This window comes from Mesorhizobium sp. Root695 (assembly GCF_001428185.1).
Classification (GTDB): domain Bacteria; phylum Pseudomonadota; class Alphaproteobacteria; order Rhizobiales; family Rhizobiaceae; genus Mesorhizobium.
The window spans coordinates 166,943-219,681 of the sequence record NZ_LMHO01000002.1 but is presented as its reverse complement, the minus strand read 5'-3'; the positions used below and the strand labels follow the sequence as shown (position 1 = coordinate 219,681).

Annotated in this window: 64 protein-coding genes, 1 tRNA gene and 3 pseudogenes (2 of these 68 running past the window's edge); 32 read left to right on the top strand and 36 right to left on the bottom strand. The window is 63.5% G+C overall.

Annotated features, from left to right (window positions below; translation table 11 throughout):
• The 10 genes and pseudogenes from ASD99_RS04200 to ASD99_RS04160 form a co-directional block, all read right to left on the bottom strand.
• Positions 1–647, bottom strand: a pseudogene (locus ASD99_RS04200) (IS5 family transposase) (its annotated part extends 335 nt beyond the left edge of the window); the annotation flags it as partial.
• 235 nt (positions 648–882) lie between these two features.
• Entirely contained in the window at positions 883–1,356 is a 474-nt protein-coding gene (locus tag ASD99_RS04195) for a hypothetical protein (protein ID WP_056592246.1), read from the bottom strand.
• A gap of 216 nt (positions 1,357–1,572) precedes the next feature.
• Entirely contained in the window at positions 1,573–1,779 is a 207-nt protein-coding gene (locus ASD99_RS04190) for a hypothetical protein (RefSeq protein WP_056592079.1), read from the bottom strand.
• Positions 1,776–2,171, bottom strand: coding sequence for an SMI1/KNR4 family protein (locus ASD99_RS04185; protein ID WP_056592077.1), 396 nt, complete (start codon positions 2,169–2,171; stop codon positions 1,776–1,778). The genes ASD99_RS04190 and ASD99_RS04185 overlap by 4 nt, the downstream gene beginning before the upstream one ends.
• Before the next feature lie 2 nt (positions 2,172–2,173).
• Entirely contained in the window at positions 2,174–4,570 is a 2,397-nt protein-coding gene (locus ASD99_RS34555; RefSeq protein WP_244497615.1) for a hypothetical protein, read from the bottom strand.
• 357 nt (positions 4,571–4,927) lie between these two features.
• Complete coding sequence (locus ASD99_RS04175) at positions 4,928–5,248, bottom strand: hypothetical protein (protein WP_056592073.1); 321 nt, start codon at positions 5,246–5,248, stop codon at positions 4,928–4,930.
• Positions 5,245–6,996 carry a portal protein gene (locus ASD99_RS04170; protein WP_057142807.1) on the bottom strand — a complete coding sequence of 584 codons (1,752 nt, stop codon included), beginning with the start codon at positions 6,994–6,996 and terminating at the stop codon, positions 5,245–5,247. Before ASD99_RS04170 ends, ASD99_RS04175 begins: the two co-directional genes overlap by 4 nt.
• A gap of 285 nt (positions 6,997–7,281) precedes the next feature.
• Positions 7,282–8,451, bottom strand: coding sequence for an acyltransferase family protein (locus tag ASD99_RS04165; protein WP_057142832.1), 1,170 nt, complete (start codon positions 8,449–8,451; stop codon positions 7,282–7,284).
• A gap of 238 nt (positions 8,452–8,689) precedes the next feature.
• Complete coding sequence (locus ASD99_RS35085; protein ID WP_274533680.1) at positions 8,690–8,815, bottom strand: hypothetical protein; 126 nt, start codon at positions 8,813–8,815, stop codon at positions 8,690–8,692.
• Positions 8,784–9,353, bottom strand: a complete 570-nt coding sequence (locus ASD99_RS04160) for a hypothetical protein (RefSeq protein WP_057142806.1) — start codon at positions 9,351–9,353, stop codon at positions 8,784–8,786. The genes ASD99_RS35085 and ASD99_RS04160 overlap by 32 nt, the downstream gene beginning before the upstream one ends.
• 123 nt (positions 9,354–9,476) lie before the next feature.
• Between ASD99_RS04160 and ASD99_RS04155 the strand changes: the two genes are divergently transcribed.
• Both ASD99_RS04155 and ASD99_RS04150 read left to right on the top strand, forming a co-directional pair.
• Complete coding sequence (locus ASD99_RS04155; RefSeq protein ID WP_057142805.1) at positions 9,477–9,848, top strand: nuclear transport factor 2 family protein; 372 nt, start codon at positions 9,477–9,479, stop codon at positions 9,846–9,848.
• Entirely contained in the window at positions 9,830–10,537 is a 708-nt protein-coding gene (locus tag ASD99_RS04150) for a helix-turn-helix transcriptional regulator (RefSeq protein ID WP_156388924.1), read from the top strand. The genes ASD99_RS04155 and ASD99_RS04150 overlap by 19 nt, the downstream gene beginning before the upstream one ends.
• 167 nt (positions 10,538–10,704) lie before the next feature.
• On the opposite strand, the gene ASD99_RS04145 is transcribed toward ASD99_RS04150, so the two are convergent.
• The 4 genes from ASD99_RS04145 to ASD99_RS04135 all read right to left on the bottom strand — a co-directional run bounded on the left by ASD99_RS04145 (position 10,705) and on the right by ASD99_RS04135 (position 13,258).
• A complete protein-coding gene (locus ASD99_RS04145; protein ID WP_057142803.1) occupies positions 10,705–11,460 on the bottom strand; it encodes a terminase large subunit domain-containing protein in 756 nt (251 codons plus the stop codon).
• A 332-nt stretch (positions 11,461–11,792) separates the two neighbouring features.
• Entirely contained in the window at positions 11,793–12,506 is a 714-nt protein-coding gene (locus tag ASD99_RS04140; RefSeq protein WP_244482958.1) for a terminase large subunit domain-containing protein, read from the bottom strand.
• Entirely contained in the window at positions 12,445–12,849 is a 405-nt protein-coding gene (locus ASD99_RS31815) for a hypothetical protein (RefSeq protein WP_244482957.1), read from the bottom strand. Before ASD99_RS31815 ends, ASD99_RS04140 begins: the two co-directional genes overlap by 62 nt.
• Entirely contained in the window at positions 12,842–13,258 is a 417-nt protein-coding gene (locus tag ASD99_RS04135) for a hypothetical protein (protein WP_057142802.1), read from the bottom strand. The genes ASD99_RS31815 and ASD99_RS04135 overlap by 8 nt, the downstream gene beginning before the upstream one ends.
• Positions 13,259–13,571: 313 nt before the next feature.
• Between ASD99_RS04135 and ASD99_RS04130 the strand changes: the two genes are divergently transcribed.
• On the top strand, positions 13,572–13,877 hold the full coding sequence (locus ASD99_RS04130) for a hypothetical protein (RefSeq protein ID WP_056592240.1): 306 nt from the start codon (positions 13,572–13,574) through the stop codon (positions 13,875–13,877).
• Positions 13,878–14,027: 150 nt separating this feature from the next.
• On the top strand, positions 14,028–14,297 hold the full coding sequence (locus ASD99_RS04125; protein WP_056592056.1) for a hypothetical protein: 270 nt from the start codon (positions 14,028–14,030) through the stop codon (positions 14,295–14,297).
• 42 nt (positions 14,298–14,339) lie between these two features.
• On the opposite strand, the gene ASD99_RS04120 is transcribed toward ASD99_RS04125, so the two are convergent.
• Positions 14,340–14,768 carry a DoxX family protein gene (locus ASD99_RS04120; RefSeq protein WP_056592052.1) on the bottom strand — a complete coding sequence of 143 codons (429 nt, stop codon included), beginning with the start codon at positions 14,766–14,768 and terminating at the stop codon, positions 14,340–14,342.
• Between the two features lie 212 nt (positions 14,769–14,980).
• Here ASD99_RS04120 and ASD99_RS04115 point away from each other — a divergent pair, with 212 nt between their 5' ends.
• From ASD99_RS04115 to ASD99_RS04095, 5 genes are all read left to right on the top strand, one after another.
• Positions 14,981–15,172 carry a hypothetical protein gene (locus tag ASD99_RS04115; protein ID WP_056592048.1) on the top strand — a complete coding sequence of 64 codons (192 nt, stop codon included), beginning with the start codon at positions 14,981–14,983 and terminating at the stop codon, positions 15,170–15,172.
• 508 nt (positions 15,173–15,680) lie between these two features.
• The gene (locus ASD99_RS04110) at positions 15,681–15,860 is read left to right on the top strand and encodes a DUF3606 domain-containing protein (RefSeq protein WP_057142801.1); all 180 of its coding nucleotides are present in this window, start codon (positions 15,681–15,683) and stop codon (positions 15,858–15,860) included.
• Between the two features lie 90 nt (positions 15,861–15,950).
• Entirely contained in the window at positions 15,951–16,394 is a 444-nt protein-coding gene (locus ASD99_RS04105; RefSeq protein WP_056592045.1) for a GFA family protein, read from the top strand.
• 109 nt (positions 16,395–16,503) lie between these two features.
• Positions 16,504–16,740 (top strand): DUF982 domain-containing protein, encoded by a 237-nt coding sequence (locus ASD99_RS04100; RefSeq protein WP_056592042.1) that lies wholly within the window; start codon positions 16,504–16,506, stop codon positions 16,738–16,740.
• 13 nt (positions 16,741–16,753) lie between these two features.
• Positions 16,754–16,999: a DUF982 domain-containing protein gene (locus ASD99_RS04095; protein ID WP_056592039.1), complete on the top strand. Its 246-nt coding sequence runs from the start codon at positions 16,754–16,756 to the stop codon at positions 16,997–16,999.
• A gap of 68 nt (positions 17,000–17,067) precedes the next feature.
• Here ASD99_RS04095 and ASD99_RS35080 read toward each other — a convergent pair whose 3' ends face one another.
• From ASD99_RS35080 to ASD99_RS04080, 4 genes are all read right to left on the bottom strand, one after another.
• Positions 17,068–17,202 carry a hypothetical protein gene (locus ASD99_RS35080; protein WP_274533679.1) on the bottom strand — a complete coding sequence of 45 codons (135 nt, stop codon included), beginning with the start codon at positions 17,200–17,202 and terminating at the stop codon, positions 17,068–17,070.
• A gap of 90 nt (positions 17,203–17,292) precedes the next feature.
• A complete protein-coding gene (locus tag ASD99_RS04090; protein ID WP_057142830.1) occupies positions 17,293–17,601 on the bottom strand; it encodes a hypothetical protein in 309 nt (102 codons plus the stop codon).
• Positions 17,602–17,758: 157 nt separating this feature from the next.
• A complete protein-coding gene (locus ASD99_RS04085) occupies positions 17,759–18,838 on the bottom strand; it encodes a sensor histidine kinase (protein WP_056592036.1) in 1,080 nt (359 codons plus the stop codon).
• Positions 18,839–19,008: 170 nt separating this feature from the next.
• The gene (locus tag ASD99_RS04080) at positions 19,009–19,341 is read right to left on the bottom strand and encodes a hypothetical protein (protein ID WP_156388923.1); all 333 of its coding nucleotides are present in this window, start codon (positions 19,339–19,341) and stop codon (positions 19,009–19,011) included.
• Between ASD99_RS04080 and ASD99_RS04075 the strand changes: the two genes are divergently transcribed.
• From ASD99_RS04075 to ASD99_RS04055, 4 genes are all read left to right on the top strand, one after another.
• Positions 19,340–19,633 (top strand): hypothetical protein, encoded by a 294-nt coding sequence (locus ASD99_RS04075; protein ID WP_056592029.1) that lies wholly within the window; start codon positions 19,340–19,342, stop codon positions 19,631–19,633. The two genes, ASD99_RS04080 and ASD99_RS04075, sit on opposite strands and share 2 nt — an antisense overlap.
• A 154-nt stretch (positions 19,634–19,787) precedes the next feature.
• Complete coding sequence (locus tag ASD99_RS04070; RefSeq protein ID WP_056592026.1) at positions 19,788–20,078, top strand: hypothetical protein; 291 nt, start codon at positions 19,788–19,790, stop codon at positions 20,076–20,078.
• 105 nt (positions 20,079–20,183) lie between these two features.
• A tRNA-Gln gene (locus ASD99_RS04065) sits at positions 20,184–20,257 on the top strand.
• A 578-nt stretch (positions 20,258–20,835) separates the two neighbouring features.
• Positions 20,836–21,024, top strand: coding sequence for a hypothetical protein (locus ASD99_RS04055; RefSeq protein WP_056592021.1), 189 nt, complete (start codon positions 20,836–20,838; stop codon positions 21,022–21,024).
• Positions 21,025–21,459: 435 nt separating this feature from the next.
• Here the strand turns inward: ASD99_RS04055 and ASD99_RS04050 are convergent, their stop codons facing one another.
• A complete protein-coding gene (locus ASD99_RS04050) occupies positions 21,460–21,810 on the bottom strand; it encodes a low affinity iron permease family protein (protein ID WP_056592019.1) in 351 nt (116 codons plus the stop codon).
• Between the two features lie 553 nt (positions 21,811–22,363).
• Here ASD99_RS04050 and ASD99_RS04045 point away from each other — a divergent pair.
• Both ASD99_RS04045 and ASD99_RS04035 read left to right on the top strand, forming a co-directional pair.
• Positions 22,364–22,663 (top strand): DUF1236 domain-containing protein, encoded by a 300-nt coding sequence (locus tag ASD99_RS04045; protein ID WP_056592016.1) that lies wholly within the window; start codon positions 22,364–22,366, stop codon positions 22,661–22,663.
• 1,244 nt (positions 22,664–23,907) lie between these two features.
• Positions 23,908–24,114: a hypothetical protein gene (locus tag ASD99_RS04035; protein ID WP_057142799.1), complete on the top strand. Its 207-nt coding sequence runs from the start codon at positions 23,908–23,910 to the stop codon at positions 24,112–24,114.
• 76 nt (positions 24,115–24,190) lie between these two features.
• Here the strand turns inward: ASD99_RS04035 and ASD99_RS04030 are convergent, their stop codons facing one another.
• Positions 24,191–24,430: a hypothetical protein gene (locus ASD99_RS04030; RefSeq protein WP_056592010.1), complete on the bottom strand. Its 240-nt coding sequence runs from the start codon at positions 24,428–24,430 to the stop codon at positions 24,191–24,193.
• Between the two features lie 271 nt (positions 24,431–24,701).
• On the opposite strand from ASD99_RS04030, the gene ASD99_RS04025 reads away from it, so the two are divergent.
• From ASD99_RS04025 to ASD99_RS35390, 5 genes and pseudogenes are all read left to right on the top strand, one after another.
• Complete coding sequence (locus tag ASD99_RS04025) at positions 24,702–25,001, top strand: hypothetical protein (protein WP_056592007.1); 300 nt, start codon at positions 24,702–24,704, stop codon at positions 24,999–25,001.
• 125 nt (positions 25,002–25,126) lie between these two features.
• Complete coding sequence (locus ASD99_RS04020) at positions 25,127–25,312, top strand: hypothetical protein (RefSeq protein ID WP_162252278.1); 186 nt, start codon at positions 25,127–25,129, stop codon at positions 25,310–25,312.
• Between the two features lie 150 nt (positions 25,313–25,462).
• Positions 25,463–25,708, top strand: a complete 246-nt coding sequence (locus ASD99_RS04015) for a DUF982 domain-containing protein (protein ID WP_056592003.1) — start codon at positions 25,463–25,465, stop codon at positions 25,706–25,708.
• A gap of 134 nt (positions 25,709–25,842) precedes the next feature.
• Positions 25,843–26,145 carry a DUF982 domain-containing protein gene (locus ASD99_RS04010; RefSeq protein WP_057142829.1) on the top strand — a complete coding sequence of 101 codons (303 nt, stop codon included), beginning with the start codon at positions 25,843–25,845 and terminating at the stop codon, positions 26,143–26,145.
• Between the two features lie 324 nt (positions 26,146–26,469).
• Positions 26,470–26,659, top strand: a pseudogene (locus ASD99_RS35390) (DUF308 domain-containing protein); the annotation flags it as partial.
• Between the two features lie 173 nt (positions 26,660–26,832).
• On the opposite strand, the gene ASD99_RS04005 reads toward ASD99_RS35390, so the two are convergent.
• Complete coding sequence (locus tag ASD99_RS04005) at positions 26,833–28,770, bottom strand: AI-2E family transporter (protein WP_056592000.1); 1,938 nt, start codon at positions 28,768–28,770, stop codon at positions 26,833–26,835.
• 214 nt (positions 28,771–28,984) lie between these two features.
• Here ASD99_RS04005 and ASD99_RS33110 point away from each other — a divergent pair, with 214 nt between their 5' ends.
• The gene (locus tag ASD99_RS33110) at positions 28,985–29,140 is read left to right on the top strand and encodes a hypothetical protein (RefSeq protein WP_156388922.1); all 156 of its coding nucleotides are present in this window, start codon (positions 28,985–28,987) and stop codon (positions 29,138–29,140) included.
• 90 nt (positions 29,141–29,230) lie between these two features.
• On the opposite strand, the gene ASD99_RS04000 is transcribed toward ASD99_RS33110, so the two are convergent.
• From ASD99_RS04000 to ASD99_RS03975, 6 genes and pseudogenes are all read right to left on the bottom strand, one after another.
• The gene (locus ASD99_RS04000; RefSeq protein ID WP_056591997.1) at positions 29,231–29,665 is read right to left on the bottom strand and encodes a hypothetical protein; all 435 of its coding nucleotides are present in this window, start codon (positions 29,663–29,665) and stop codon (positions 29,231–29,233) included.
• A 396-nt stretch (positions 29,666–30,061) separates the two neighbouring features.
• Entirely contained in the window at positions 30,062–30,421 is a 360-nt protein-coding gene (locus ASD99_RS03995; protein ID WP_056591995.1) for an SPW repeat protein, read from the bottom strand.
• Between the two features lie 162 nt (positions 30,422–30,583).
• Positions 30,584–31,657: a D-alanine--D-alanine ligase family protein gene (locus ASD99_RS03990; RefSeq protein ID WP_057142798.1), complete on the bottom strand. Its 1,074-nt coding sequence runs from the start codon at positions 31,655–31,657 to the stop codon at positions 30,584–30,586.
• A gap of 17 nt (positions 31,658–31,674) precedes the next feature.
• Positions 31,675–32,292, bottom strand: coding sequence for a C39 family peptidase (locus tag ASD99_RS03985; protein WP_057142827.1), 618 nt, complete (start codon positions 32,290–32,292; stop codon positions 31,675–31,677).
• A 108-nt stretch (positions 32,293–32,400) separates the two neighbouring features.
• Positions 32,401–32,742 (bottom strand): annotated as a pseudogene (locus ASD99_RS34550) (hypothetical protein); the annotation flags it as partial.
• A 114-nt stretch (positions 32,743–32,856) separates the two neighbouring features.
• Positions 32,857–33,285: a VOC family protein gene (locus tag ASD99_RS03975; protein WP_056591987.1), complete on the bottom strand. Its 429-nt coding sequence runs from the start codon at positions 33,283–33,285 to the stop codon at positions 32,857–32,859.
• Between the two features lie 375 nt (positions 33,286–33,660).
• Here ASD99_RS03975 and ASD99_RS03970 point away from each other — a divergent pair, with 375 nt between their 5' ends.
• A complete protein-coding gene (locus ASD99_RS03970; RefSeq protein WP_244482955.1) occupies positions 33,661–33,915 on the top strand; it encodes a hypothetical protein in 255 nt (84 codons plus the stop codon).
• Between the two features lie 23 nt (positions 33,916–33,938).
• On the opposite strand, the gene ASD99_RS03965 is transcribed toward ASD99_RS03970, so the two are convergent.
• The 3 genes from ASD99_RS03965 to ASD99_RS03955 all read right to left on the bottom strand — a co-directional run bounded on the left by ASD99_RS03965 (position 33,939) and on the right by ASD99_RS03955 (position 36,740).
• Positions 33,939–35,138, bottom strand: coding sequence for a PLP-dependent aminotransferase family protein (locus tag ASD99_RS03965; protein WP_057142797.1), 1,200 nt, complete (start codon positions 35,136–35,138; stop codon positions 33,939–33,941).
• Positions 35,139–35,278: 140 nt separating this feature from the next.
• Complete coding sequence (locus tag ASD99_RS03960; protein ID WP_057142826.1) at positions 35,279–35,731, bottom strand: GNAT family N-acetyltransferase; 453 nt, start codon at positions 35,729–35,731, stop codon at positions 35,279–35,281.
• A 256-nt stretch (positions 35,732–35,987) separates the two neighbouring features.
• The gene (locus tag ASD99_RS03955; RefSeq protein WP_057142796.1) at positions 35,988–36,740 is read right to left on the bottom strand and encodes a pyridoxamine 5'-phosphate oxidase family protein; all 753 of its coding nucleotides are present in this window, start codon (positions 36,738–36,740) and stop codon (positions 35,988–35,990) included.
• Positions 36,741–36,745: 5 nt separating this feature from the next.
• Here ASD99_RS03955 and ASD99_RS03950 point away from each other — a divergent pair, with 5 nt between their 5' ends.
• From ASD99_RS03950 to ASD99_RS03935, 4 genes are all read left to right on the top strand, one after another.
• Positions 36,746–38,188, top strand: a complete 1,443-nt coding sequence (locus tag ASD99_RS03950; RefSeq protein ID WP_057142795.1) for a PLP-dependent aminotransferase family protein — start codon at positions 36,746–36,748, stop codon at positions 38,186–38,188.
• Positions 38,189–38,382: 194 nt separating this feature from the next.
• Positions 38,383–38,835 carry a (2Fe-2S)-binding protein gene (locus ASD99_RS03945; protein WP_056591971.1) on the top strand — a complete coding sequence of 151 codons (453 nt, stop codon included), beginning with the start codon at positions 38,383–38,385 and terminating at the stop codon, positions 38,833–38,835.
• Positions 38,836–38,854: 19 nt separating this feature from the next.
• Complete coding sequence (locus tag ASD99_RS03940; protein WP_082583146.1) at positions 38,855–41,161, top strand: xanthine dehydrogenase family protein molybdopterin-binding subunit; 2,307 nt, start codon at positions 38,855–38,857, stop codon at positions 41,159–41,161.
• Between the two features lie 2 nt (positions 41,162–41,163).
• Positions 41,164–42,468, top strand: a complete 1,305-nt coding sequence (locus ASD99_RS03935) for a c-type cytochrome (protein ID WP_057142794.1) — start codon at positions 41,164–41,166, stop codon at positions 42,466–42,468.
• A gap of 60 nt (positions 42,469–42,528) precedes the next feature.
• Here ASD99_RS03935 and ASD99_RS03930 read toward each other — a convergent pair whose 3' ends face one another.
• On the bottom strand, positions 42,529–44,253 hold the full coding sequence (locus tag ASD99_RS03930) for a BTAD domain-containing putative transcriptional regulator (RefSeq protein WP_057142793.1): 1,725 nt from the start codon (positions 44,251–44,253) through the stop codon (positions 42,529–42,531).
• A gap of 149 nt (positions 44,254–44,402) precedes the next feature.
• On the opposite strand from ASD99_RS03930, the gene ASD99_RS03925 reads away from it, so the two are divergent.
• From ASD99_RS03925 to ASD99_RS03915, 3 genes are all read left to right on the top strand, one after another.
• On the top strand, positions 44,403–44,678 hold the full coding sequence (locus ASD99_RS03925; protein WP_056591963.1) for a DUF4242 domain-containing protein: 276 nt from the start codon (positions 44,403–44,405) through the stop codon (positions 44,676–44,678).
• Positions 44,679–44,761: 83 nt separating this feature from the next.
• A complete protein-coding gene (locus tag ASD99_RS03920; RefSeq protein ID WP_057142792.1) occupies positions 44,762–45,289 on the top strand; it encodes a hypothetical protein in 528 nt (175 codons plus the stop codon).
• A gap of 64 nt (positions 45,290–45,353) precedes the next feature.
• Positions 45,354–45,548 carry a DUF1127 domain-containing protein gene (locus tag ASD99_RS03915; RefSeq protein ID WP_056591957.1) on the top strand — a complete coding sequence of 65 codons (195 nt, stop codon included), beginning with the start codon at positions 45,354–45,356 and terminating at the stop codon, positions 45,546–45,548.
• 43 nt (positions 45,549–45,591) lie between these two features.
• Here the strand turns inward: ASD99_RS03915 and ASD99_RS03910 are convergent, their stop codons facing one another.
• On the bottom strand, positions 45,592–46,086 hold the full coding sequence (locus tag ASD99_RS03910) for a hypothetical protein (protein WP_244497613.1): 495 nt from the start codon (positions 46,084–46,086) through the stop codon (positions 45,592–45,594).
• A 126-nt stretch (positions 46,087–46,212) separates the two neighbouring features.
• Between ASD99_RS03910 and ASD99_RS03905 the strand changes: the two genes are divergently transcribed.
• Positions 46,213–46,812, top strand: coding sequence for a DUF922 domain-containing Zn-dependent protease (locus tag ASD99_RS03905; RefSeq protein ID WP_082583145.1), 600 nt, complete (start codon positions 46,213–46,215; stop codon positions 46,810–46,812).
• A gap of 48 nt (positions 46,813–46,860) precedes the next feature.
• Here the strand turns inward: ASD99_RS03905 and ASD99_RS03900 are convergent, their stop codons facing one another.
• Entirely contained in the window at positions 46,861–48,399 is a 1,539-nt protein-coding gene (locus ASD99_RS03900; protein ID WP_057142791.1) for an acid phosphatase, read from the bottom strand.
• 201 nt (positions 48,400–48,600) lie between these two features.
• Between ASD99_RS03900 and ASD99_RS03895 the strand changes: the two genes are divergently transcribed.
• The gene (locus ASD99_RS03895; RefSeq protein ID WP_057142790.1) at positions 48,601–49,872 is read left to right on the top strand and encodes a cytochrome-c peroxidase; all 1,272 of its coding nucleotides are present in this window, start codon (positions 48,601–48,603) and stop codon (positions 49,870–49,872) included.
• 55 nt (positions 49,873–49,927) lie between these two features.
• Here ASD99_RS03895 and ASD99_RS03890 read toward each other — a convergent pair whose 3' ends face one another.
• Both ASD99_RS03890 and ASD99_RS03885 read right to left on the bottom strand, forming a co-directional pair.
• The gene (locus tag ASD99_RS03890) at positions 49,928–50,986 is read right to left on the bottom strand and encodes a Gfo/Idh/MocA family protein (RefSeq protein WP_057142789.1); all 1,059 of its coding nucleotides are present in this window, start codon (positions 50,984–50,986) and stop codon (positions 49,928–49,930) included.
• Positions 50,987–51,036: 50 nt separating this feature from the next.
• The gene (locus ASD99_RS03885; RefSeq protein WP_057142788.1) at positions 51,037–51,741 is read right to left on the bottom strand and encodes an SDR family oxidoreductase; all 705 of its coding nucleotides are present in this window, start codon (positions 51,739–51,741) and stop codon (positions 51,037–51,039) included.
• A gap of 127 nt (positions 51,742–51,868) precedes the next feature.
• On the opposite strand from ASD99_RS03885, the gene gcvA reads away from it, so the two are divergent.
• Positions 51,869–52,739: the 5' portion of a transcriptional regulator GcvA gene (gcvA, locus tag ASD99_RS03880; protein WP_056591942.1), read on the top strand. It continues 29 nt past the right edge of the window; 871 of the gene's 900 nt are visible here — the first part of the coding sequence; it begins with the start codon at positions 51,869–51,871; its stop codon lies off the right edge, out of view.

Genomic DNA, 52,739 nt, shown 5'->3' with positions numbered 1-52,739 from the left:
ATCAGATGATCCGCCTCGACCGTGTCGTTGACGTTGGCCGCTGTCGTCCTCACCCGGCGGATCAGGCCAGAACCCTGGTCGACACCAACATGGGCCTTGTAGCCATAGGAGGAGCCAGGCTTGCCCTGCCGGCGTGTAAAGCCGGCATCGGGATCGCCAGCCTCGTGCGCCGCTCCACTGGGTGGTCGTGCCGCCGCCGTCTCGATCACCGTGGCATCGAGCATCGTGCCGCGCCGCAGGATCAGCCCAGCCTTGTCCAGTTGCCGGTCCAGTTCGCCAAACAGCTTCTCCAGAAGTTCGGCCTCGACGAGAAGATTGCGAAAGCGGTTGAGCGTGGTGTGGTCGGGCACCCTCTCCTCGAGCGTCAGCCCAACGAAGCGGCGAAACGACAGCCGATCGGCGAGCGCCTCCTCCAGTTCGCTGTCCGACAGTCCATACAAGGATTGCAGCAGAAGCGCCTTGAACATCACCAGCGAATTGTAGGCAGGCCGGCCTGGTCCTGCCGGCGAACGCAGCCGGGCCAGGATCTTCTCGAACCGATACCACTTCACCAGCGACGACAACCGGTCCAGTCGACCGCTCCGACCAAGACCCTGCGGCAGCAGGGCCTCCACAAAACTGAACTGACCGCTCGGCTTCGTCGTCATCGCACGATCCCCTGTTCAAAAACAGGGAATCACATCCACCCAATTTTGCAACAGTCCCAACCGGGGAGAAGGTGGCCCGAAGGGTCGGATGAGGGGTGTTCCAGCTTGGCGACACCCCTTTTCCGACAAGCGACGTTGCGACAGGATCGCCCAGGGCTGAGGCCATCAAGACGCTGCAAAAGGCTCAAGGCGGCAGCAATACGGCGCCAATTCCAGCTTGCCGCGATCGTCCGAATTACCTTTTGAGCTCTGGCAAAATCTTCTCATCAAGGAATTTGAGCCGGCTCGCTAGCATCTCGGCGTTGGCGGGATTTGCGTCGACATCGACCGGTATCAATTCCGCTACAGACTTTCCGCTGCGTGCAGCTTCAACCCAGACTTCAAGGGCACCGATATACCCATCCAGCGCCTCAAACGGGGTCTTTCCGTCGTCGGCTGGCAGGTACGTCGGCGGCACGTCCCCGACGATCACCCATGTCCATGGATTCACATCCGCTCGGCTGGTCTCTATCTCGAAGAGGAAAATATAGATTATCCCTTCCGCGCCGTAACCAAGATATTCACCCTTGATAGCCGATACCCATGTGTAGAATTCAAGATATTGGCGCGCCTCGATCCGGGCGGAATCAAGCTCGTCGTCGCCGGTGCTGACATGGGCCGGAGGCAGACGTGTGACGCTGCTTAAGTCAGGTTTGGTAGTGTTCTCCATGACTAACTCCCTTGCCATCTTTGCATAGCCCAGCGTCTGTGGTCTCCGGCATCACGATGCCGCTTTATATGGTCAGCCCTGACACGAGGCCGAATGTTTGATGCGTTGCTCTCCGCTCGTGGGGTTGGGGAGTGTTCCGCGCAGCGGACGAAAAGCCAATTGCTTGGCTGGTCGAACAACGAACGTCGGCAGGCAAGGTAGCTTCATCGCCACCGCCTACCCCTCCGCCCGTGAAGCCTTCTCCAGTGCCGCCTTACGCTGAATTTCGATAGTTCGATTCCAGAAGCGCACCACTTCAAAATGCTGTTGTCTGGTCAACCAGATCTTGTTCTCCAAACTGACTGGATCGCCGCCAACCGCAATCGGTTTGACCTCGAACAGTTCCATGCCCTTGGAGCGAGAAGCTGTATCTTGTACGCTCATTTCAAGTCCTCCAGCGTAGCAAATAGATCGGCGAGGTCTCGCGCTATCGTCTCGGCGGATTGCCGTTCCATAAATATAAAGGGGATGCGCACGATTGGCATTTCCACTTCGTGGGTGTCGAAGCCATAGGCTTCCCCTCCTCCGTTTGATGCAAACAACAGGATGCCTGGTGCGTATTTTTCAACCTCATATTCTCGATTGAATTCCACCAACTCTTCGGCTTTGAAAAAAATTATATAGCTGTCGCCGATGAAGCCTTCCCCTCCATTATGCTCCTTAAGGAATTTGGTGTAATCCTTGGGCAGCGTCACTCCCAGGTTTGCGGACAGTCCATCGACAATTGCGGCTTCAGCCGGTGGGTCGAAACGTCCCTCAGTTAGAGTATATCTCACTGCTATTCTCCTACGTCTTTCAGTAGTTTATTCCACCATGGCGTAACCTGCTGCTGATGAACTTCGCGGGGCAGAATGACCTTGTTGGACGCATCGGTGGGACTCCCGCCAAACTTCACTGGCTTGATTTCATGCACATCCACGGGCTGGCCGACAAGTCCTCGCTTTCGGCGGATAATGCGATTGGCTTTATCGGCCGCTTTTCTAGCAGCTTTGTGCTCTGTACCTTCTAGCCGTATGAATGGTCCCTCTGGCTTGGGAACAACCGCTATCGGATAATCTGCCCAATCTGACATTGAGAAACTGCCCGAGGGGAGATCGAGAGCGACGGTCGGCCGTGCGTCCTTGCCAGCGGATTTACCGAGCAAAACTTCGGCGGCTTTGCCATTTGCCGCGACATCTGACTGTCGCGTGCCGCTGCCACCTTCGACGAGCCCCGCGCCTTCCTTAGACAGCTCACCGGGAAGCTCTTTGGCTACGAGACTTTCGGCACGCCCCGCCACAAGGACACTCAACGGCTCAAGTGAGCGGGGTATGCCCTTCGCGGCGACAGCAGCGCGACCAAACGCGGGCCACGGTATCGCCCAGCCCAACGCATCAGATCCCTGATGCATCATCAGGCTCTCAACACGGTCCGACGGCTCGTAATAGGCATCCTTGTAATCTGGAGGGCTGATCGTTCCTCCGGACATGCCGTAGGCAATCCAATCATTTACGTTGGCGAGGGCGATCCCTGCATTGGCGGCCACCTTGCCAAGGGCTTTTGCGTCTGATGCGAACACCGAGAGCGCCGAAGGGGTCTTGTAGCCAGCAACCGGGATGATCCAACCCAGACCGGCATCGGCCAGTTGCCGGGCCACGGCTGCTCGAGCGACAGGGCCGGACGTTCCCGCAAGCAGCCCGCTTACCTTCGCGTTTATCTCCTGCTGGTATGAACTCGGGCTGTCGTAATTATCGGAGAGATCACGGACGATGGACAACGGCACGGGCTGAGGGTTCTCAATACCCAGTTGTTCCTGCGCGGCGACAGATATGGCTATCGCTTTGTCATAGGCATCCTTGTCATAGCCATTTGGATCCTCGAGCCCACCGCCGATCACGGCTTTCCAGGCGGCATCGACATTGGAAAACACTTCGCTGACATAGCCCCCGCCATCGGCTCGTCTGTGATTCATCACCAGCCCTACCGCAGCGGCGGTCGCCTCACGGCGCGTCTGGTCTTCCTGCGAACCGTTCAGCCCGCAATCGGCGTCGCGAAGGGCGGCATGAATTGCCTGGTTCGGCATGGTGCGCATGCCGAAAACCTGACGACCGACATCGGCTCGCCAGTCAAAGTCCCGGAAGTGCTGGTCGCCCTCATCGAGCCCATAGGCGATCCTGAATGCGTCCCGGCCAGGCATCTTGCCGGAATAGGCGCCGGTCCTTGCGATAGCGTCCGGCGCGTTCTGCTCGGCGAGACCGATGTTGGTGCGAAGCTCAACCTGCTGAGCCGTTTTGGCCACCTCAGCCTGTCGAACCAGCGCGGCCTGTTCCTGTTGCGGAAGGTCGTCCCGAAACACCTGCGCCAGCATCTCTTCCGGCGTCTGTTTGCCAACGCGGTCACCTTTTCCCGCAGCCATCTTTGAGCTGCCAGAGGCGCCTGCGGTTTGCGCGACATCGCCGAAGGCATCGCTGCCGGAAGAGGCTGCCGGCGTCCCTCCCCCGAACATCTCCAGCGCCCGCTGCGGATCCTTGGCGATCAACGCCTCGAAGCGCGTCTTTGCGGCGGTGCTGAACCAGTCTTTGACCTTCTGCTGCCTGATCCCCGGGTCGAGCCCCATCTTGTCGATCAAGTCGAGCCCTTCCTGGCGGGCTGCTTCGAAGGTGACGGGATCGTCGGGGTTGGCGTTGCCGATGGCGATGGCGCTGGTCTTGAGCGCCGTGTCGACCTGCGCCTGCTCGTAGTCCTGACGCCGCTGAAGCTGCCGCAGCGCCATGCGCCGCGCGCCAACCGCGCGCATCGTCTCCTTCTGCCTGGCGAAACCGGCGCGCTGGCTCTCGGGCATATCAGGCAAGGCATCGTCAAACAGCGTGTCGAACAGGCCTGATTTGACCACCCGGCCGGTGCGCGGATCGACCAAGCCGTACATGGTCTCGTGCAGGCCGGCGCCATCGGCCGGCGCGTTCGCCGCCACCTGGTCTTCCGCCTGCGCGATCCGGCCGGTGAACCGGCGGCGCGCCAGCTCGGCGTCGAACGCCTCCTGCTGGTCTTTCATCTGCTGGTAGCGCGCGGCGATGGCCGAGAACTCGTCGCCGAGCCTCTGCATGGCGCCGCCGATCGGCGACCCCTGCGGATATTGCACCGCGTTGCCGGTATCGAGCCGGCGCTGAGCAATGGAGAGGGGGATGATGTGGACCATTGGCTGTTTCCTGCCCAACTGGCTTTGAACAAAAGGGCGCGGCGCTGGCGATCACGGCACGGCCGGGTCGCACGCTGGCTGTCGCCTTCGCGGGTTTTGTCGGATCGACTTTTTGGAGAAATCCTGGAGCAGCGGTGCTGCCTGGGTGGGTCAATGGACCTCATCGGCAGCGCGACCACGCCACGGAGCCGCGGCGACCACGACTGGCCCCTTCTCCCCGTTCTACGGGGACAAGGTCCCGGAGGGGGATGAGGGGCAGCGCTAAGTTCCGAGATGCTGGCGCCGCCCCTCACCTGCCTGCCGGCATCCTCTCCCCGTATAGAGACGGGGAGAGGAGCGCAGCTTCCTGAATACCGCCTACCCCTCCGCCCGTGCCGCCTTCTCCAGCGCCGCCAACTGCGCCTCATCCAGCGTCAGGAACCCCATAATGTGCTGCACCACCTCGGCGCGCGCATTGCTCAAGGCGCTGTGCAATTCGAACCCGTTCGGTGTCCTGGTCCGTGCCATCCACTCGCCATAGGACGGACGCCGGTAATAGCCTGTCGTCGCCGCGAGGTCGGCGAGCACCATCTCGCCATCCTCGCCTGAAAACACCCTGAGATACGCCTTGGCCAGCGCGTCTCGGGCCCTGGCAGGACTGCCGGCCTGGCCGGAATGAGCGAAGCGTTTCCGGCTCATGCGCCGTTACCCGCCGGGCCGACGGGCTGCCCGCCTTGGCCACCCTGCAGCATGTCTTGCAACCCGTCGAGCAACCCGCTGTCGCGCGCCTGCACCGCGGCCGGCACCGCATCCTTGGCCGCCCTGCCGGCCGTGGCGATCGCCGCCATGCCGGCCTGCGCCTGGCTGGCCTTTGCTCTCGCGCCGCGCAACTCGTCCACCTCCTCCTTGCGGCGAAAGATGCGCTGCGGGCTGCGGCCGGCGCTCTGCACGATCTTGATCGCCTCGTCGCTGTCGATGTTGTCCATCACGCCGGGATCGAACTGCGCCATCTGCATGGCCGTCGTCACCACCTGGATGGTGTCGCGCGCTTCGGCCGAGCGGCGCAGCACGTCGAGCGGGCCGGTGAAGGTCGGCCGCACCGCCTTGCCGGCAAGACTGTCCGGCGGCAGGAAGCGGCTGTCCTCGTCATAGAGGCCTTTGTCCTCCAGTATGCCGAGCTCGCGGTCGAGATTGCTGGCGAAACCGGCCTGGATGATCGAGCCGGACGGCCCGAGCAGCGCGCCCTTTTCCTCTTGCCTGATCAGCGCCTCGGTCGCCGTCATCTGCGGGTTCTGCACCAGCGTCTGGAACAGGTTGACGAACATCATGTCGCGGATCTCGTCGGCGCGGCTCTGCGCGTAGTTGAAGGCATAGGTCGGGTTCTGCCCGGTCGAGATCGGCGCGATCAGCGGCCTGCCATTGTCGTCGATCAGGCCGGGATAATTCTCGCCCGGGTTGAGCACCGGCACATAGTCGAGCCGGGCCTTCGAGGCGGTCGCTGGGTCGGTGATCTGCTGCAGCGCGCGAAGCCCCGAGCGGCGTACGGCGTTCTCTTCGCGCACGGTGGTCAGCGCCTCGATGGTCGGCGAGATGCCGTAAGGGTCGCCCTCGTAGCGGCGCCAGTTGAAGATCGACACCGGGAAGGTGCGGAACCCGCTCTCGCGGACAATCTCCTCCTCGTCCTCGATGACGTGGTAGGAGGCGAATTCTGTGTCGAGATACTGGTACTGGCCGCCCAGCCGATACATTTTGCGCTCGTCGCGCGGCTGGATGCACTGGATCAGCGAGATCTTCGTCTCGCACTTGGCCGGATCGTCGACCAGCACTTTTATCCGCGCCGGCAGTCTGTCATAGCCGAGCAGCTGCGCCGCTTGCCGTGCCGTGCGCTCGTAACGACGGTGGAAAATGTCGACCTGGCCCCAGCGGTTGCGGCAGAGATAGCCCTCGACCACGGGGATCGAGGCATAGCGGATCAGCGTGGCGCCGAACCCTTCCTCGGCATAGAGATAGGCCGGACCGTAGCGCACGACATTGCGCAGGCAGGCCTGCGTTGCCGGCACGAAATTCGAATTGGCGGAGTAGCGCAGCGCAAACAGGAAATCGCGCAAGGCCTCCGCCCATTCCTTTTCCTCGTCGGTTTCCTCGTCGTTCATGGCCGCCGTCGACAGCCCATGCCATTTTTCCGACTGCGGAATGATCAGGCTTTCGAGCCCTGCGGCCAGCCGGTTGGCGGCCGAGTTGATGGTGTTGGCGTAGACGCGGGCGCCGCGCCGCTCCTGCCGCTCGGCCTGCGAGGCCGGGGTACCGGTTCGGCGGCCGCTCCAGATATCGGGCGCGTCGGGGTCGCAGAACTCCGCCACCTGCTCCCACACAGCCTCATACTGGCTGCGCTCGCTCTCGAGCTCGGACTGGCGGCACAGGATATCGCCGGCGCGGGAATCGGTCATGGGATGGCCTCGCTGAGGTGAGGAAAGGAATTGGTGCGGGAAGGAGGAGACGGGCGAAGCCGCTAATCTCCCCCATCGAGGGGGTTGAGGAGTGGTCCGCGCAGCGGACGGAAAGCCAATTGCCTGGCTTTCCGAACGACGATCGGCCGGCAGGCCAGAGGGGGTCGTCTCGCGTGGAGCGCTAGCATTCTCTTTTCGAGCCAGAAGGTCGCGTCCTGTCGTACCGACCCCCTCTGTCGCCTTCGGCGGCATCCCTCCCCTCAAGGAGGGAGATTGACGGCGCCGCTACTCGGCCGGCGTCGTCCTGAGCACCGGCCCGGTCTTGCGGCCAAAGCGCCCGACGACGAAGCGCCCCGCCTTCTGGCCCGGCCCCTCGATCAGATTATAGGTGATCCAGGACAGCAAGGTCACCGTCGGCAGGACGACGGCAACGACGATGGCGAAACGCAGTGGCGCCGCCAGCCCGTGGCCGTATTGGTCGATGACGAACGCCGCGACAGGCTGCAACACCAGGAGGTGGATCAGGTAGATGCTGAAGGAAAGTTCTCCCATGAGATGAAAGAACCGGTTGCTGAGCGTCATGGCTATCGCCCTCGCCAGCGTTCCCGCCGCTCCCGGCAGCATGCGGTAAAGAACCAAGGCGAAGAAGCCCGCCACCAGCGCTTCACGCACCAGCAGCTTGCCCAGTCCGTAGCCGCCGCCAATAGGCAGCGCCGCCAGCAGCAGTGCCAATGCCAGATAGAGGATCGGCCGGGGCCGGCTTTGATGCACGACGCCCGCCAGCAGCATGCCGCACAGGAATATCTGTATCTTTAGCGGCAGGAACGACGGCATCGGAAAATGCACCGACAATCGCCCCATCGCAAACACGATGGCGCTACCGGCGGCCGCGACCAGGACGGCGCTCCTTGCCCAGCCGAGCCAGCGCACAAGCAGCATGACGGCTGGAAAGACCGCGTAAAACTGCATCTCCAGCCCCAGGCTCCAGTCGGGGAGCGGCGTGCGGTAGGCAAGATTCGGCACCAGGCCGAACAGGAACAGAAGGTGGGCAACGATGTTTTTCACGCCGCTGTCCAGGTAGCGTTCAGGCGCCTGGTGCGATCTCAGGAGGAAATCGTCGATGACGGTCCTGCAATCGTAAAGATAAGGGCCAAGCGCCAGAGCCACGAAAAGCATGACGTAGAACAGCGGCGCTATCCGGAAATAGCGTCGGGTCCAGAATTTCAGCCAGGTCGCCGGCCTTTGCCAGGGCTCCTTGTCTTGGCGCAGGTGATAGTGGAACACCATCAGGAAGCCGGACAGCATGATGAACAGGTCGACGCCAAGATCCGGCTCGCCCAGGATGGGAACGCTCCAGCCGGTCAACAGCAGGCAGTGGCCGACAAGCACCCAGATCGCGGCGAGCGCCCGAAGCCCGTCCAGGCATTCGATGCGCGAGGACCTGATATCTGTCATGCCGGAGTCCGAGATAGTCATGTTGCAGTGCAGCATGGCGCCTGAGGCCAGATTGTCAACCCAGCGCAGGATGACGAATTGCCCTCGGCTGTTACGGAGTGCGGGCAGGACGCCGGAGCTGCCGATCTCCCCCCTCCAGGGGGAGATTATCCCCGCCTTCTCATCACCCGCGCATGCCTTCTCCACACCCACCAATCCCACACGCGTTTGCGAAAACTGCGCTTCATCGCGGTCATGGTCAAAGCCCCAGCAGCACGCGGCGCTGGCCGGTGAGGCTGCCTGGCGCGAGGTCGGTCTTGATGGTGCTCAGCGTTCCCTGGCGCTGTTCGAGCTCAGCCCGCAATGCCGCCTCGCGCGCCTGCACGTCCTTGTCCTGCGCCGTCGGCGTTGGCGGCAGAGGCTTCAGTTCCGGTGGTTTTTGAAACAGACACATGGTTCCAGCCTTCTCTTGTCCAGTCGTAGAGGAAAAAATCTTCGCCGTTGCGGCCGTAACCCGGCAACAGGCAGCGTTGCGTGGCACCCAGCCGGACAAGCCAGCGCAGCGCCAGTTCATTGGTGGCCAAGGCGCGGGCCTCGACCCGCCAGGCGCCGCGCGCCGCGACCTGGGGCCCAAGCACGGTGTGAAAGAACCCGGTGATGCCAGGCACGCAGCGCCGCATGCGGCGCGTGCCCCAGCTCCAGGCGATCCACAGCCCGCCGCGCTGCTCGGCGGCGCCAAATCCGGCCTCCGGATTGCCGTCCAACTCGGCGACGTAGGCAAACCCCTGCAGCGCCGTCAGTGCCAGCAGCGCCGGCGACCATTGGTCGAGCTGGCAGGCGATCTCGGCGCGGTCCTCGGGGCGAAGGTTGGCCGCGATGTACGACAGGTCGCGCAGCGTGGCGGGGATGATGCGGACGGTCATGGGCAGGCCTGGGCAATGGATGCAGTTCCCGCTTTCAGGCGGAGTCTCGAAGGCAGCGCACTTGACTGCCCCCGTCGCCAGTGAGCTACTTCGGACATCGACGACTATCCAGGAGACGGGCGAATGGACATTCGAGCGACACTGACGGAGCTATGCGACGCCTTCAACGCGCACGATCTCGATCGCATCATGGCGTTCTTTGCCGACGACTGCGTCCTGGAGATGCCCAGGGGAGCCGAGCCTTGGGGAACCCGCTGCGAGGGCAAACGCAGCGTACGGGACGCGCTGGCGACACGCTTCGAAGGTCTGCCCGATGTCCACTACGGCAATGGTGAGCACTTTGTGGACGAGGCAGCCAATACCGGCATGTCGAAATGGACCCTCACCGGCACCACCCGCGAGGGCGTCAAAAAGGAAGTCCGAGGTTGCGACTTCTACACGTTTCGCAACGGCAAGGTGATCCGCAAGGATTCTTATTGGAAGATCGTGGAGTAACCCACGGCGTCAATTTGAATTGCGGCGGTGCGACCGATAAAGTGCACTGTCACCGTAATTCCAGTGTGGGGCTGCGGCTCTCGCGCGCCGAGATCGCCAGGAGTGCCAATGCCGAGGCGCTCGACCGCGTCGCCCAAGGCGTGCTGATCGTGGCGGCGAACGGCGATATCCTGTTTGCAAACCGGGCGGCCGAGGCGCTGCTCGCCGAGGCCGACGGCATCAGGACCGAGAAATCGGCGCTGCGCGCAAGTAGGCAGGCGGACGCCGCGCAATTTGAGCGGTTGATCGTTTCGGCCGCTGAGCGGTCGGACGCAGCAGGCGGCGCGATGTCACTCGCGCGGCCAGTGCCGCGACGGCCGCTGAGCGTGCTGGTGGCGCCACTGATTAGCGAGTCGACGTGGTTCGCTGCCGGCCGCCCCGCCGCGATCGTGTTTGTGGCCGACCCGGATAGCGCGCCACAGACCGCGCGGGACCAGTTGCACAATCTCTATCGGCTGACCCCGGCCGAGACCGCCGTGGCCATGGTGATCGCACGCGGCGAAGGGCTGCAGGCAGTCGTAGATGAGCTTGAAGTCAGCCTGAGCACGGCGCGCACCCACCTGCAGCACGTATTCGAAAAGACGGAGACGCGGAGACAGGCGGAGTTGGTGCGCCTCATTGCGGCCAGTGGACTTAACGACCGACAATAGCCGAAGCGCTGCCAGACTTTTCGAGGCCGGACAACGCCTGCGCTGCTTTCCACGCGTACTGCGCCAGCGCTCCCTCTCGCCGGGGGCAGGATTCAAATCTCCACAGTCAAGCATGCGTCGGTCTCGGTCAAAACCTGCCCGAGGATGAAGAAGAAAAGTATTGCCGCCTACCGAAACGCCCCCAGCGGATCGCTCTGGCCCGCCGGCCTTCTCGCCGCCCTGAACTCCGCCGGATCGACCACCGCTTCCCGCAGCATCATCACGCCATAGCGCGTCGCCGCCATCAGATCGTCTCGCAGTTTGACCACCTGGCCATCCTTGCGGTGAAAAAGCCGAAACTCCTCGAACCAGTCGGCCAGCGTCGAAAACACCTTGAAGCGGCCGGACTGCATGCGGTCGAGCATTTCCATCAGCCCGGCCTCGACCGAGACCGACCCGTCGGGGAATTGCGCGTGGCGGGTCAGCATGTTCAGGCCGTGCGCGGCATATTGCCGGGCGAGCGCCACGCCCGCGCCTTCCAGCGTTTCGCGGCGGCCGTCGCGCGGCCAGGCAAAGGGCAGCCAGTCGCCCCATGGTTTCAAGGTCAGCGTCTGCATGGCGGGCGTCTGTTGCGACGCGCGGCAGGCTTTCGAGACATAGACGACATCGGCCTCCGTATCCCAGGCGAGCTCGACCGCGGCCGACGGATGGTCCCAGCCGAAATCGAGCGCGCCGATGCGCGGCCAGTAGCGCGGCAGCCGGAACGGCTCGCAGGCGATCAGCGCCTCGGCCACCGGAAAGATGCGGCCCGAACCCAGCACCGGAATGCCGCGCGCCCGAGCCTCGCGCTCATGCGCGGGATAGGCAGCAACGATCGCCGCGCGCTCCTGGGGCGAATAATGCTCGGCATCGTCGATGGTCATGAAGGTGACGTGACGGGACATTCTTTTGGTTCTCCGACATCGTTCGAAGAGAATCTTTGCACCAGGAACCACCGCGAAGCCATTGGAAAGCCTGGGTTCCTCGCCCCCGTGAAACGGGGGAGAGGTGGCTCGGCGAAGCCGAGACGGAGAGGGGGACGGCGCGGACATACCCAGATGAAGCGAACCTCGTCCCGTTAAGCCAACGCCCTACGAAGCCCCCTCTCCGACCGCTTCGCGGCCACCTCTCCCCCGCTCTGGCGGGGGCGAGGAACCCAGGTTCTGAAATGTGCCCCGCCCTTCGCAGGCTCAGGGCGTTCGAAGCTCGAAAAGCCAAGCAATTGGCTTTTCGCCCGCTATCGCGGACCGCTTCTCACCCCCTTCACCATCCCCTCCACCTGCGCCGCCGACAAAAAAAGCAGCACCACATCCGACATCCCAAGCAGCGGCGTGAAGGTGACGATGGTAATCCCACCCGTCGCGTTGGTGCGGGTCAGGCCTTCGGAATAGATATCCAGCGGCGGTTCCTCGTCGAACCAGACGCCGTGCAGGGTTTCGCCCTGCCATTTCTCGCGGCCCTTCTCGAAGCTCTTGAACGACAGCACCGATTCATCGGCCTGCACATCGCCGCCACCACCCCAGCGCACCACGACGCTGTCGAGCGCGCCCGGTGCGCCGCGGCCCATCGCGGTCTGCAGGATGGCGTCGGCCGGGATCATGCCGGTGCCCCAGGCCGCCTGCTGCTGCGGCGGGCCGACCAGCACACGCTGCGGATTGTCGCGCGTGCCCTCGCCCGTCACGCCGGCGGCCCACAGCCTGACGCTTGAGTCAAAAACCTTGCCTTGCCACCATGAGGGATAGCGGCCGGTGAGATGCATGGCCCATTCCGCGGCGCCGGCGCGGGTCTTGCCGAGCTGGTTGCCGGCCATGAACAGCCTTTCGCGGTTTTGCGCACCTGCCGCGTGAAATTCGGCCTGGCGCTGATACGGCGTGTAGGCGGCAAGAAGATTACTGCGGCGCCTGCGGTCCAGTTCCGCCAGCAGCGCCAGATATTCCGTCCTGGCCGCCATCACCGAGTTCTTCGAGGAACGGCTTGACGACGGCTTCGAGGGCACGGATGCGACTGCGGATCTCGTCATCGCTCAGGCCGTCCATTTGGTTGATCGTGGCATTGAAATCCCTGGGCAGCACCGAAAGCACGATCTTCAGATACTGGTCCGGCTTGTCGGCCCGCACCTCGGCGATGACGCCGGCGCCATACGCGCGAAAATCAGCCCGCACGGCAGCCAGGAAATCGTCACCCAGCGTCTTTTTCGCGCGCTTGGCGCGCGGCTTCCGCGCGGACGAGCTGGCGGCGGGTTTGCGCCTTACCGGCTTGGCGCGCGTTGGCCGGGCGGCGGTCTTGTCAGTCATGGACGTGACGATCATCGGCGTTGGCATCGGCAGCGGAAATGCCGGCCTTTGGCACCGATCTGGCCCGGCCAGCCGGCTTCTTCGAGCGGCCGTTCTTCCTGGTCCGCTTCTTGGCTCTCGGGGCGCGCTTCGGCCTTGCCGCACCGGCAGGCTTCTCTGCCTGGGCGGGCTTCGCCGCCTGCGCCTTGAGGCGCGCCATGACCAGACCGACAAGCTGCCCGGCGATCCCGGCCCGCGGAAAACAAAAGCCGCCGGCCGCATCCCGTACCATGCCGATCAGCACGCCGGGCGCGACCGGCTCGACACGGCCGAGGCGTGGCTGCGGCGCCCCACCCTCGAACTCGCCGATGGCGCTGACGATTTCTTGGCCATGATCGTCGGTGATGATCGTGGCGTAGCGTGTGGACATGGGATTTCTCGCGGATTGCGCAATGAGTCATCGGGCGAAGGATGGCGTTCCTCGGCGCCCCCCCTCTGTCCTGCCGACATGTCTAGCCCAGAAACACAAAACCCGCCTTGGCGGCGGGTCGTGGCGCAAATCAGCACCATGGACAAATATGTAGCACGGCTGCCCTCACCCCGTCAACGATTTTCTAAGAAAAAATTCCTAGGACGCGTCTTTGGGCAAGATCCAGAAGACTTGCCAAGACATCGCCTCGCTGCGCCCTTCGGAGCGAAAAGGCTGGTCGCGCGTTTCGATTGTAGCCACGGGAGCAATCGCCATGAATGTCGCCAACCTGCAACTCGAAGGCCTGCTGATGGCCGTCGCGTCGATCAACCGCCTCCTGGTTCAAAAGGGGGTGCTGACATCCGAGGAAATCGACGTGGCCCTGCGCAAGACCGAAGCCGGCGAAACCAACCAGGAGCGATCCGAAGGCATGTCCGCGTCCAGCCGTGACGCCGTCAACTTCCCGATCCGGCTGCTGGAGCTCGCCAATCAGTGCCAGCCCGAGGCGGACATGCCCTCCTTCTCGAAGCTGGCCCGCATGGTCGGCAAGATCAAGGAACCCTACAACGACCAGCTATGAGGGCGCCAAGGCAGCGGCCAATGGAGCGGCGCCGGCAAGCTCGCAGAAATCCCGCTTTTTCCGGCAGGCTGGTCTTTGGCCGACGGCTGTGAAATCATTAGTCAACACGCATGGAATGATTCCCGTCACACGCCCTTGTGGGAGAGGACGATGGACAGACCAGCCATGGCATCGGTGTTCAGGATGCGGCATGCGCCGGCCACGGTCTCCGGAGTGCGCAGCACCGGCCACGGCCAGGCCGATCCGGTCATCCGAGTGCGTTCGCTCGGCGAAGCGATTCGCTTCGTCGCCCACGCCTATCCCCAATACGATATCAGCGCCGTCGCCATCCACTCGAGCGATCCTTCGGCCCCTCGCCTCGGCAGCCTGGAGGTGAAGGCGCTTTGGCGCGAATATGGCGAGCGCCTGACGCAGGAATAGCCAGGCCACCCTCCAATCTTTCGCGACCGCGCCACACTACGACTACGCCCTGCCCGACCATCCCAGGTCGAGCGAAAGCACCTTGCCTGGACCGTGCACCGCCGCGAACAGCAGCCCGGCCAGGAAGGAGAAATGGTCGACGAAGAAGCCGAACTCGGCTTGGCTGCCGGCCCAGTGGCTGGGTCCGTGGAAGGCGAAGCCGAGGAACAGCACATAGGCGGCGGCAATCAGGGCCGCCTGCGTGAAGAAGGCGCCGGTCAGGAAGCACAGCACCAGGGCGACCTCCAGGATCGCCGCGCACCAGGCCAGGAACAGCGGGAATGGAAAGCCTGCGGCGGCGATGTAGCCGGCGGTCGCCTCCATGCCCATGAACTTGAAGGTCACGGCCATCAGGAAGACGCCAGCGAAGATCAGCCGGGCGACGACAAGGGCCGCGGTCCGCCACGGCGATTGAGTGATTTGCGACGACATGCTCGTTCTCCAGTGTTGCAGGTTGGTCGCCCCTAGGACGCGCGATGATCGCCACGTCCGACACATCAGGCTAATTTTTTCGACAAGCGCGATGCAGGCGCTCCGCCAGGGATCCGGGATGCCTCTTGAAACCATGCACCGCGCTGGCAGGACCGATTTTCGATTTGCCGGCTGACGGTATATTGTTGCCCACTCAAAAGGGGGAAACGGACATGGCCAAGGCGTTGACCATCGGTGCGCCGGAGCATCAGGCGATGAGCACCGCCTATGAGCAGGAGTGCAGCGAGATGCTCGCTCCCCATCTCGACGCGTTGCTCGACAAGGTCGAGGCCGCCGGCTGGGACCGCGGGCAGGCCGCATCAGTGCTCATGTATCTCGTCGCGATGCGCCTGAAGCCGGTCTGACGGCGCGCCCGGCCCGGACGGCCTTCCCGCCTGTCCCACAATCATGAAACTTGTTGGTAACCACGAACGTGCTATTGTAGCTAGGGCTAATGCACAGACGTGTACCGGTGCAGTTATTTTGGGGCGGGTTTGAAATTGGGCACGAACGTCAGGTTTGGGGCAAAATCCCTTGCCGTCCGGTCGACGGCGCTGGAATGCCGCGGCTGCGGTGGCGCCGGCAAGGTCTTCCAATGCCCGCGCTGGACGAGTTCCAACGGCCATTGCTGCCCCGCCGGTACGCACCGGCGCGGCTGCCCCGGGGTCAGCACTGCCTGCTCCGAATGTGACGGCGATCACCTTTCCGACGCCGACCCGATGCGGCCATCGGCCTGATACAGGCTTTACGACACCATCGTGTTATTGTCGCCACGGTGGAACCCGCGGCGCCGATCTGTGTTATGTCCTGTTGATCGCGGGATCGGGCGCCGACGGCTGCGCGTTTCCCCGACAACAGAAAGTGAGGCCTGAGATGGCTGACGACAAGTCGAAGACGAAACAGGACCGCAAGCTGGTCTCGAGCGAAGAGCCTTACGAGGTCGCTGCCTTTGCCCGCAAATACGGCATTCCGCCAAGCGAGGCGCAGACCACCATCAAGCGCTACGGGCCATCGCGCAAGAAGCTCGACGCCCATATGGCGGCGCGCGGCTAGAGCCTGTTCCCGGGATCGGGACGGGGAACTCTGTTTCGCACGAGCCCCTGTCCCACCAGGCCCGCAGCGCCACCCCTGACGGAGGTTGCCATGTCCGACACCATACGCAGGACCGGCAGTTGCCTGTGCGGCGGCGTGCAGTTCAAGGTACACGGTGCGCCGCTGCGTATTGGTCTTTGCCATTGCAAGGATTGCCGCAAGGCCGGCGGCTCGGTCTATTCGGCCTTTGCCATCTGGCCGCGCGAGGCCTTCGAGACGACAGGCCTCGTCAGCTCCTATGGCACGCGCAGCTTTTGTCCGACCTGCGGCGGCCGCGTCGCCTGGGTCGACGACAACGAGGCCGAGGTGATGATCGGCAGCCTCGACATCGTGCCGACCGATCTCGTACCCGAATATGAACTGTGGACCTCGAGGCGCGAGGCCTGGCTGCACGCCTTGCCCGGCACCGAACAGTTCGAGCACGACCGGCCGGCGGCGCACGACGCCGAAGTGCCGACGCCGAGGTCGCTGTCGGGCGTCGATGCGGCCGAGTGAGATTTGATCCTCCCAGCAAGGAACCCTGCCCTATCGCCGACGTTACTGGACGCCTCTCATGCATGCCGCTGAGCATTTTCACGGCATGCATCAGTCACGGAGACGACCGTTGAACGACAAGATGTTTCCCCACCCCATCAGGTTGAAGTTTGCCCCCGAGCGGGAGCGTATGGTGCGCAGTGCCTGGGAAGGCCTGGAATGCCTCGGCGACTGGCCGGCCGGCCAGGGCCGGCAATATCGGGCGGCCCTGCGCAGCTGCCGCGATGCACTGGACGGCTGGACGCCGCCGGAAAAGGCGATGCGGGCGATGATCGACGCCGCGCGCGAAGCAAAATTCCTCCAGTAATGGGAAGCACGACATGGCCGACTTGATGCTGTCCACGCCGATGCGGATCAGACCGCATGGCTCGGACACGATCCGCGACGTCACCACACTCAGGGATGCCAGCGAGATCCTCATCGACTGGCCACAGGCCAAGCGCGGCCCGTTCTATCAGGCGGCGCGCAAAAAAGTCGAAGCAGCGCTGGAAAGCAAGGCTGGTGCCGCCGAGGCGCAGGAAGCGTTCGCGGCGCTCTGCAACCATGCCGGCGTGCTGGTGCGCTAGAGGCGTAGCCCATTGAAAGCAGGCGAGGCATTGTGCTTCGCCTGCTTTTTATTGAGAAATTGGTCTGATTACTCGGCGGGAAGCTCGCCCTGTACGATCGGGTTGGAGCTTTCGAAGCCAAAACTCTTTGGCGCCAGCAGAACCAACGCAATCACAACGGCAATCGAGGCAAGCAATGTGGCCGTGGTCGCAATATCTCTCACGATAATATCTCCAAATTCCAATCGTGAGAGAAACGCTCCTGAGAAACCGAGGTTCCATTAGCTTGGGCGATGATACCGGCGAACCCGCGTTTATTGCTTCGGCGGCTGGACCGGCACTTCGCCCGGCTTGATCACCGGCGTCTTGCCTTCGTCGGGCGCCGGCGCTGCCATTCCCTGGTCGCCGGTGGCGGGCGGTTTCAGCACACCGCCGCAATCGCTGAGCGTCTCCGTCAGATTGTCGATGCTTGGCTGCTGTTCGGGCTGCTGTTTTGCACCCTGCGCCGTCTGGACCCGGCATTTGTCGGCCTGCGGCGCCTGGCTGTCGTTCTGCTGCTGGGCCACGGCCGGCATTGCCAGCGCCAGCATCAGGCTGAATGGGACGATGGCGAGAATTCTCATCTCGGCCTCCTTCTTCCTGTCACGGCCGCCAGCGGCGACCTTTCCCTTCACCGGGACAACGCCTGTCGATGAAAAAGGTTGGCCGCGTCCACCCGGCCGATGCGAAGCCGGCAGGATCAGTCCGCCGATGGTTGTCTCGATTGACCGGGCCGGACCCTCAAGGGCTGAAGGACTGGTTGGGCTCGGCGGCAGGGATTTCGGCGCCGAGCTGCGCAACGACGATCGAGTCCAGCGGCGCCGTCAGCGACCAGCTTAGATGGCCGGGGCCGCGCTCCAGCACCGCCGAGCCGTTCAGCGATTGCGGCGCGACCCGCTGCAGGACGACGGTGCCAAAACCCTTGCGCTTGTTTTCGTCTTGCCGTCCCCCTGGCCGCTCCCCTTCATGCACGGGCATCGTCTCGTCCCAGACGAGATGGATTTCCCGCTTTCCCGAAACACCGGCGGCGATCTGCCAGGTGATCTCGAGCCGCCCGGCATCACCCGCCAGAGCGCCATATTTGGCAGAGTTGGTGCCAAGTTCATGAAATGCCATGCCGAGATTTTGCACGGCGTTCGGCTGCAAGGTCAAAAGCGGTCCGGAGAGCGATACCTGTTCCTCGTGCCCGAACGGCTTGAGCTGCTCCTGGATAAGGTCGAAGAGGCTGGCGCCCGCCCATTCCGAGTTCACCAGCAGATCGTGCGACCGCGACAGCGCCATGATGCGGGAGCGGATCAACTCCTCGAACTCGCGCGGATCGGTCGAGCGTTTGCTTGTCTCCCTGACCATCGAGAGGATCACCGCGAACTGGTTCTTGACGCGATGATTCACCTCGCGCAGCAACAGCCGGATGCGGCGCTCGCTCTCCTTGGTCGCGGTGATGTCGCGGGCGATCTTGGAGGCACCGATGATCTCGCCCGCTGCATTCCTGATCGGCGAGACGGTCAGCGAAACGGCAATGATCCCGCCATCCTTGCGTCGCCGGATCGTCTCATAGCTGGCCACGACTTGGCCATTGCGAACCCGGCCGATGATATCGGCCTCTTCGTCCCTGAGATGATCGGGAATGAGCATCAACACGGATCGGCCGACAGCCTCCTCGGCAGCATAGCCGAACATGCGCTGCGCCGCCCCGTTCCAACTGGTGATGACGCTGTTCAGATCCTTGCTGATGATGGCGTCGAAGGACGAATCGACGATTGCCGCCAGCCGAGAATCGGCGGTGATATGGATCAAGCCGCTGCTTGCGAATTCTGTCATTGCCCCCACCTTCCCATATCACGTCGACCGCCTTGCGTCTCGCGGTCTCGCAACCGCCCCTTCGGCTCACACGAGGGATTGCGCCAACGCACAGCAATGCGTGGCGGAGCATTTTGGTTGCAATCGGCACGCGACATTGCGCGGCCGCGAACTGGGAGCCAAATTCAGAATCAGTTCGGTTTGGAGGAGACACGGTCGAGCGCATCCGACGGAGGATTGGCGGCGGGGTCCTGTTGCGGGCAATCCTCGTAGCGGTGGTCGCGGCCGCCGCAGAAGGAACAGCACATGGCTTCGCGATCCTCGTATCCGCGTCCGGGCCACCATTGCGGCGTTTGGTAGGGTTTCCTGCTGTCCATCCCCAGCAATGCGCGACGCGCCATTTGGTTGCGCCGCAAGAAACGGCCAGTGGTTGCGCCGCCGCAAGAAACGGCCAGCCGGATGTTGCGGAACCACCGGCCGGATGCGAGTTTCGCGTGACACATCAGCTCGAGGAAAACCGCCATGCCCATACGCCGAATTGCCTTGATCACGTCAGCGATCCTGCTTGCCGCGACCGGCCTCACCGAGGCCCGGCCCGATACCCGCACGATGAGTTGCGGTCAGCTCCAGCAGCTGATCCAAAGCCATCGCGCCGTGGTGCTGACCACCGGCCCCAACACCTATGACCGCTATGTCAGGCAGTTCGGCAACGAATGCGACTTGCCCGAAGTGCCGATGTCGGCCTATGTCCCGACCCGTGACGGCCACTGCCCGGTTTATAGATGCGACCAGCCGATCGGCGATCTCCCCGGTTGACGGCGACGGCCTGCCGCCAATTGCCGATCGCCAGTTGCGACCGCAAGAGATCGCGCTGTTGCGGAACCGCTGGCCGGGATGCGAGTTTCGCGTGACACGCTCGCTCCCGTGATACGCTCGCCACGAGGTAAGTGAAACGCCCGAGGTAACCGCCATGCCCATCCGCCGTATTGTTACAATGACAGCAGCGATCCTGCTTGCCGCGACCAGCCTCGCCGAGGCCCGGCCCGACACGCGCACGATGAGCTGCGAGCAGCTTCAGCAGCTGATTCAGAGCCGCCGCGCCGTGGTGCTGACCACCGGCCCCAACACCTATGACCGCTACGTCAGGCAATTCGGCAACGAATGCGACTGGCCCGACGTGCCGATGTCGGCCTATGTCCCGACCCGTGACGGCCGCTGCCCACTCTACCGCTGCGACGAGCCGGTTGGCCGCATCCCGTGACGGCGACGGCTTGCCGCCAATTGCCGATCGCCAGTTGCCGATCGCAAGAGGATCGCGTTGATCCCGGCGCGCGAACCGGCTACGGGTGTAGGCGCAGTTGCATTTTCCCGCTTCGTCTAATGGTAGGACAGCGCCCTTTGAAGGCGTGAATCGTGGTTCGAGCCCATGAGCGGGAACCAAAATCAAGCACTTGCAGGGCCTCGACCACAGAGAGAAGATCGATCATTTCGAAGCGGCGCGCATGGCCTAGCCCGCCGATATCAAATACATCAACACGCCCACTGCAGCGGCGACTGTCGACCCACCCAGGATCAGCGCCAGGTGTCTCCGCTTGCGGCTCTTGCCCGGCTGCTTTCGATCTGCGCTGGCGTAAGCACTATAGAGCCGCCGGCCGTCCTCTCCGAACCGGTCGCTGTTCGGGTAAGCCTTTTTCGGCTTTTGCCTGGGACGAAGAAAGCTCACCTGATTTCTCCTGAGAGAACGCTCCCATCCGATCTTATTAGCACATGCTTGTATTTCTTCTGAAGCAGGATCATCATCAAGCTGTTAGTGGCTTGAAGGTGAAGCGCCATGCAACTGAGTTGCTTTGACCACAGTGGGGGCATCTTTGCATCGACGATGTTCCTGAACATCACGGCGGTTTTCGTAATTTTGGCCGCATTGGCGGCTGTACGGCTGATAGCAATGTCAGGCGAAGGTTCTATCGAACAGCTCCAGGCGGTGTAGCCCGCGAGGTGCTTCCCATCCGGAGAAGTATATGGCCGCGAGGAAGGTGATGGCGGTTAAGGACTGGTCTTGCGGCATGAGCGACGAGCTTGGCCGTGTGGTCCTGACCATCAACCCGACCGAGGGTGAGCCAATCCTGGTTTTGATGACAATTTTCGAGGCGGCGAAAATGGCCGGGGAATTGCGGTCACCGAAACGCGTCCCCTTCTCACCTCAGTGACACCAGCCGCCGGAAAGAGGCGATAAATTCCCTTTCACTGCGTGAACCTTGGCTCCAATTCGAAGCGCAGCATCATGTCAGGATGGCCGAGTTAACGAAACGCGTCCACGTTTCGGCACCGGTTACGTTAGGGGAGACCGAAATGGGGAACGAGGCAGCCATCTCGATGCAAATGGACGGCCGGCCACCAGAGCGGCCACGACTTTCCTCTCATCTCGTCCCAAGGTCGGCGAAAGCCCGCGCCCTGGCGGAGAGCGCGGGCCGATCGGAGGCCCGATCTTCAGCAGGCGATGGAGGGCACCTCCTGCCGCATGCACCAACTTTTGGTGACAGCTAATGTTCCGTTAGACTGGTTCTGCTCACTTGTTTCGTTTCGAACCTCTTTTCGGCGCCTGTGCGGGGGTCGACATCTGAAACCGGGTGAGGTGCGAAGAATCAGAGTGAGGGAGGTCGTCCGACTGCCTGTGCCGCTTCCTCTTCGAGCATTGTAAGCTTTTCCCGGATCTCCTCCGGTTGGGCATGCTCCAACCCGACAACGTCGTTTCTGGTTGCGTCCAGTGAAACGATGATCTCATCGAGTTTGGCGTGGATGGCGGCGGTGTCGCGGTAGCCCTGTATCAGGACCACTCCGGTGATCACGATAGCCGCGACCGATAAGGCATAGGTGACTGCATTTGTCAGGCCGTAAGGCACCAGCGCAGTGCACAATACCATGGCTATCATCAAGGCGTAGAAACCCGGCGGCCGGGACAGAAAGTCGGCCGCCACGAAAAGGATGCGGTTCATATCCTGGCCAAAGTCAACAAGGCGATCAGTGCGGTGATGGCTACGCAAATAGGCACTGCCGCGAGCAAGCCAGCCTCGAGGAACCGGGTCTCTTTGTCACGAAACATCAGATCAGCTCACACTCACCAAATCTAGGATTGAGGGTTCGCTCGCCACACGGGAGCAGCGGGCGAACCCTATCGGCGCAGGAAGGGACATAGCTGCGCTGACCTCGCAATCTTGGGGGCACATCTCGTTGGTGTTCAGCCAAGCGACATTCCAACCGCGAGGAAGATGATGGCGACCGTGAACATCGGTCCGAGCAACCAGCGCGCTTGATCAACACTCTTATCCATCCGTTCCTCCTGCAAAAAATCCACACGGACAACTACCGCAAACGGCCGCTGTTCCGATGGACACCACCGCTAGGACCATTGCGTTTCGTGGCTGGACCTAAGTCCCACGCGCTGCCCGACCGAAGACCAGCCATGGGAACGTTTGGGGATGACCCAAGTTCGGTTTTCCGAGCGCAGGACGATGGCGTCCTGCGCCGATCTCACAAAAGGAGGAACCTATGAGAACGCATCTTACCAGCACTGCTGCGGCGTTTCTGTTGCTTGCAGGAATCGGCGCAGCCACAGCGGATGACATCATCATCCAGCCCGAGCAGGACACAGTTATCCGCGAATATGTGAAGAAGCAGCCCGTGGCTTCGATCAAAGTCCCCGGCGTGGAACTCAATATCGGCACAGCCCTGCCTGATACAGTCGAGCTCTACGAGGTCCCCAACGTCAAGTATCGCTACACCGTGATCGACAACCGCACGGTCGTCGTCGATCCCGGCACCCACAAGATCATCAAGGTCTACGACTGACAGCCCTGCATCTGAAGCCCGTCGCCCTTGTGGCGACGGGCCGCAACGTCAGGCCCGTGGTGGTTGGGGCTTACCAGGGATCTTGCCCGTTTCCGACCTCGGGGGGATTGATCGCTGTCAATTCGCACGGCTCGGCCCCGCATTGGGCGATCTCTCTGATCTTAGCGCCAATCTCTGTTCTCGTAGGCGCGCTGTCTTGGCCTCCCTGGCCTGACGTTCGGCGTCCAACACCACTTTGCTCTCGCGGTCCGCTCTCTCAATCTTTTCGCGATCAACCTTTCGTTTCACGACAGCCTCCTCTGTTCCAGCAGCCAAGAAAGCAGGAACCTGAGAAAATGTTCCCTGCGAAGGAATTGGGATGCCGCCTCATTTGTTATTGAGGATCGAACGGTGATTTGGATCACCGTCGGAAAACGAAAGGACGAGCAAATGCGCCAGCTTCATCAACGCGGCGTTGAACTGGTTTATGAACTTGTCAGTGCCGCGAGCAGTTGGAAAGATGAAACCGGAAGACGTTGTCGCGCTCCTGCAAGAAACAGCGCACCTGCTACAGCGCGGATATTCCGACAAGCCATCGTGAGTCTCGCTCATCCTGACGTTGGCAATGTCCTTAGGCCACCAGGCAATGCGCATCCATATTTTAGCGACAGCGAAACCAAGATCGCACTTCCACGTTGAGGCTCGTTCAACATGGGAACTCGAAGAATGGATCCGGCAACCCAGGCAGTGATGCTCTTGCTCTCCTGCAGCCCAGGAGAGGCGTCAATATGCAAACCCGTCGATATGGCGCCGACACTGTACGCCTCGCTTGATCAATGCCAGGCTTCGCTGACGAACAGGTTGGCAAGTTCGCCAAATGGGGAAATCGTCGGAAGGTGCCGGTCGGTCGATGCGACCGTCACTGCCTCACTACCGCCAGACTACACCACGGTCGTCGTCACGCGCGGCATTGGGGCCGGTGTTACGACGAGTTATCTCGTGCCACGCGAGCGGAAGTGATCCAAGGCGCCAATGTCGGACGACTGACGGTGGTTTTGCAACGTCCGACGGCGCAAAGACGGGCTGGCTCGCCGGGGCAGCCCAACACCTTCCCCAGCGAGCCTGTCGCTCCGGTACAATGAACAATCGAGCAACGACTCCACTACGAATTGACGCCGCACTAAGTTGCACCGCTGCCTCTCATGGCCCTGAAACCATTTCGCGGACCCCGCGTTGACGAGCGGGGCCGACACAGGAGACATCTCATGACCGTCAACTGCCGCATATCCATCGACAACCGTCCGGAAGCAGCCGATGCCGTTTTCCAGGCAGTTCCCCGGGTTGGCGAAAGCGTTTACCTGTCGATCGACGGAACGACGCAGGATCTGCGGGTATCGCGTGTCGTGCATGTGACCAATGGCACGCTGGAAGGTGCCGCAATCGTCGTCGAAGTGACGACCAACATCCTGTAGAGCCTGGAGCAACCAGCTTCCAGCATTACCAGCCGGCGCCTGCCCGCCGGTCGCGACAGCATACCGGCGGCCGTGCCTATTCCTTGCCGCTGTCGGCAATCCCGTTGCCTTCCGTAGGCAGGATGCCATAATCCTGCGACTTCACTCCCTGCTCCGCCGTCAGGAACCCGTCCGAGGCCAAGCCGCGCCGCAGCAGCTCCCTGACTGCGGCCGAGCGGCTCGGCATGCGCTTGTCGTAGCGCCAGTTTTCCAGCGCCGCCAGTTCGTCTGATGTCAGCATGATCTGCAGTCGTTCGGGGCGTTCCAGTTCAGCCATGGCGCTTCCTCGCTCAGGACCAAGAATACGTAGAGTTAGTATTTAGCCCACTTGGCGCATGATTAGGATAGCTCTCATAATACGTCAAGACCCTGCGATGGGTGAACGGAGCATCACGCACATGAAGCGGATTCGGCGCTGGACGCGCCTTTGTGTAACTCTGCTAACTATTTGATTTATTTGGATAATATTTATATCGTTACTTGCTTTAACGCAGCGCCCGGCGCAAGGTGGAATCTGACAAGAAAATCGATCCCTTTGGGAGGTTTCGATGCGGTATGATTACTCGACGCGACTGCGCGATGACGTCAGTTCAGCGGTCCAGATGGCCTTCAAGATGGCAGGCATCGTCAACATAACGGCGGTGGCGGAACAGGTCAGGGTCAGGAATCTGGCCGAGAATGTCGCCCTCGAGGACATCGAGCATCTGGTCCTGCAGGCGGCACAACTGATCGGCGCGGCAATCGAATTCGACGGCCTGGCCGGTCTGTTCGTGAATGGCCTAGCCGACGAGGACTGCGAGTGCGCGATCGCCACGCTCGATCTGCCGCGCCCGGCTTCGATTCAATAGTCCGGCAAACGCCGGCCGATACGCCCGGGCAAGGGTCCTTCCTATCTTTCCGGCGGAACAAGTCTTCCGATGGAACAAGTTGGACTGGCGGAAATTATCCCGTCGCCTTGCAAAAGGAGGATGTTGTGAAAGAGCTGCGCAGTCTCCTTGCCGAATTGTCATCCAGCTGGCTCAAGCGCCGCAAGGCGCAATCGCCCGACACCGTGAACACGGTCAAGGCCGCGCCCCGCCTCGCCCAACAAACGACAAGGCAGCGTGCTGCCCACAAACCCAAACCACCGCCCACCCGCGACTTCGCCTCAAACATGTGAGCGATCGCATAAAGGCGAACAACCCAGCGTCCCTCGATGCAGTGGTTCGTAGGAGAACGCATGTGTGGGAACTCTCACGCCAGCGTGATTGGTGTTGCTGAAACCTTGCGCTGCCGAAGGCGTTAATCGCCGCAACCAGTCGAGGTTCCAATGCAAACTGCATGGTTTTCCAAGCCCGTGGCGGTTTCGGTCGGCGTCACCGGTTCCATCCGCCATCTGTCCAATACACAGCAGGCCATTGAATTGCTCACGACACATTGGCGTGACGCCGGCAGCCCGAAACATCAGTCCGCGCTGCGCGCTTGCCGCCGGGCGGCGAGTGGCGAGGTGTCCCCTGACATTGCCAGGGAGGCTTTCGTCGAGGCCGCCCGCGAGGCGCATATACTGATCGAGTAGGCATATCCTGATCGAGTAGTCTGGCTGCTCGTGTCTGTTCTTGACACGGAAAGCCGCCCCTCGCATATTTTTCGATGGCCGCCGCCAACGTTGCCGGCCAGTTCAAAGCATCGTTCAAGCGATTGGAGGAAGTAATGAACGACAGGCGTTTCAACCACCCCGTTTTCGTCAAGGACGGTCAGATGATCGTCCAGGAAATCACCTGCCTCGAGGAGGCCCTCGACTTTCTCGACGAATGGCCGAGCAACCGCCGCGGCCCGATCTTCGATACCGCCCGGCGCGCCTGCCATCGCGCCTTTGACGGGCTGTTGCCGCCGTCGGTTGCGCGGGAAGCCTTCGCCGGCTGGGCAAGATCGGCGCGCATCCTGGAGGATGTCTCGAACGTCCTGCCCTGGATGACCGGGCATCGGTCCGGGCGCGGCGGTATTCCGGCCTGAGCTGCTGGCTTCAAGAATATCGCGCGGCGAGGCCGCCGCCAAGGTGTGCGCGATATCGCAGTGAGCAAAGGCGTCAAGCCCGGCCAGGTCGATTTGGCGTCGACATCGGGCCGATCCCCGGCACCAAGCGGATCAGATATCTGGAGGAAAATGTCGCCGCCGGATCGCTCAAACTCGACGCAGCCGAGATGGCCGCGCTCGACGAGGCGCTCGCGCCGGGAAAGATCTCCGGCCCGCGCTACACCGAGCACGGCATGGCGATGGTCGACCGATAGGACGCACGCCGAGCAGAGGGTGGGAACCGGCTTCGGAGAAGTCACACCCTTGAGCGGCGCTCAATCGGCACTGGCCGCACTCTTTTTGTGAAGATGGCCGGCGGCAGTGAAAATATCGACATCAGGTCGCGCCCTGCGCTGCGTTCGGCGCTTTCTACTTCCTGGTGTCGGCACTGTGGCTGACGGCCACCAGCGCATCAACGATGTCGACCATTCGCTCCATGCCGATCCGAATATAGTCGCTGCCATAGTCTCCGGGCAGATCCCGATCGGAACATAAGCCATCTTGCTACCGATCGGATCACCACTCAGAAAGCTGGGATACCGTACGGGAACAGAGGGAGCAGCAGGATACAATATACTTTGCGCTTTGGCATCGGTCCCTGGTTTGCCCACCCCAGGCGAAGACGACCTAACTCGCCGCCGCTGCCGCAACCTTCTTGGGGGCCGCCCGCTGTCGCCGCATGCGGCGTTTGGCGATGAGCTTGAGAGCAACCGGCGGCTCGTTTGACAGCGCGCCCACCACCGCGTCCACCATGCCATGCGCCACGAAATCGGCGTTCATGTCTTGGGCCAGCTTGGCCGCCGTTTCCTTGTCCTCGGCAGCGGTCTCCGACCAGAACACGATTCCCACCCGAAGTGCAGCCTTCGCGCGCTTCAGCCGGCGAACCAGAAAGCGGGCGTGCTTGACGGAATCCCGGTTCAGGAAGCCGACCACGACGGTGTCGACGGTTTCGAGTTCGAGGTGGCGGATGTTGGCGGGTTCCATATCGGCAAAACCGGCCTTCGACACCGTCGCGCCCTGGACTTCCAGCACCTGCGCGAGCATTGCGGCAGTGGCGTCGTCGAGTTCGCCGCGCCCGCCGGCGCAAAGCACTGACATGCCGGTGCCATCGGGCAGTTCGGTCTCGTCCTCGCCGCTGACATCGCCATCGACGCCCGCCTCTGCGACCACGTGCGGCTCCTCCTCCTCCTCGCTCGCTTCCTCCTGCGCGCTGTCGTCTAGGTTGGCCACCAGCGTCAGGACACTGGCCGCCACATGGCGTCTTTGCAGGTCGCCCATGACGCCGCGCACACGGTCGCGCTCGCCCAGCAGCAGTGCCGGAATGGCAACCTTGTCGTAGAATTCGACGAGATATTTCTCCTCCAGCATCTCCTCCGCGTGGTCGGTGGCTTCCTCGGGATCGCCGGCCAGCAGCCGCTGGTAGAGGCGCGCATGAGGTTCGAGCACGGGCTCGTTGCCGAACAGCACGTCGAGGAATTCAAACTGCGGCACGTGCCTGCCCAGCACCACAAGGCAGACGGTGAGCGGCGTCGACAGGATCAGCCCGAGCGGCCCCCACAGCCACGTCCAGAAAATCGCCGCGACAATGATCGCCAGCGGCGACAGTCCGGTTCGCGAGCCGTAAAGCCAGGGTTCGATGACATTGCCGGTGATCAGTTCCATCACCACGAACAGGGCGGCCGTCCACAGGACGAGCGACCAGCCCGGCGCCACGGCCAGCGCGAGGAACAGCGGCAAGAGCATGCCGATGATCGGGCCGATATAGGGGACGAAACGCAGCGCCAGAGCCAGCAGCCCCCACAGCAGCGCATTCGGGATGCCGAGAATCCACAGCCCGATCGAAATCGGTATTGCGTAGACGATGTTGACGACCAATTGCATCAAGAGATAGCGGCCCACCCGCTTGGCGGCATCCTGAAGCGCCTCGGTGGTGCGGTGGAGGTCGCCGTAACCGACAAGCCGGATGAAGCGGTCGCGCAGATCCTCCCGCTCAAGCAGCATGAAGATGACGACGACGATGATAAGCCCTGCCGAACCGAGCGGGCTGAGCAGCGGCCCCACTATGTTCTGCAGGACCTCGAGCGGCCTTTCACGCGAGACGATCTCGACGGGCACCGGCTCGCGCGGCGGCTTTTCCGGGGTGGCGGCCGGCAGCGAGGCGTCCTGCCTGTCGATCTCCTGGCCGACACGCTCGACCACCTGGCTCAATCTGGCAATGATCCCTCCCCCGACCCCGGTTTCCTTGAGCGAACGGATCTTGGTCAGGATGTTGGTCTGGTAGACCGGGATGTTCTGCGCCAGTTCGCTGACCTGCGTGGCGACAATGAAGGAGAACAGGCCAAGCGCCGCGAAAGCGCCGAGCACGCTTGCGATGACGGCGGCGATCCGCGGGATCCCGACCTTTTTGAGCGCTGAAACAAGCGGCGCGAGCGCGAAGGTCAGCAGCAGCGCGATCGCGATCGGCAGGAAAACCTCGCGCCCGAAATACAGCGCCGCCACCGTGGTGACGGTTGTTGCCACGTTGGGCAACGCGGTTCGCGGGCGGGGCGCGACGGCCGAAAGCATGTCCTCCGACCCATCAGCGGGAGACGCCTTGTCGCTTCGACTATTGGCCACTCGATGTCTCCCCCTGCCACGCCGCCATGATCTGATATATTGAGCCTGCGTGCAACTTTAGCCAGTGATGAAATACACGTCCCCCGCCGCCGGGCGACGATCGAATGGCTGCTCACCCTGAGGAAAGGCAGCACCGGATCATCTCATCAGCGAGCTGCCGTTCGTGGAACGCATCCCCTGCCTGCGCCGGGATGGCGAGATCGAATGCTGTTGTCAGCGTTCCCATGTTGGGCGCGATGGGATCGGCTCGCTCGACATCGTGTTCGGCGAGATCAACCGCTGGTGGAAGACAAGCTGCACCATCCAGAACAATCGATAGGAGGCGGAGAGACCCTCTGCCGCCTCATCGGTCTTCAAGCAGTCGCTCAGCCGGCACCGTGCGCGATGTCTACCAGCTGGAGCATCGGCCTCAGTGCAGAAACGCTCCTCGCAGCCACGCGAAGAAACCGGATCTTCCCGAAATTGCCGCGCGGACACGGGATGCGGCCCATCGTGCCGGCATCGTAGCGCCGACATGGCAATGGCAGACGATTTCGTGGAGCTGCCAATCGGTCAGCTCGAAGAAGCGCTTGGCCTCACCGTAGGTATCCTCCTTCAAGCCCAGCGCGCGAAAGATCGGATCTTCGAAAGCAACTGTGATTGGTGATCCCGCGGAACGCATTCTTTCGCGGATCTCCACGGATTGGTACTCGGTCCCCGTCAGCGCCCCTAGGCACCTGTTGGGATTTTGCTCCAGAAGCTGCGCCCAGCGTTCGAGGCGTTCGCCTCGAGTCGCGACAAGATAGGTTGCCTCGGCGTGGACCTCGGCAACGGCGTGCAGTTGGTCAACGGTTTGATGCTTCATGGACGCCTCCTATGCCTCCTATTCAGCAGCTGGATTCACTCCAGCCTTGAATGGAATTATGGCGCGCCGCGAGGTCGGCAAGATCCGGAAAAGCATGGTACGATGATTCTTTTTGGGCAGCGTGGCTCCATTCCGCGGCACGGCTCGCCAGCGATCGTCGGCGAGGCGAAGACCGGCAATTCGAGGCCGCGCTTGGCCAATGCCTCGGCGCTGCGCAAGATGAGTTCGTGCACCAGGATTATCGCAGCACGGTCGGGGAGCCCGAAACCCGCAATGCCGCTGCTCAGCGCACGAGGCCGGTTCACTTGGCCTCGTCCGGCTTTTTGTTGAAGATCGTGAGCAGGTCATCGGCCGGAGGAGCCCGCCGCTTACGCGGCGGACCCCAACCCTTACCGGTTACGCATGCGCGTGCGGATGACGGAAGTCCCAGACGGCCCAACCTGATACGGCAACCACCAGCAAGCCGAGAATGACGTGGGTGGCCATCGCAGACCCGTTCGCCACGAAACCGAGCAGCCAGGGCGAAATGATCAGCCAGAGCCCGAGGACGACACTGACCCATTCCTCCCACTCGGCGAATGCGGTAAGCGCCGCCAGAGCCATGACGCCCAGCACGACGCCAACAACCCAGGCGTTCCATGCGGGAGCGGTTTCAGCAACGAAGCCGATTATCCAAGGTGAGATGAACAGGCCGATGGCAAGGACCAGATTGAGCCAGTCCTGCCCCTTCTTGCCTTCCATGAATGTATTAGCCATGACAACCTCCATAGATGAAGCTTGACCAAGCGTAAAATTCGCGTGCAACGCACGCTTAGTTATTGATGTAACTACGCTTCATATGGCCTTCAAGACCTCGGCCAATGACGAGCCCCGGCTTGGCGCAGACCACTTTTCTGCGCCACTCCGCTCCGAACGGGATCAGCGCGCCGCATGCCTGGCCAGCGCGTGCTCGATCAGCACGTCGATGGTCTGGCTGTAGCCGATGCCTGACGCCGCCAGCGCCTTGGCGTACATCGAAATGTCGGTGAAACCGGGAATGGTGTTGACCTCGTTGACCAGCAGGCTGCCATCGGCGCGCAGGAAGAAATCGACGCGCGCCATGGCTTCGCAGCCGAGTGCCTGGAAAGCCTGCCGCGCCATTTCCCTCGCTCTGTCGGCAACTGCGGTCGGGACATCGGCGGGCACCTGAATCACCGCGCCGTCGGCATCGAGATATTTGGCTTCATAGGTGTAGAAGCCATGCTTGCCTGCTGGAATGATCTCACCGGGCAGCGACACCGTCAGCGTGCCGTCGGCCCGCTCCAGCACCGAGAACTCGATCTCGCGGCCTTCGACGAACTCCTCCACCAGAACCTTGCTGTCATGCTGAAAAGCCGCCTCGACGGCCGCGGTGAAGCCGGCGCTGTCGGTCGCCTTGCTGACCCCGAAGGACGAGCCCTGGCGCGCCGGCTTGACGAACACCGGCAGGCCGAGCTTCGCCGCGACGTCCTCGAAGGGCACGGACTCCCCGCGCCGCAAGGTCAGCGAGCGGGCAACAGCCAGTCCCGCCTCGCGCATCAGCCGCTTGGCAATCTCCTTGTCCATGGCGGCTGCCGAGGCAAGGATGCCGCAGCCGACATAGGCGACATCGGCGACTTCCGCATAGCCCTGCACCGAGCCGTCCTCGCCGAACGGCCCGTGCAGCACGGGAAAGACGACATCGACCGGCGGCAGGTCGGGCTGTGTTCCATCCCGCGACACGGCAACCAGCCTGCCCTTGCCGCCGGGCAAAAGCGCAACCTCGATCTCGTCCTCGGATGCCGGCGCCCCTGCCCCGTCACCGGCGGCCGGCTGTTGCAGCAGCCATCTGCCGCTTCGGGAAATGGCAATCGGCATGATGTCGTAGCGCGTCCGGTCGATCGCCTTCAGCACATTGGCGGCTGAAAGGCGCGACACGTCATGCTCGGCCGAACGCCCGCCATAGAGGATGGCCACTCTTGTCTTACCGGTCATCGAAATCCCTCAAAACATCAAATGGCGACGGCAATGCCGCGATTGGCAAAGAAGCGGTCGAAGTCGGCTGGCGCCAACACTGCGTTTGCCTGTGTGGCGCTGGTATGGCCGGACGGATTGTGGAAGCGGAAACCCTTGTCCGACGTCGCGGTGACCAGCACCAGATGGCCGCCCTTCGACGGCGGCTCGCGCTCGGGCCAACGGATCGAACTGCTGACCGAGGCGATGAAGAAGCGCTGCCGCTCAAGGATGGCCGGAATGTCCGCTGTCGCGACACTGGTCATCACTTCGGCCTGAAGACCGAAGACCTCTTTCACGAAGCTGACGAAGGGCGCGTAGATCAGCCCCCTGATCGATCCCTCGCTGACGACATAGCCGCCATATCCAGTGCATCGCCTGGCCAGCTCGATAGTCGGCACGGTCTCGCCGCGCGTTGCCAGGATCATCTTCAGGCACGCCATGCCGCAGATGTTGGCGGCCCACACCGCGTATTCGCCCAGAGTTCCCGCACCCGACCCCCGCCACAGCGGATCGCGCCGCAGCGCGACCTCGGCGCCGTCGGCGAGCACCTCAATGGTCATGTCTGGCGTTTCCCACTGGCTGAAAAACGGCACGGTTTCAGGCAGTGGACTCATGCGGACCCCCCAGGCAGCGAACTCCATCTCGTGTACGAGGATACGAGATGGATGAAAAGCCGCTTGGAGCCCTGTTACGAAGCTTCCCCTAATGAGCCGCGGCGCCGCTTACTCGGCCTTCGTCCAGCCGAAGACCAGCCAGGCGTATTTCGATTTTTCGTCGGGTTCGGCAGTCTAGGTCGTCTGCATGTCGCCGTCCTTGGCGTAAATATCCAGCCCGGGCGCGTTGTCGAGCTTGTGCCACAGCGAACTCCTGCTGAAGGACCAGGTTCCGCACCAGACGCAGGCCCCCGGCGTCGGATCACCAGGCTGATGAAAATATTAGCGGCCGTCCGCCGTGATCTCCAGAGAGTCGAACGCGCCGTAAAACGCGGTCACCATTCGCTGGAACTCATTAGCGGCCGCCTCTTGTTCCGGCGTCGGCGCATCCTTCATGTCGCGCGGCGGCCGGATGGCTCCATCTCTCCAGCATCGCCCATTGGTGCCGCGTCCGGGGACTGCAACGCGGGTGGGCGCCAAAGCGTGCAGAGCCGTGTTTGCAGACCGGCTGACTATCGGCACAGCTTAAAAGGTTATCTTCACCGAAGCGGCGCTGCGTCTGTGCGGACCGTGATGGACGGCCTCGATGTTGTTGCCGTCTGGATCGAGCAGAAAGGCAGCGTAATAGCCGGGGTGATAGGGCCGTTCGCCCGGCGCGCCATTGTCCACGCCGCCGCCGGCGAGCCCGGCCTTGTAGAAGGCCTCGACCATGGCATGGTCCCTTGCCTGGAAGGCCAGATGATGGCGGCCGGTGAGCTTTCCCAACGCCGCCGGGCTGTCCGCGCTGGAGATGAACAATTCGTCGGCCCAGAAATAATCCTCGCCGACACCTCCGATCGGAACATCGAGCACCCGGAAGATCGCCTCGTAGAAACGCTTGCTGGCGGCAAGATCCTTGACCACCAGTTGGATGTGGTCGATGAGCCGGCCGCGATGCAGTTCCTGGGTTTCCATGAAAACGCCTCCTCATGAGGCTTTCGAATTTAGGTTCGGACAGGACGCCGTCAATGTGGGCACGCTTTCCAACTGCCAACCCCTGCCGCAGGCCCGGCCCCATGTACCCAGTCAGTCTTGCAAACAAAAAGCCCGCCAGGAGGGGGGATCCGGCGGGCCTTTGGAAAGCTGATATTCAAGCTTTCAGATGTCTGACGGGGGATCAGACAGGGTAAGAACCTTTATTGGCCGCGGAGGTTCCACCCGAGCAAAAAGATTCCCCACGGGCCGTCGAATCCAGAAATTTCAAGCGGTGGAGGCGACTTCTTTTCGCGCTCCCGACTGGAACCTTCCGCTCCCAACCGGGTTTTATGGCGCGGCTGGGAGGAATTTCGCTTGGACTGTTTTCAAAGGCTCGAAGCGCTTGTCGATAGCGCCGACATCAACGGCATCGAAGAAGCGAACACTCTGCTGCGTCGGTTCAAGGGCAGGTCGCAGGTGCTCACGGCAGCGATCGACGAATTCATGCTGGACTTCAAGACATTGGTCTTCGTCGTCGAGAGCGGCGAGCAAGGGTTCCGGAAATCACTGGGCAAGCTGGCTCGCGCCAGGCTGTCGAAGCTCCAGCATTTGGTGAACGTAGCGGCGTAGGATGCCGACTTCCGGCAGCCGGCCTACCGCTTCAATATGGCCGCCAGCCGCGGTATGCCTTCGGTCACCGCGCGGCGGTCGGCGAGCGTGAAGGACAGCCGCAGCGTGTTGCGCCCGCTGCCGTCGGCAAAAAAGGCGCTGCCGGGCAGGAAGGCGACCCGCGCTTCCTTCACCGACCGAGCCAGAAGCGCCGTGGCGTCGTAACCCTCGGGCAGCGTCACCCAGACGAACATGCCCCCTTCCGGACGGCTCCAGCTCACGCCCTCAGGCATGTGGGCCTCAAGCGCTGCGAGCAGCCCGTCGCGGCGCTCGCGATAGGCGCCGATCAGCTTTTCCACGTGGCCGTCGAACACGGCTTCGGCCACACGATGCATCACCACCTGGTTGATTGACGGGCTGTGCAAATCGGAGGCCTGCTTCATCAGCACCAGCTTCTCGACCACATGGCGCGGCGCGCACACCCAGCCGACGCGCATGCCCGGCGACAGGATCTTCGAGAACGAGCCGCAATAGAGCGTGCGCGCCTTGTCGATGCCGCCGGACCTGATGCAGTCGAGCGCCAGGATCGGCGGCACGCCTTCGCCATCATAGCGCAGCGCGCGATAGGCGGCATCCTCGATCACGGCGATGTCGAGTTCTCCGGCAAGGTCGAGCACCGCCTCGCGCTGCTGGCGGTTCAAGGTCTCGCCGGTCGGGTTGGCGAAATCCGGCACCAGATAGGCGAACTTGACCTTGCCGCCATTCGCGGCCGCCGCCGCGCGATAGGCATCCGGCGTCATATTGCCGCCGGCCGGGGTCAGCCGGTCGTAGCGCGGTTCATAGGCGTTGAAAGCCTGCAGGGCGCCGAGATAGGTCGGCCATGTCACCAGCGCGGTATCGCCCGGCGACAGGAACAGCTTGCCGAGATAATCCAGCGCCTGCTGCGAGCCGGAGGTGATGAAGATGTTGGCCTCGTCGCAGGCGACGCCGAGCTTGCCCATCTGCCCGGCCAGCCAGCGCCGCAACGGCAGATAGCCTTCCGAGACCTGGTACTGCAGCGCCGCCCCAGCCTCTGCACCGCCCAGCACATCGGCATAGGCGTCGCGGATGGCCTCGGCCGGGAACAGCGCCGGATCGGGAATGCCGCCGGCGAACGAGATGATGTCGGGCTGGTCGAGCAGCTTCAGGAGCTCGCGGATTTCGGACGCCTTCATGCGCGACGAGCGCGAAGCCAACAGGTTCATAAGGGTCAAGTCACGCCTCCCGCGACAGTTCGATATAGGTCAACCTGACTGACCTATATCAGCTTTCCCCGGCGCTTTGAATAGTGCCTGAGAGCCTTCCGCTATGCGCCAGTCGCTGCCAACGCGGAGCGGCCGCGAAACTACAAGGTCTTCTTGTAGCCGAGATGGCTGCCGGTGAAGCCGAGGCTTTCGTAAAAGCGGTGCGCATCCGTTCGCGACCTGTCGGTGGTCAGCTGGACGAGGCCGCAGCCGCGCGCGCGGCACTCATCGATCGCCCATTCGATCATCTTCCTGCCGATGCCGCCGGAGCGCCTGTGGCCGGCAACCCGAACCGCCTCGATCTGCCCGCGCCAGGCGCCCTTGCGCGACAGGCCGGCAAGGAAGGTGACCTGCAAGGTGCCGATCACCTCGCCGCCCTCCACGGCCACCGCCAGCAGCTGGTTGGGATCGGCATCGATGGCGTTGAACGCATCTACATAGCCTTGCGCGAGCGGCAAGGAAGCGTCCTCGCGGCCCGCGCCAAGTGGATCATCGGCCAGCATCGCGACGATGTCAGGCAGGTCGGAGGCTTGCGCACGGCGGAAGGTGATCATGGTGTCGGGCATATCGCGACGTGCCGGCAGCGGCAAGATTGGATACAATCCTCACCGGGCGCTGGCGCCGTCCCTCATCTGCCTGCCGGCATCTTCTCCCCGTATAGTGACGGGGAGAAGGACGCTGTGTCGGATGATTTCGCCAATCGCCGACGTTGCAGGAAGAACGCCAGCATTGCGGCCAGCCTCTTTCTCCCCGTCACTATACGGGGAGAAATGTCCGGCAGGACAATGAGGGGCGGCACCGCCCCGTAGGCTAAACGTCGCGCTCATACGCCAGCTGCGCCTGCGTCAGCGCCTTATCGAGCCTCTCGCCCTCCGCATAACCCGACAGATTCCGCGGCCGCTCCACGTCAGGCAGCAGCCTCGGACACGGCACGGCAGCCCCTACCACCGTCCGCACCGGGATGACGCCGGCCCACACGGGGTGCCCGTAATCCTCCTCGTCGTCGGCGACGCCCTTGGCGCGCACTTTCGCCGACCCTTCTTCGATGCGCATGCCGATCACGGTCGTCGCCTTGGCTTCCTGCGCCGAGATCGGCCGCAAGGTCGCGCTCCGGCCGGGATAGAAACGGTCGACCACGCCAGCCAGCGCCTTCAGCTTCTCCTGTGGCTCATCGATGATCCGCGCCGTGCCGAAGCACATCGCCGAGCGGTAGTTGGCCGAGTGATTGAAGCCCGAGCGCGCCAGCACCAGCCCGTCGAGGTGCGACACCGTGAGACACGCCGGTGTGCCGCCACGCAGTTGGCGCAGCATGCGGCTGGCCGACGAGCCGTGCCAGTAGAGCCAGTCGTCCTCGCGCCAATGGATGGTCGGCGTGCAATAGGGCTGGCCGTCGAACGTATAGGCGACGTGGCACAGCAACCCGGCATCCAGCACCGCGAACACCGAGGCATGGTCATAGCTGCCACGGTCATGCCGGCGCTTCACCCGGTTGCGCCTGGTGGTCGGAAAGCTGGCGACGCTATCGTTCACGGCTTGCATCCTTATCTGTTGTCTGCCAACCATGCGCCATGGCATTGGTCGGAAAAAGAACCAATCATGGCAATAAAATTCAGACCAATCCGCCGGATTGGTCGGCGCTGATCCCGGTCCTGCCGGGCGACGGCCCGCGCAGCCGCGAGCTGTATGTGGCGCTCAGGCGGCTGATCGAGACCGGCGCGCTCACCGCCGGCGCCAAGCTGCCGACCTCGCGCGATCTGGCCCAGCGCTTCGGCCTGTCGCGTTCGGCGGCCGTCGCCTGTTTCGAAATGCTGATCTCGGAAGGGTTCGCCGTCGCCAGGGTCGGTGCCGGAACCTTCGTCGCGCCTGACGTGCCGCATCTGCCGACAACACTGGTCAAGGCGCGCCCGCCGGAGATCGACGCGGCCACCTCGCTGCCTTGCGGCCTTGGCGTGGCGGTGTCCCATCCGCGCACGCTTGATCTGTTTCGCATCCTTCTGTCGCGTCACCTCGCCCGCCCCGGACCAGAGCATTTCCGCTATGGCGATCCGCGCGGCGGCCTGCCGCTGCGCGCGGCGATATCAACCTATCTGAGAACCGCGCGCGGCGTGCGCTGCGACGCCGGCCAGATCGTGCTGACTTCGGGCACGCAGCAGGGGCTCGATCTCCTGGTGCGCGCCGCGCTTCGCCCCGGCGATGCCGTCTGGCTTGAAAACCCCTGCTATCCCATGGCGCATGCTGTCGTGGCCGGCAGCGGCGCCAAGGCGTTTGGCGTACCGGTCGACGAAGAAGGGCTCGATCCAGAGATCGGCGAAAGCCTGTGCCCAAGGGCGCGCGCGGCCTATGTCACGCCCTCGCACCAATACCCGCTCGGCGTGACGATGACGATGCGCCGCCGCCTCGCTTTGCTCGACTGGGCGCGGCGCAACGATGCCTGGATCATCGAGGATGATTACGACAGCGAGTTCCGCTACGCCGGCCCGCCGCTGACCTCGCTGCAAGGCATGGATGGTTCGGGCCGTGTCGCCTATCTCGGCACCTTCTCCAAGGTGCTCTTTCCCGGCCTGCGCATCGGCTATGTCGTGGTGCCCGAAGCGCTGCTCGATGCCGTGATGGCAGTCAGGGCGCGCTCCGACCGCTTTCCCTCGACGCTGGCCGAAGGCGCGCTGACCGACCTGTTGAACGAAGGCCATTTCGCCGCGCATCTCAGGCGCGTGCGCCGCCGCGTCCAGGCCGCACGAGACGTGCTGGTCGCCGGCCTCGAGGCGCATTGCGGCGACGCGGTCGATGTGTCAGTGCCCGAACAGGGGCTGCACCTGATGGCGACGCTGAAGCGCGCCGGGCCGGATACCGTGATCGTCGAGGCGGCGAAAGCGGCGGGCGTCGGCGCCCGTGCCCTCTCCTCGATGTTCATCGACGGCCCGCCCCGGCAAGGCCTGGTGCTGGGCTTTTCCGGTTTTTCGGACGAGGATCTTTTGGCCGCGACCGTCAGGCTGGGAAAAGTGTTGCGGTAGCGACGGATCGTTGGAACTCTCAGGTGCCGAGCGATGGAAATCGCACGCCAAGGCGACCACGACACGGGGCCGGCTTGCGGCCGCGTGGGAACAGAAGCGACCTCCCTGCCGCTATCGATCAAGAACCATTTGATTGGACTGATCTCGCCAAAGTGTGCCTACTGAGCTGAGATCGGGACAAGAAGGAGCGGCCGATGATTGCCCTGAATGTGAACGGTGAGGACCGCAGCGTCGACGTGCCCGAAGATATGCCGCTTCTATGGGTGCTGCGCGATGTCATTGGCCTGACCGGCACCAAGTTTGGGTGCGGCATCGCCCAGTGCGGTGCCTGCACGGTGCAGCTCGACGGCCAGCCCGTCCGTTCCTGCGTCCTGCCCGTCGCCTCTGTCGGCACGCGGCGTGTCACCACCGTCGAGGCGATCGGTGCGACTGCTGGTGGAAAGAAAGTGCAGCAGGCATGGCTCGACCTCGAGGTGATCCAGTGCGGCTATTGCCAGTCCGGGCAGATCATGTCGGCCTCGGCGCTGCTGGAACGCAATCCCGATCCGAGCGACAGCGACATCGATGCGGCCATGTCCGGCAACATCTGCCGGTGCGGCACCTACACGCGAATAAGAGCGGCCATAAAACAGGCCGCCAAAGCCTGAGGACGAGGAGACAGCCAGCATGAGCAAGCCATTCTCCTCCCCAAAAACAGGCCCCTTCCCTGAGACCGGCGCCTCGCGTCGTGCCTTCCTGCAAGGCGGCGGTCTCCTGCTGGGGTTCGCTTTGCTTGGAGCCGGGGTGAAACCCACCCTTGCCGCCACGGAGCCCGTGGCGGGCGACGTCACCGCGGCCTTTTCACCCGATGCTTTCATCCGCATCGGCACCGACGGCAAGATCACGCTCATCCTTCCCAATATCGAGATGGGACAGGGCACCCACACCGGCGAAGCCACGCTGATCGCCGAGGAACTGGAAGTCGGCCTTGACCAGGTGAGCGTCGTCGACGCGCCGCCCAACGACAAACTCTACGCCACCGCGGCCCTTGGCGGCCAGGCGACGGGCGGTTCCACCTCTATGCGCGCCACCTGGGAGTCGCTGCGCAAGGCGGGCGCCACGGCGCGCATGATGCTGGTTGCGGCGGCGGCCGCGCAATGGTCGGTTCCGGTGTCGGAATGCGGGGCGAAGCTTGGCGTGGTCACGCACCAGCCGACAGGCAGGCAGCTTGCCTATGACGCGCTGGCCGATGCAGCGGGCAAGGAGCCGGTGCCGGCCGACGTCAAGCTCAAGAACCCCAGCGATTTTGAACTGATCGGCAAATCGCTGCGCAGGGTCGACACGGCAGGCAAGGTCAATGGCGCGGTGATCTACGGCATCGACGTGCGCGTGCCCGACATGAAGGTTGCGACCGTATCCGCTTGCCCGGTCCTCGGCGGCACGCTGCAGGATGTCGACGAGAAGGCAGCGCGCGCCATCCCGGGCGTGCGCGACATTGTGCGCCTGCCCAACGCTGTGGCCGTGATCGGCGATCATTTCTGGGCCGCCAAGAAAGGGCTCGAGGCACTCGACATCACCTGGAACGATGGCGCCAACGCCAAGCTCGGCAGCGCCGATATCATGGCCGCCCTGAAGACAGCGTCCGAGCACAAGACGCCGATCATGGCGCGCAAGGAAGGCGACGTCGAAGGCAGACTGAAAGCCGCTTCCAAGACGGTCGAGGCGACCTACCAACTGCCGTTCCTCGCCCATGCGCCGATGGAGCCGATCAACTGCGTCGTGCATGTGCGCGCCGATGAATGCGAGATCTGGGTCGGCACGCAGGTGCCAACGCAGGCGCAGGCCGGAGCCGCGCAGGTCACCGGTTTTCCGCTCAACAAGATCATCGTCCACAACCATCTGATCGGTGGCGCCTTCGGCCGCAGGCTGGTGGCTGAGTCGGTCGCGCAGGCCGTGGCCATCGCCAAGCAGGTGAGCTATCCGGTCAAGGTGATCTGGACCCGCGAGGAGGACATCCAGCACGATCTCTACCGGCCCGCCTACTACGACCGCATCTCCGCCGGCCTCGGCCCGGATGGACTGCCGACGGTCTGGATCGACCATGTCGCCGGTGGCTCGGTCCTGGGCAACTACATTCCCGGCGGCTGGCCGGACGACAAGCTCGACGACGACGCCGTCGAAGGCGCGATCAAGCCGCCCTATGACCTGCCGGTCATCCAGGTCGACTGGGTGCGCCAGGATCCGCCGGTGCCGATCACCTGGTGGCGCGGCGTCGGTTCCACGCACAATGTCTTCGTCGTCGAAAGCTTCATGGACGAACTCGCCCATGCGGCAGGCAAGGATCCCGTCGAGTATCGCCGGGCGCTGACGAAGAACCAGCCGCGCGCGGCGGGCGTGCTGGAACTCGTGGCCGAAAAATCCGGCTGGGGCACGCCGCTTCCGGCCGGCTCGGGACGCGGCATCGCGCTGCACGATGCCTTCGGCAGCTATATGGCCGCGGTGCTGGAAATCTCGGTTTCGTCAGCCGGCGAGATCACGCTGCATCGGGCCGTGGTGGCGGTGGATTGCGGCATCGCCATCAATCCTAACACCGTCGAGGCCCAGATCGAAGGCGGGCTGATCTTCGGTCTCTCCGCCGCGCTCTACAGCGGCATAACGTTCACCAATGGCCGCGTCGACCAGAGCAATTTTCACGATTACCGGATCCTGCGCAACAACGAGGCGCCCAAGATCGAGGTCTATCACGTCAAGAGCCTGGAATCCCCCGGTGGCATCGGCGAGACGGCAACCGTCTCGGCCGCCCCCGTCCTCGCCAATGCGATCTTCGCCGCCACGGGTAAGCGCCTGCGCAGCCTGCCCTTCGACCGCAACCAGTTGAAGAGCGACGGCGCCGACAAGACCAGTGTCTCGATGATGCCGCCGCTCAGCGTGCCCGTATTGGCGGCGCTGGCGACATCAGAGGAAACCGGCGAATCCGAACCCGAGGCGGCGTAACGATGAAACGGCTGGGCCTCATCATTCTCGCCGCTGCGGTGGTCATTGCTGCTGCCGTCGCGGTGTTCCTGCTCAAGCCGGCGTCACTGCCGGACGTGTCCGTGGCACAGGCCGCACTGCCGACCGGCCAGGCGCTGATCGACCGCGGTGAGTATCTGGCGCGCGCCGCCGACTGCGTCGCCTGCCACACCACATCAGGCGGCAAGCCCTATGCGGGCGGCCTCGCCTTCAAGCTGCCATTCGGCACGCTCTACGCGCCCAACATCACTTCCGACAAGGAAACCGGCATCGGCTACTGGAGCGACGCCGAGTTCGTGCGCGCCTTGCATCAGGGCATCGACAGGCAAGGCCACAATCTCTATCCGGCCTTTCCCTATGCCGCCTATGCGCGGATGACCGCGGAAGACGCGCTGGCCATCAAGGCCTATCTCTTCAGCCTCCCTGCGGTGCACGCGGATGCGCCAAAGAACGACCTCGTCTTCCCGTTCAACCAGCGTTACGTCATGCGGTTCTGGAACCTGCTTTTTGTTCCCGACGGTGCCTTTCAGCCGAACACGAGCGAGAGCGCGGAATGGAACCGTGGCGCCTATCTGGTCGAGGCGATGGCCCATTGCGGCGAATGCCACACGCCGCGCAATGTTTTCTACGCGCTCGACAGCGGCAAGACCTTCGCCGGCGCGGAACTGCAGGGCTGGAAGGCCTACAATATCAGTTCTGACAATCGCACGGGCATCGGCAACTGGACCGACGAACAGCTGTTTGACTACCTGTCCAAAGGTCATGCGGAAGGTCGCGGTTCGCCGACGGGCAGCATGGGTGAAGCGGTGGACTACAGCCTGCGCCACCTGACGCCCGAAGACATCAAGGCGATCGTCGCCTATGTGAAAACCGTGCCGCCGCAGGTCAGCAGCGACCAGGCGATCGTCGAGGCCGAACCGGCCACGCTCAAGGCGTCGACTGCCTATGCGCCGTCAGGCGACGCGGCCGCGCAAGGCGGGCTTGGCCTGAAGCTGTTCCAGGGCGCCTGCGCCAGTTGCCACGGCTGGAACGGCGAAGGGCTGCAGACGCCCTACGCCGCGCTGCGCGGCAGCCGCACGGTCAACGACCCCGAGGGGACCAATCTTATCCAGGTCATCCTCAAGGGTGCGCATATGACGACGGCAACGGGCGCACAAAGCATGCCTGCCTTCGCCAACGCCTATTCGAACGTCGAGATCGCGGCGCTCGGCAACTATGTCCTGGCCCATTTCGGCGGCAAGCAATCGGCGGTCACGCCGGCCGATGTGGCCAAGGCGCGGACGCAATGAAACCTTGAGCCCAGGCGGCGCGACGCGCTGACCATGACCGAACAAGGTGTTCCTGTAGCGTCAGTTGCGCTGGGCGATAAACGCGGCGGCGCGCACGACATGAGCATCGCGATGCGTGCGCGCCGCCAAAGCCAGCCATTCGCGCGCGATGGTGTCGGCCGTCTCAGGCCGGTCCAGCTTCAGATTGACGTCCACCTGGCTCGCCAGGATCTCCACCTGCAGCCCGGCATAGCTGTCGGTGTCGCGCATGCAGCGCCGGCGAGCCTCTGCGAGCCACTCCATGGCCGGCGCGAGCGCGTCTTGCGCCGCATAGGTCAGCGCCAGCGCGCGTGCGACGGCCCCTTCCCAGCAGGGATCGTTCATCTGGCAGCTCAGCGCGAAGGCTTCCTCCAGCCGGGGACGCAAATCATTGGGGCGCGCCCGCTGGCGGGTGCGGGATTCGCTCAGCACGGCTACAGGCCATGGTCGAAACGAGATCCAGCGTTGTTCCTCTACCAGCGCCAGGCAGTCGTCCAGCCAGCGATCGGCCTCGTCCAGCCGATCGGCGGCGAGCAGACCCCAGCCGCCAAGCCCAAGCGACCAGATCTCGCGGCGGCGGTTGCCGGCCGAGCGTGCATGCTCCAGAGACAGCGCGTAGTGATCGAGCCCCTCGCCGATCCGGCCCCAGTCGACCAGGTTGAAACCGATGACGGCATGAATGCCGGCCAGGTTTTCGCCACCGCCGGCCAGTTCCAACGCCTGCGAAAGATAGGTGGCGGCCAAGGGCCGCCGCCCCGCCAGCGCCTCGACATAGCCCAGTTCGCGAAACCCCGCCGAGGCGATGGCCGCGTTGCCCGCCTGCCGCGCCAGTTCCGTGCTTTGGCGCAGCAGCACCGAGCCTTCGTCATCATAGCCTTTGACCGAATGCACAAGCGCCGTGCCAAGCTCGAACATGGCGCGCGCCGTCAGCTGCGCGTCCTTGTGTTTCTCCGCGTCGCGCACGGCGCGGCGCAGGCAATCGATGCCGGCATCCACGGCGCCCGCCGAAAGCGCGGCCAGGCCCGACTGCATCAGCGAGGTGACGAAGGCCTGGCGTGAGATTCCGCTGGGCGGCGACGAGATGGTGCGGCGGGCGGCACTACGCAAAGCGGCCGACGGCCTCTCGCCGAGCTCCGCCACAAACACCGCCTCGGTCGCTTCGACATGATCGAGGGCCGCCTGGTAGCGCCCCGCCAAGGCCAGGCTCTTCACCAGCAATATGTGCGCGCCCTCGTCATAGGGGTTGCGCCGGACGCCAAGTCCAGCCAGCCGCGTCGCGCGGCCATGATCCTCGACCGACATGGCACGGATGGTTTCCTGGCGGATGCGGGCTTCGACGATGCCGGCGATGCGCTCGCGCTCGACCAGCAGCCAGGTGGCGAATTCCGGGCTGCAACGGGGCTCCAGCGTGCCGAGCAGCGGCCCGGCGGCCTCGATGTCGAAATCGTCGCGGTCGAGCCGCAGCGCGTCGATGTCCAGATCGTCCGCAAAGCGTCCCTCGATCGGGTCGCCGTTCAGACAATCGGTGCTGTTGAGCGCCTTGCGCAGCGAGGCCAGGCACCAGCGCAGCGAACCCAGCGGATCGACGGTTTCGGGAAACAGCTCCGCCGCCAGCGCGCGGCGATCGAGCGGCGCGCGCGCCAGAACCACGCGCGCAAGCAGCGCCCAGGCCTGATGGCCGCGCACGGGTTGGTTTTGGCCATTCGCATCGAGAATGGCGGGTTCGCCAAGAAGCCTGATCGTACCGCCCACTTTTTCCACCGCCATCCTGGCCCGCTCCGTCCCCGCATGCTGCTTGCGCCACCACCGTGGGACAAAGCGTGTGACCGGCCCCGCCTTGTTTCTTTCGCGGACGGCACACCGGGTCCAACGTCGATCGGATTTATCGGGCCGTCAACCAACAACGGAGACCGACAATGCCGACATTCATCATCGAACGCGAAATCGCCGGCGCCGACAGGCTGAGCGCCAATGAACTCAAGGAAATCTCGGCCAAGTCCAATGAGGTCGTGGCCGGGCTCGGCGTGCCCTACAAATGGCTCACCTCCTATGTCGCCGGCGACAAGATCTACTGTGTGCATGAGGCCGAAAGCGCCGAAATGGTCGAGCGGCATGCCCGCGAGGGTGGCTTCCCCGCCAACAAGGTGACGGAGATCGCCGCCTTCATCGGCCCGCAAACCGCCGGAGCCTGACACCGCGATCGGGACGCGCCTCTGCCGCAACCAACGCGCTCGGACCGGGATGGCCGGTGCGACAGCAAACCCATGGAGTCAACATGACATTCCTGCCCTGGACCCGGCGCCTTGCCGCCCCGATCCTCCTGTCCGCTCTTGCCGTCGCGGCAACGGCTCATGCCCACGACGCCGCTGACGCCGGCGAAACCAATATCCTGGCGCAAAAGGTGCGCGCGACCAACGGCCGGTTCGAGACCGTGGCCACGGCCACCGCCGAGGGTTACGCGCCCATCCCCTGCGCCAGCGGCATCACCGGCGGCGCCATGGGCATCCACTATGTCAACGCGGCCTACTTGAAGGACGATGTCGTCGATCTCTCCAAGCCCGAGGCTGTGATGTACGAGCCGATGGCCGATGGAAAGCTGAAACTGGTGGCGGTCGAATACATCACCTCGAAAGGCCCGGCCTCACTCGAGGGACAGCTGTTCAACTTCAACAGCGCACCCAACCGTTATGGCCTCGGCGCCTTCTACGAACTGCACGTCTGGGCCTGGAAGAAGAACCGGACCGGCACCTTCGCCGACATGAACCCCGACGTGTCCTGCGACGCGATGAAGATGGCCGATTGAGGTCGCGTCAGCTCTTGCCGGCGCGCCCCCGGCAAGAGCTTCGCCCTGCATTTTCGAGGAAGCCATGACCGAAACCGAACGCGTCCTGATCAGCGCCCGAGAATGGCGCCTGCCGTTAACCTTGCTGGCACGCCTGCTGCGCCGCTGGCGCCACCGTCGCGACCGGCGCCATCTGGAAACGATGCCGGACTTCATGCTCAAGGACATCGGCATCAGCCGGTCCGAAATCGACTATGTCGCGGCACATGGCGAGACATAGAGACCGCGTCATGCCAGGCGTTGGCGATGGCGAAGGATCCCTGTCAATCCCCATCGGCGGGCTGGGCCTTGCCGCACTGCGCCAGCACCTTGCCGATGGCAGCGCTCGAACCCTTCAGCGGAAAACTGGCCTGGCCGTATTTGGCCGCACTGACGCTGACCTCGCCTTTCCCGCGCAACAGGTCCAGCAACGGATCGGCTTTCGGCAGATTGACCACGAAGTAGTTGTACATGGCCTCCAACTGCAGCGTCTTGGTCGCCGTCTTGCCGTCAGCCTTGAACTCGAACGAACCGCTGATGCCGGGCTCCAACTGCTGGCCTGTGGCGCCTAGATCGTAGCTCAGCACCGGCGTGTCGAAACAGATCAGCATCAGATGCGCATCGCCTTTCGGCCCGCCGCAGACCGAGGCGGTCAGCACGCTGCCGCCTTCGTCTTCCTCCATCTTCGCACTCCAGCCGCCGCAGGACGCGGCAAACGCCGGCTGCGCGGCCTGCACGACCGCTACCACACCGGCGACGACTAGATATCCAGCTCTCATGACTTCCCCCCAAGTGACTCCCTCTAGGGCATTTGCAGCACCAGCAGGCATTCTATAGGAAAAGCTGTCCTGTGGCATTGCCCGTCGCGGCGATGTCGCCCGGTCCTGATTTTGCGGAGAGCGGTGTTGAGAGCCTGTGTTCGTCTGTGTCTTCTGCTGGCCGTCTTGCTGGCCTTGCCGCTGGCCGCCCATGCGCAGTGGAAGCCGGTCGAGAAGATCGAGCCCTACGCCATCTCGGGCCAGTCCGGCGCCGAACTCTACCGCTCGATCGGCGAGAACGGGCCAAAGCTCGGCATTGCCCGCGCCATCGCCTACACCAATTTCAAACTGACCTGGGGGGTCAGGGACTACAAACCCAGCGGCGAGGACTGCATACTTACGGCGGGACGGCCAAAACTGATCATCACCTACACATTGCCAAAACCCTCCGGCTCGCTGCCGCCTGCCGTCCGGAAGAACTGGGATGTGTTCATCGCCGGCGTCAGCGCCCATGAGAAGGTGCATGGCGCCAGCATGGTACAGATGGTCCACGACATCGAAGCCGCGACGGACGGCCTGAAGATTGCCGATGATCCCAAATGCAGCAAGACCAGGGCCGAAGCGGTTCGTCGGCTCGACGCGATCTCGAAGGCGCGGGTTCAGGCAAGCCGCGATTTCGACCGCGTCGAATTCGGCAACGGCGGCAATCTGCAGAAACTGGTTTTTTCCCTGGTGACCGGCCCTTGAAACAGGCCGCCGCGCCTTTGCGACGCGGCGGCCTGTTTTGAAGCCCACCTACCGGCTGAGATCGAGAGCCGCGCTCAGGTCGCCCATCGGCGGCTGGTCGTTGTTGCGCAGCGCCTTGTCGCGGGCGACGATGCCGGACAGCACCGGCAAATCGTAGCGCGCGGTGATGAAGCGCAGGATCGACGTCGTGTCGTATTGCGTGTGGTCGACCGTGCCCATCTTGGCATAAGGCGAGACGATGAAAGCCGGGACGCGGTTGCCCGGCCCCCAACGGTCGGCCTTCGGCGGCGCGACATGATCCCAGAAGCCGCCATTCTCGTCATAGGTGACGACCACCAGCATGTGGCTCCATTGCGGGCTCTTCTCGAGATGCGAGACGAGGTCGGCGAGATGCTGGTCGCCGCTCGCGACATCGGCATAGCCGCCATGCTCGTTGAGATTGCCTTGTGGCTTGTAGAAGCTCACCGAAGGCAGCTTGCCGTCGTCGATCGCCTTGATGAACTCGGCACCATCCAGGCCGCCGTCGCGCAGATGCTCGGCCCGCGCGGCAGTGCCGGGCGCGTAAGCGGCGAAATAGTTGAACGGCTGGTGGTGGAACTGGAAGTTCGGCACCGGCGTCGCGTTCTTGCCGTCGAGCGTTGCCTGCCAGGCGCCGGCATACCAGGCCCAGTCGACGCCCTTCAGCGACAGCAGGTCGCCGATGGTGATGTCGTGCTGCGGCGGCAGCGTGGTCGGCTGCGCCGGATCGGCCAGTGCCTTGTCGCCGCCCTCGACCGGCTTGTTGGCGCTCGGCTGATAGGGCGGCTGCATGGTGTTGACGGCATAGAAGTCGGGCGTGATGGCGCCGTCATTGACGAATTTCGGTGCGCCGCCAAGTGCAGAGGCCGGCGAATTGTCGGCCACCTTCAGCGTCTTGCCGTCCGCCTCGACGACGGCGATCTGCCCCTTCACCGGGCTGGTGTCGGCGTGCGGATAGACCGGCGCGCAGGCACAGGCGAGCTGGAAATGGTTGAGGAAGGAGCCGCCGAAGGCGCCCTGGAAGAAATTGTCGGCCAGAACGTATTTCTTCGCCACCGCCCACATCGGCAGCACCGATCCGTCATAATGGCCCATCACGAGGCCGCCGGAATCGGCCCAGGCGACGAACTTGTCGTTCTTGCCCGCGTCGATCTGCATCTGCTCCTGATAGAAGCGATGCCAGAGGTCGCGTGTGACGACGGAGGTTTTCTCGTTGAAGCCGCTGGCATCGTCGATGGCGAAGCTGGCATTGGTGAGATGCGCCGACTGCGCCTCGGTCACCGGCGGCGTCACCCCCTTGGCGGTCAGCCCGCCCCAGGCAGGCGGCAGTTCGGTGAGCGGCTTGCCGTCGCGGTCGAGCTGGCGCGCCTGGTCGGCGGAGACGTTGGCCAGGCCGTTGGCGCCGGGGAAGCCGCCATAGAGATTATCGAAGCTGCGGTTCTCGGCATAGATGACGACGACGGTGTCGATCTTGTCGTAGCCGGGCGGCGCGGCGTTGGCAGCAGCGGTGAACGACGCCAGCGCCGTCGAGGCGAGGCAAAGCGAGGTGAGAAGCGTGAGCCGCGTCATGGGAAGTCCTCATGGCTGGGGGGATGGCTAGAGGGAGCAATGCATGGCTGGGGGCAACGGCCATGGCTGCAAAGGCTAAGTCGATGCCTTGTCACCTTTGTGACATTTGCGCTGCCGGCGAACACGGTTGCGTGAGCGGATGGACCAGTCATCAATCTGTTGCAGTGCGAACCTAATTCCGGAGCAAACTGGATTGAACCCATGACAACAGGAGGATGGAAAAGCCTGATGATCGCGGCCGCCGCGACATCGATATTCGGCTTTGCCGTGCCCCTGCCGGCGACCGTTGTTCGCGCCGGAACCGGCAGCGTCCATCCCGGGCCGATGTCGCGGGCGGACGCCTTCGCACGCGCCGCCGCCCTGACTGCGATTGGCCGGAAAATGTTCTTAGACCCATCGCTGTCTGCCTCCGGCAAGCAGGCCTGCTCGTCCTGCCATGACCCGCACCATGCCTTCGGCCCAGCCTCGGCGGCACCCGTCGAAATGGGCGGGCCGCATCTCGACCAACACGGACTGCGTGCCGTGCCCTCGCTGCGCTATTTGCAGGCGGCGCCGGCCTTCACCGAGCATTTCTACGATTCCGAGGATGAAGGCGACGAGAGCGTCGACAATGGTCCAACCGGCGGCCTCACCTGGGACGGCCGCGCCGACCGCGGCAGCGACCAGGCGAAGATCCCGCTGCGGTCGCCGTTCGAGATGGCCAACAAGGATGCCGCCGCCGTCACGTCCGCCTTGCGCAAGGCGGCCTATGCCGACGACTTCAAGGCCGCCTTCGGCGACAACGTTCTCGACCATCCGGACGACGCCTTCGACGCCGCCGCCGAGGCGCTTGGCACCTTCGAGCAGAGTGCGCCCGACTTCTATCCCTATTCCAGCCGCTACGACGCCTTCCTTGCCGGCAAGACGACGCTGTCGGCGCAGGAGTTACGCGGTCGCGCGCTGTTCGAGGACGCGGCCAAGGGCAATTGCGCCAGTTGCCATCTCAGCGAACCGGCCAATGACGGCGAGCCGCCGCAATTCACCGATTTCGGCCTGATCGCCGTCGCCGTGCCGCGCAACAGGGCGATTCCCGCCAACGCCGACCCCGCCTATGTTGATCTCGGCCTGTGCGGGCCACTGCGCACCGACTTCAAAGGCCGAGCCGACTATTGCGGCCTGTTTCGCACGCCGACGCTGCGCAATGTGGCGCTGCGCAAAAGCTTCTTCCACAATGGCTACTTCCATTCCTTGCGCGACGCGGTCGCCTTCTACGCAACGCGCGACACCGATCCCGGCCGCTGGTACCCGAAAGACGCCGACGGCACGGTCAAGCAATATGACGATTTGCCAAGGGCTTACTGGGCCAACCTCAACCAGGACCCGCCCCTCGGCAAGAAGCCCGGCGACAGACCGGCGCTGAGCGACCCCGAGATCGACGACATCGTTGCGTTTCTGCAGACGTTGACGGATGCGGATCAAGTGCCAGGGCACTGAGGACGGGGCAGGTTTTGCACCGACATGGCATTCAAAGCCTTCGCGGGTCGAGGAACTACTGCGTATCCGCACTCGCCCGCAGCTCCGCGCGCTTCTCATCCGACACCACTGCCAGATCCAGCACCTTCTGCAATTCGGCGGCGTGGCGGAAGGACGGTTCGGCCTGCACACCGGTTCGCACCGCATCGACAAAGCGCTGGTAGTTGGTTGCCACCGTGCCGGCCTCGAGCTCTTCCCATTTGGCGTTCTCGACATTGTCACCGACGCAGGCCTTGAGCGCCGAGCCGTCGAGATTGTGCACCACTTCGATGCCGCCTCTGTCGCCATAGATGCGCAGACGCAGCTCGTTGAGATGGCCAGTGGCCCAGCGGCTGGCATGCACCACGCCGAAGGCGCCGTTGGAAAAATCCAGCGTCATGGCGAAGCTGTCATTGGCGTCGAGCCCGTAGTCGCCGATGCGGTTGCCGGGCGCCTTGTCGAAGGCGCGCAGCCGGCAGAAGACATGGTCGATGTCGAGCGCCGCACCATAGCTGGCGAAGTCGAGGATGTGGATGCCGACATCGCCGAGCACGCCGTTGGAGCCGTGGCCGCGCGACAGGCGCCAGAGCCATTTCGGATCGGTGCGCCAGTCGCCCCAGAACTTCGACACCAGCCAGCTTTGCAGATAGGACGCTTCGACATGCCTGACCGTGCCGATTTCGCCCGCCTGCACCATCTGGCGGGCCTTCTGCAGCGCGGCGACATTGCGATAGGTGAGGTTCACCATGTTGACGATGCCGGCGGCCTCGGCGGCATCGGCCATTTCGGTGGCCTTGCCGAAGTTTTCGGCCAGCGGCTTTTCGCACAGCACCGGCTTGCCGGCGGCGATCAGCGACATGGTGGTCGGGTGGTGGATGCGATCCGGCGTGACATTGGCCACCGCGTCGAATTCACCCCAGTTCAGCGCCTCCTCCAGCGCGGTGAAGCGGTTGGGAATGTTGAAGCTGTCGGCGAATTCGCCAACCCGTGCCGGATCGACATCGACAGCACCGACAATGTCGACGCCCTCGATGGCGGCGAATCGACGGGCATGTTCCTGCGCCATCCAACCGGTGCCGAGTATCAAAAGCCGCATTTTTTGCTCCTTGGGCCGAGAGGTCAGAATCGACCTCCCGGCCGACGCCCTCAAATAGCGCGGATGATGCCCCCGTCGACACGAATGTTCTGGCCGGTGATGTAGCCGGCGCCTTCCGACGCCAGGAAGGCGATGGTCGCGGCGATCTCTTCCGACGTGCCGTAGCGCTGCATCGGCACGCTGTCGCGGCGCTCCTCGGTGGCTGGCAGGCTGTCGATCCAGCCGGGCAGCACGTTGTTCATGCGCACATTGTCGGCTGCATAGGTGTTGGCGAAGATCTTGGTGTAGGCGGCCAGGCCGGCGCGGAACACGGCCGAGGTCGGGAACATCGGGCTCGGCTCGACCACCCAGGCCGTCGAGATGTTGATGATGGCGCCGCCCTTCTGCTTGACCATCTGCGGCGCCACGATGCGTACCGGCCGGATGACGTTGAGCAGATAGACGTCCATGCCGGTGTGCCATTGCTCGTCGGTGATTTCCAGGATCGGCGCGCGCGGGCCGTGGCCGCCGCTGTTGACCAGCACGTCGATGCGGGCATAGCGCTCGAGCGTGAGGTCGACCAGGCGCTGCAAATCGTCGTTCGACTGGTTGGAGCCGGTGACGCCGAGGCCGTCCAGTTCCTTGGCCAGCGCCTCGCCCTTGCCCGAGGAAGACAGGATGGCAACCTTGAAGCCATCCGCCGCCAGCCGCTTCGCCGCCGCCGCACCCATGCCGCTGCCGCCGGCCACGACCACAGCTACTTTTTCTACACTCATTGGCTTTTCCTCTCAGGGTTGGCGGGCACCGCAAGCGGTGTTTTCGGGAGTTGAGCGTTGATATAGCTGGTTTTCTCCTCGGGTTCGAACCAGAATGCCTGAAATCAACCTGTAGAAAAACTCCTGCATGCCCGAAGCCTTCCTCAACCTGCCGCCGTTGAATGCGCTGCGCGCCTTCGAGGCCTCGGCGCGTCATCTCAACTTCCGCATCGCGGCCGAAGAACTCAACGTCACGCAAGGGGCGGTGGCCCAGCACATTCGCGGGCTGGAGGCTGATCTCGGCACAAAACTGTTCGAGCGGCTGCCACGCGGCCTGGCGCTGACCGATGAGGGCCGCGCCTATGTCCCCAACATCCGCCGCGCCTTCGACCTGATCTCGGAGGCGACGCTGCTGCTTCGTCCCCAGCCGGCGCGGCTGACGATCAGCGTGACGCCGACCTTCGCCACCAAATGGCTGATCCCCAGGCTGCAGGATTTTGTGACGGACAATCCGCTGGTAGATCTGCGCGTCCTGGCCAGCGAAAGCCTGTCGAGCTTTCAGGCCGACGGTGTCGACATCGCGGTGCGCCAGGGCCGCCCCCCCTTCGGCGCCGGCCTGGTCGTCGACCTGTTGTTTGCCCAGCAGATCATCGCCGTCTGCAGCCCTGCCCTGCTGCCGCACGGCGCCAATGAAATCGCCGCGGCTGAAATCCAGCACCACGTGCTGCTGCACGATGCGCACAATCTGTGGCCGGAATTCATGGAAAAGGCGGTCGGCCTGAAGATGAAGACCGAGCTGAAACGCATGCGCTTCAACCAGACGGGCCTGGCCATCGACGCAGCCGTCGCCGGCCAGGGCATTGCGCTGGCCAGCCGCTTTCTCGTCGCCGCCGACCTCGCCGCTGGCCGCCTGGTTCAGCCCGTCAGCGGCGAAATGCGCGGCACGCAGGATTTCTATGTCGTGATGCCGAGAAAGCAGCGGCATCCAGAACCGACACAAGCCGTGCGGCAATGGCTGC

What these genes read in the sequence shown, in the direction of transcription:
- ASD99_RS04195 (WP_056592246.1), bottom strand. Translation starts at nt 1,356, where the DNA reads ATGGAGAACACTACCAAACCTGACTTAAGCAGCGTCACACGTCTGCCT.
- ASD99_RS04190 (WP_056592079.1), bottom strand. Translation starts at nt 1,779, where the DNA reads ATGAGCGTACAAGATACAGCTTCTCGCTCCAAGGGCATGGAACTGTTC.
- ASD99_RS34555 (WP_244497615.1), bottom strand. Translation starts at nt 4,570, where the DNA reads ATGGTCCACATCATCCCCCTCTCCATTGCTCAGCGCCGGCTCGATACC.
- ASD99_RS04175 (WP_056592073.1), bottom strand. Translation starts at nt 5,248, where the DNA reads ATGAGCCGGAAACGCTTCGCTCATTCCGGCCAGGCCGGCAGTCCTGCC.
- ASD99_RS04170 (WP_057142807.1), bottom strand. Translation starts at nt 6,996, where the DNA reads ATGACCGATTCCCGCGCCGGCGATATCCTGTGCCGCCAGTCCGAGCTC.
- ASD99_RS04165 (WP_057142832.1), bottom strand. Translation starts at nt 8,451, where the DNA reads ATGACAGATATCAGGTCCTCGCGCATCGAATGCCTGGACGGGCTTCGG.
- ASD99_RS04160 (WP_057142806.1), bottom strand. Translation starts at nt 9,353, where the DNA reads ATGACCGTCCGCATCATCCCCGCCACGCTGCGCGACCTGTCGTACATC.
- ASD99_RS04155 (WP_057142805.1), top strand. Translation starts at nt 9,477, where the DNA reads ATGGACATTCGAGCGACACTGACGGAGCTATGCGACGCCTTCAACGCG.
- ASD99_RS04145 (WP_057142803.1), bottom strand. Translation starts at nt 11,460, where the DNA reads ATGTCCCGTCACGTCACCTTCATGACCATCGACGATGCCGAGCATTAT.
- ASD99_RS04140 (WP_244482958.1), bottom strand. Translation starts at nt 12,506, where the DNA reads ATGGCGGCCAGGACGGAATATCTGGCGCTGCTGGCGGAACTGGACCGC.
- ASD99_RS31815 (WP_244482957.1), bottom strand. Translation starts at nt 12,849, where the DNA reads ATGACTGACAAGACCGCCGCCCGGCCAACGCGCGCCAAGCCGGTAAGG.
- ASD99_RS04135 (WP_057142802.1), bottom strand. Translation starts at nt 13,258, where the DNA reads ATGTCCACACGCTACGCCACGATCATCACCGACGATCATGGCCAAGAA.
- ASD99_RS04130 (WP_056592240.1), top strand. Translation starts at nt 13,572, where the DNA reads ATGAATGTCGCCAACCTGCAACTCGAAGGCCTGCTGATGGCCGTCGCG.
- ASD99_RS04125 (WP_056592056.1), top strand. Translation starts at nt 14,028, where the DNA reads ATGGACAGACCAGCCATGGCATCGGTGTTCAGGATGCGGCATGCGCCG.
- ASD99_RS04120 (WP_056592052.1), bottom strand. Translation starts at nt 14,768, where the DNA reads ATGTCGTCGCAAATCACTCAATCGCCGTGGCGGACCGCGGCCCTTGTC.
- ASD99_RS04115 (WP_056592048.1), top strand. Translation starts at nt 14,981, where the DNA reads ATGGCCAAGGCGTTGACCATCGGTGCGCCGGAGCATCAGGCGATGAGC.
- ASD99_RS04110 (WP_057142801.1), top strand. Translation starts at nt 15,681, where the DNA reads ATGGCTGACGACAAGTCGAAGACGAAACAGGACCGCAAGCTGGTCTCG.
- ASD99_RS04105 (WP_056592045.1), top strand. Translation starts at nt 15,951, where the DNA reads ATGTCCGACACCATACGCAGGACCGGCAGTTGCCTGTGCGGCGGCGTG.
- ASD99_RS04095 (WP_056592039.1), top strand. Translation starts at nt 16,754, where the DNA reads ATGGCCGACTTGATGCTGTCCACGCCGATGCGGATCAGACCGCATGGC.
- ASD99_RS04090 (WP_057142830.1), bottom strand. Translation starts at nt 17,601, where the DNA reads ATGAGAATTCTCGCCATCGTCCCATTCAGCCTGATGCTGGCGCTGGCA.
- ASD99_RS04085 (WP_056592036.1), bottom strand. Translation starts at nt 18,838, where the DNA reads ATGACAGAATTCGCAAGCAGCGGCTTGATCCATATCACCGCCGATTCT.
- ASD99_RS04075 (WP_056592029.1), top strand. Translation starts at nt 19,340, where the DNA reads ATGCCCATACGCCGAATTGCCTTGATCACGTCAGCGATCCTGCTTGCC.
- ASD99_RS04080 (WP_156388923.1), bottom strand. Translation starts at nt 19,341, where the DNA reads ATGGCGGTTTTCCTCGAGCTGATGTGTCACGCGAAACTCGCATCCGGC.
- ASD99_RS04070 (WP_056592026.1), top strand. Translation starts at nt 19,788, where the DNA reads ATGCCCATCCGCCGTATTGTTACAATGACAGCAGCGATCCTGCTTGCC.
- ASD99_RS04055 (WP_056592021.1), top strand. Translation starts at nt 20,836, where the DNA reads ATGGCCGCGAGGAAGGTGATGGCGGTTAAGGACTGGTCTTGCGGCATG.
- ASD99_RS04050 (WP_056592019.1), bottom strand. Translation starts at nt 21,810, where the DNA reads ATGAACCGCATCCTTTTCGTGGCGGCCGACTTTCTGTCCCGGCCGCCG.
- ASD99_RS04045 (WP_056592016.1), top strand. Translation starts at nt 22,364, where the DNA reads ATGAGAACGCATCTTACCAGCACTGCTGCGGCGTTTCTGTTGCTTGCA.
- ASD99_RS04035 (WP_057142799.1), top strand. Translation starts at nt 23,908, where the DNA reads ATGACCGTCAACTGCCGCATATCCATCGACAACCGTCCGGAAGCAGCC.
- ASD99_RS04030 (WP_056592010.1), bottom strand. Translation starts at nt 24,430, where the DNA reads ATGGCTGAACTGGAACGCCCCGAACGACTGCAGATCATGCTGACATCA.
- ASD99_RS04025 (WP_056592007.1), top strand. Translation starts at nt 24,702, where the DNA reads ATGCGGTATGATTACTCGACGCGACTGCGCGATGACGTCAGTTCAGCG.
- ASD99_RS04015 (WP_056592003.1), top strand. Translation starts at nt 25,463, where the DNA reads ATGCAAACTGCATGGTTTTCCAAGCCCGTGGCGGTTTCGGTCGGCGTC.
- ASD99_RS04010 (WP_057142829.1), top strand. Translation starts at nt 25,843, where the DNA reads ATGAACGACAGGCGTTTCAACCACCCCGTTTTCGTCAAGGACGGTCAG.
- ASD99_RS04005 (WP_056592000.1), bottom strand. Translation starts at nt 28,770, where the DNA reads ATGCTTTCGGCCGTCGCGCCCCGCCCGCGAACCGCGTTGCCCAACGTG.
- ASD99_RS04000 (WP_056591997.1), bottom strand. Translation starts at nt 29,665, where the DNA reads ATGAAGCATCAAACCGTTGACCAACTGCACGCCGTTGCCGAGGTCCAC.
- ASD99_RS03995 (WP_056591995.1), bottom strand. Translation starts at nt 30,421, where the DNA reads ATGGCTAATACATTCATGGAAGGCAAGAAGGGGCAGGACTGGCTCAAT.
- ASD99_RS03990 (WP_057142798.1), bottom strand. Translation starts at nt 31,657, where the DNA reads ATGACCGGTAAGACAAGAGTGGCCATCCTCTATGGCGGGCGTTCGGCC.
- ASD99_RS03985 (WP_057142827.1), bottom strand. Translation starts at nt 32,292, where the DNA reads ATGAGTCCACTGCCTGAAACCGTGCCGTTTTTCAGCCAGTGGGAAACG.
- ASD99_RS03975 (WP_056591987.1), bottom strand. Translation starts at nt 33,285, where the DNA reads ATGGAAACCCAGGAACTGCATCGCGGCCGGCTCATCGACCACATCCAA.
- ASD99_RS03965 (WP_057142797.1), bottom strand. Translation starts at nt 35,138, where the DNA reads ATGAACCTGTTGGCTTCGCGCTCGTCGCGCATGAAGGCGTCCGAAATC.
- ASD99_RS03960 (WP_057142826.1), bottom strand. Translation starts at nt 35,731, where the DNA reads ATGATCACCTTCCGCCGTGCGCAAGCCTCCGACCTGCCTGACATCGTC.
- ASD99_RS03955 (WP_057142796.1), bottom strand. Translation starts at nt 36,740, where the DNA reads ATGGTTGGCAGACAACAGATAAGGATGCAAGCCGTGAACGATAGCGTC.
- ASD99_RS03950 (WP_057142795.1), top strand. Translation starts at nt 36,746, where the DNA reads ATGGCATTGGTCGGAAAAAGAACCAATCATGGCAATAAAATTCAGACC.
- ASD99_RS03945 (WP_056591971.1), top strand. Translation starts at nt 38,383, where the DNA reads ATGATTGCCCTGAATGTGAACGGTGAGGACCGCAGCGTCGACGTGCCC.
- ASD99_RS03940 (WP_082583146.1), top strand. Translation starts at nt 38,855, where the DNA reads ATGAGCAAGCCATTCTCCTCCCCAAAAACAGGCCCCTTCCCTGAGACC.
- ASD99_RS03935 (WP_057142794.1), top strand. Translation starts at nt 41,164, where the DNA reads ATGAAACGGCTGGGCCTCATCATTCTCGCCGCTGCGGTGGTCATTGCT.
- ASD99_RS03930 (WP_057142793.1), bottom strand. Translation starts at nt 44,253, where the DNA reads ATGGCGGTGGAAAAAGTGGGCGGTACGATCAGGCTTCTTGGCGAACCC.
- ASD99_RS03925 (WP_056591963.1), top strand. Translation starts at nt 44,403, where the DNA reads ATGCCGACATTCATCATCGAACGCGAAATCGCCGGCGCCGACAGGCTG.
- ASD99_RS03920 (WP_057142792.1), top strand. Translation starts at nt 44,762, where the DNA reads ATGACATTCCTGCCCTGGACCCGGCGCCTTGCCGCCCCGATCCTCCTG.
- ASD99_RS03915 (WP_056591957.1), top strand. Translation starts at nt 45,354, where the DNA reads ATGACCGAAACCGAACGCGTCCTGATCAGCGCCCGAGAATGGCGCCTG.
- ASD99_RS03910 (WP_244497613.1), bottom strand. Translation starts at nt 46,086, where the DNA reads ATGAGAGCTGGATATCTAGTCGTCGCCGGTGTGGTAGCGGTCGTGCAG.
- ASD99_RS03900 (WP_057142791.1), bottom strand. Translation starts at nt 48,399, where the DNA reads ATGACGCGGCTCACGCTTCTCACCTCGCTTTGCCTCGCCTCGACGGCG.
- ASD99_RS03895 (WP_057142790.1), top strand. Translation starts at nt 48,601, where the DNA reads ATGACAACAGGAGGATGGAAAAGCCTGATGATCGCGGCCGCCGCGACA.
- ASD99_RS03890 (WP_057142789.1), bottom strand. Translation starts at nt 50,986, where the DNA reads ATGCGGCTTTTGATACTCGGCACCGGTTGGATGGCGCAGGAACATGCC.
- ASD99_RS03885 (WP_057142788.1), bottom strand. Translation starts at nt 51,741, where the DNA reads ATGAGTGTAGAAAAAGTAGCTGTGGTCGTGGCCGGCGGCAGCGGCATG.